Origin of the sequence: Sphingomonas anseongensis (assembly GCF_023516495.1) — a bacterium.
Taxonomy (GTDB): domain Bacteria; phylum Pseudomonadota; class Alphaproteobacteria; order Sphingomonadales; family Sphingomonadaceae; genus Sphingomicrobium; species Sphingomicrobium anseongensis.
Genome location: NZ_JAMGBC010000001.1, coordinates 1844954 through 1900523, shown reverse-complemented (window position 1 = coordinate 1900523; position 55570 = coordinate 1844954). Strand labels below are relative to the sequence as shown.

Below are 55570 nucleotides of genomic sequence, written 5' to 3'. Positions count from 1 at the left end.
TCGCTTTCGACGTTCACGCCGTGTGCACCGGCTTCCTCTACGCGCTGACCGTCGCCGACTCGATGCTTCGCTCCGGCACCGCCAAGCGAGCTTTGGTGATCGGCGCCGAGACGTTCAGCCGCCTTCTCGACTGGGAGGACCGGGCGACCTGCGTCCTGTTCGGGGACGGTGCCGGGGCCCTGGTGCTCGAAGCGAAGGAATCGGAGGACGGCATCCTTGCCACCCGCCTCCATGCCGATGGCCGCCACAACGACCTCCTGTTTGTCGACGGCGGGCCTTCCACGACCGGCACGGTCGGCAAGCTGAGGATGAAGGGGCGCGAGGTGTTTCGCCACGCCGTGATCAACCTCGCCGAGGTCCTGTCAGAGGTCTTGGCGGCGGCCGGACTGACCCCGGCGGACGTCGACTGGGTGGTCCCGCACCAGGCGAACGCCCGGATTCTCGATGCCACCTCCAGGAAGCTCGGCCTCCCGCGTGAGAAAGTGATCGTCACCGTCGACAAACACGCCAATACCTCGGCGGCGTCGGTGCCGCTGGCTTTCGATACGGCCATTCGCGACGGACGGATCAAGCGCGGCGACATCGTGATCCTGGAAGCGATGGGCGGCGGCTTTACATGGGGCGCTGCAGCGCTCAAATACTGAGGAAATTTGGAGATTCGGCGAAAAGTCGAATTGCCGACACGCGACGTTTCCGTTACGGTCATGGACCGGAATCGGGATAATTGGGGGCGGGAGAAGAACATGGCCGACTTGGGCATCGCAAGGATCGGGCAGACCGGTTTGAACGGCACTCTGACTCGTGCCGACCTGGCTGACGTGGTCCATCGGAACCTCGGCCTTTCGCGCGCCGAATCGGCGAGCTTCGTCGAGCGCGTCCTTCACCACATGTGCCACGCCCTTTCGGAAGGGCAGAATGTGAAGATTTCCGGATTCGGAAGCTTCATCCTGCGCGACAAGGGCCAGCGGGTCGGCCGCAATCCGAAGACGGGGGTCGAGGTTCCGATCGCTCCGCGCCGGGTGATGACCTTCCGCGCAAGCCAGATTCTTCGCGACCGGATCGCCAAGTAATCAATGGCCGAGAAGGCGCCAGGAGCCTTCAAGACAATCGGCGAGCTGTCCGCCGAGCTGGGCGTCGCCCAGCACATCCTGCGCTATTGGGAATCGAAGTTCCCGCAGCTTCGTCCGCTCCAGCGCGCAGGTAACCGCCGCTATTACCGCCCAGCCGACGTCGAGCTTACTCGCCGGATCCACCGCCTGCTGAACGAGGAAGGCTACACGATCCGAGGAGTGCAGAAGGTGCTCAGCGGTCGCGGCGGCAGCGGCGAGGACGAGTCGCCCCAGGTCGGCATCAAATATGTGGATCGGCCGGCAGAGCCCGGGCTTCAGCCGGAGGCGCTTCAGCCGCAGCCGGAGCCCCGCCCGACGGTGAACGTCGAGCGCCTAATCGAAATCCGCGACAGCCTCGCTTCCGCTCTCTACGACTGAGACTCTCTCGCCGCCCTCGCGCTCGAGCGACGCCCGCACCCGTTCGATCGCCTCGTCAAGCGGTACCCTGCTGACCGGAACTCCGGGCGGAAATGCCCGAAGAAGCCGCGACGGCATCGCCGCCGACAGGATCACGAATATGCCCCGGTCGCCTTCGCGGCGGATCAGCCGGCCGAATGCCTGCGCAAGCCGGGCTCGAACGGCGCGGTCGTCATAGGCGCTAGCGCCGTTCGCCATCCGCCGGGCGGCGTGGAGCACCGTCGGGCGAGGCCAGGGGACCCGCTCCAGCACCACCAGCCGCAAGGATTCGCCCGGAACGTCGACCCCGTCGCGAAGAGCGTCGGTGCCGAGCAGCGAAGCGCGGGGATCGTCGCGAAAGATGTCCACGAGTGTTCCGGGGTCGATCGGGTCGACGTGCTGGGCGAGCAAGGGAAGGCCGGCCCTCGCGAGCCGGTCGGCGATCCGCGCGTGAACCGCCTTCAGCCGCTGGATCGCGGTGAACAGGCCCAAAGTCCCGCCCTTCGCCGCCTCGATCAGGCGCGCATAGGCGCCCGCGAGCGCCGCGAGGTCGCCGTTGCGGATGTCGGTGACGATCAGAACTTCGGAACAGGCGCCGTAATCGAAGGGGCTATCCGCCTCGAACCGTCCGACCGAGCTGTCGATGTGCGCCGCGCCGGTGCGCTGCTCGGCGGCCTCCCAGCCGTCGCCGCCCCGCAATGTCGCCGAGGTGACGAGCACCCCCTGGGCGGGCTTCAACACGACCTGCGCGAGCGGGCGCGTCGGGTCGAGCCAGCGGCGATTGATCGCGACGTCATATTCGCGCCCGTCCACCCGCTCGACGGCGAGCCAATCGACGAAATCCGGATCGGCCGCTCCGCCGATCCGCGCGAGCAGGGCGCCCCACGCGACCAGCGTCTCGCGCCTCCACCCGAGGCCGTTGATCGCGCCCTCGACGCGCGCCCGAGCCTGGGTGTCGAGCCAGTCGGGCGCGTCCTCGAGCACGGCCTCCAATCGCCGAGACAGCACCGCCAGCGGCCTCTGCAGAGCCTCGAGCGCTTCGAGCGCCGCCGCCGCCTTGTCGACCAGGGCGCCGTCGGGCTCGGCGAGCTCGGTCTCCAGCCCATAGCCCGCGTCCTGCGCCCGCGAGCGCGCGTAGACCGTCCCTCGCACCTCCGACAGGAGCGCCTCAATCGGGCCAAATGGCGAGCTTTCCGCGAGCCGCGCGAGCCAGCCTTCCGAGGGGAAGGCGCGGGCGGCGTCGATCGCCTGCTCGAGCGCCGCGCCACCCTCCTCATCGTAGGAAGCGACGTCCATCAGCCGCGCGGTAAGCCCGCGCCTTCGCCCGCGCGAGCGGCCTTCCGGCCCCACGATCCAGCGCCGCATCTCGATGGCTTCCTGCCCGCTTAAAGCAATCGCGAAGGTCGAATCCGCGGCGTCGAACAGGTGATGACCTTCGTCGAACACGATCTGCTGCGGCGCGGTCTCACGCGAGCGTGCGGCGTTGATCATCACCAGCGCGTGATTGGCGATGACCAGGTCGGCCTCGCGTCCCGCCCGTTCGGCCCTCTCGATGAAGCAGCGGCGATAGTGCGGGCAGCCGCCGTAGACGCATTCGCCGCGGCGGTCGGTCAGGGCCGCGGAACCGGCGCGGCGGAACAGGCTGGGCAGCCAGCCGGGAAGGTCGCCGCCGACCATGTCGCCGTCCTTGCTGTAGGCTGCCCAGCGACCGACCAGCTGCGCGAGGATCGCTGCGCGGCCCGCGAAGCCGCCCTGCAACGCATCCTCCAAATTGAGCAGGCACAGGTAATTCTCGCGGCCCTTGCGGATCACCATCCGCCGGGCCCGCTCCTTCGCGTCGGCGAACAGCCTCGGCCCTTCCGAATCGAGCTGGCGTTGCAGCGTCTTGGTGAAGGTCGAAACCCAGACCGTGCCCGCGGACCGCTCCGCCCAGATGGATGCCGGCGCGAGATAGGCGAGGGTCTTGCCGATCCCGGTGCCTGCCTCGGCAAGCAGCATGTTCGGCCCGTCGCGCGACCGGCGCGGAGCGAACACGCTCGCGGCCGCCGCGGCCATGGCCTTCTGCCCTTCCCTCGGCTCCGCCGACTTGCCGGTCAAAGCGCCCAGCCGTGCCTCCGCCTCTCCCGGATCGACCTTGGTCGCGAGCGGCGGCGGGCGGTCGCCCGATTCCTCCCATTGCGGAAGCCGCGAGAATAGCATTCGCTCCCCGCGCTCGGGCCGCTCCAGCCGGGTCCCGACCAGCGGCGCCCAGCCCCAGCCGAGCCGGTGGAGGCTTGCGTTCACGGTCCACGCGCCCTCGCGCTCGGGCCAGTGGGGATCCGCGAGCCGGTCCAGCAGCCTCGCCGCGATCTGCTGAAGCGCTCCCACGGCTTCGGCCTCGCTCGCCGGCGGCTCGAGCCCGACCACCCGGCTAAGCCCCGCCGGTGTAGGGACGACGAAGCGCGCCGGATGAAGAAAGGCGAACAGTTCCAGCACGTCGAGGCCGGAAAGCTCCGCATAGCCGAGCCTCTGGCCGACCAGCGGCGCGTTGAGGATGATGTGCGGGGTTTCCGCGGCCCGGGCGATAGCCTCCCCCCTTGTCGCCTCGCGAACCTCACCGCTCGCATCGGCAAGCCAGATTCCGGCGTGGGTTGCGTGAAGTGCTGGAAGGGGCAATGGAGCGGGCACATCCCGACCTTGGCCGCACGAGAACAGAAGAGCAACGAGTTTGGACGCGCAAACCCTCCGTTCTGCCGCGATGCAGTCGAAGGCCTGGCCCTATGAGGAGGCGCGCAAGCTCCTGAAGCGCTGGCCGGACGGCAAGCCCGATGGCCAGCCGGTCATATTCGAAACCGGCTACGGCCCGTCCGGACTGCCGCACATCGGCACCTTCAACGAGGTGTTGCGAACGACCTTCGTCCGCCGGGCATTCGAGGAGCTGACCGGGGCGCCCTCGCGCCTGATCGCCTTCAGCGACGACATGGACGGGCTCCGCAAGGTGCCCGACAACGTGCCGAACGCCGAGCTTCTCCACGCCAACCTCGGCAAGCCGCTGACCCGCATCCCGGACCCCTTCGGGAGCCACGACAGCTTCGCCGCTCACAACAATGCGATGCTCCGCAGCTTCCTCGACCGCTTCGGGTTCGACTACGACTTTTTCTCGGCGACCGAATGCTACCGTGCGGGCCGTTTCGACGATGTGATCCGCCAGGTGCTCCGCAACTGGGACGGAGTGATGGGCGTGATGCTCCCCACCCTCCGCGAGGAGCGCCGCCGCACCTATTCGCCCGTCCTTCCGATCTCGCCGACCAGCGGAATCGTGCTCCAGGTCCCGGTCGAGGTGGTCGATGCCGAAGCGGGAATCATCGCCTTCGAGGATGAAGGGCAGCGCATCGAGCAATCGGCGCTCGGCGGCCACGCCAAGCTTCAGTGGAAGGTCGACTGGGCCGCGCGCTGGGTTGCGCTCGGGGTCGATTACGAAATGGCCGGCAAGGACCTTATCGACAGCGTCGTCCAGTCCGGAAAGATCGCGCGGATCCTCGGCGGCCGCCCGCCCGAAGGCTTCAATTATGAGATGTTCCTCGACGAAAAGGGCGAGAAGATCTCCAAGTCGAAGGGCAACGGGCTTAGCCTCGAGGAATGGCTGCGCTACGGTTCCGAGGAGAGCCTCGCCTTCTACATCTATCGCGAGCCCAGGAAGGCGAAGAGCCTTCACATCGGCGTCATCCCGCGCGCGGTCGACGAATATTGGCAATTCCGGGCCAATTATCCCAAGCAGCCGCTCGAGCAGAAACTCGGCAACCCGGTCCACCACATCCATGCCGGCAAGGTGCCGAAACAGCTTCTCCCGCTGACCTACGGACTGCTGCTCAACCTCGTCAGCCTGCCCGGGCTTCACGATCGCGACACCGCGTGGAAGTTCGTCCAGCGCTACGCGCCCGGCACCTCGCCCGCGAGCGATGCGGAGCTCGACCAGCTGATCGGCCTCGCCGTCAACTATGCTCGCGACTTCGTCGTCCCCAATCTGAAGCGCCGCCCGCCGACAGCGGAGGAAGCAGCGGCGCTACGCGACCTGGATTCGGAATTGGCGAAGCTACCTGCGGATGCGGACGCGGAGACGATCCAGCATCTCGTGTTCGAAGTGGGCAAGCAGCATTTCGGCAAGGACAATCTCCGCAGCTGGTTCCAGGCACTCTACGAGACCCTGCTGGGTTCATCGCAGGGTCCCCGAATGGGTAGCTTCATCGCCCTCTATGGCCTCGACAACAGCCGCCGGCTGATCGAGGAAGCGCTGGCCTGATCGTTCAGTATCCGGCGACTTCCACCCTGCCGTCCGCTCCTCAGTCTGCATCCATGACTATCCGGATGGCCCGGCACCCGTGGTCACCGTAAAGCGCGGCCCGCCAACGGGGGCCTGTTCGGGAGGGAAGAGCCTGAACGAGGTCATTGGTGAAACGGCTGATCGAATTCGGATTTCTGGCGTGCCTTGCAGTCGCGGCCACCGCACAGCCAGTGACACACCAGAAGCTCTCCGTCATGGAGCGAGCAGATCGACTGAGCAACGGCCAATTTGTCTGGGAGCCGGAGGCCGCTTCGAGCGGGCCACTGTCCCTTGTGATCAATCTGACCACACAGCGCGTTCTGGCGTACCGAGGTACGGCGCCCATTGCCGCTTCGACAATATCCACCGGCAGCAAGGGGCGCGAGACGCCAACCGGCATGTTCGCCATCCTCCAGAAAGAGCTCATGCATCGGTCGGGCACCTATGACGATGCTCCGATGCCCTACATGCAGCGGCTCACCGATAAGGGTGTCGCGATGCATGCCGGCCACCTGCCCGGCTATTCGGCGTCTCACGGCTGTATCCGGTTGCCCAGGGACTTTGCCAGGCTCCTCTACGGCGTGACCGAGGTTGGAACGCCGGTCACGATCATCGACGAGGCGGAGCTCGCGGAGCGGGCGCGAACGGCCGCCGAGTACCAGAGCGCCCTGGATGAGGTTGCGCGAAAGAAGGCGGCGCTGCAGGCGGATGCCGACCGCGCACTGGCCGAATTCGGCAGGGCCGTGGCCGCACACGAGGAGATTTTGCGCCAGCACAAGGCCAGGATGGCGAAGTACAAGGCATATATTGCGACGAAGTGATTCCGCGTCCGCTTCGACCGATTGCCGAAGTTCGAATTTCTGCGGCGATCTCGGGCGAAACCCTGATTGAGACGGGTGCTCGGATGAGAGCACAGCCCCCTGTGTCGGAACAGGGAGATGGCTATGACGATCCGCAGTTCCTTATTGGCGGCAGGCGCAGCCGCCCTCCTCTCGTCACAAGCCGTTTATGCCGCGCCGGCGAGATCCGGACCTGCGCTGGATCCGCTGGTTTCGCTGAGCATTCTCGGAAGCGAACAGTCCAGGACCGCCTATTGCGATCAAGGCGCTGCATGTACGGCGCCTCTAACGCCATCTGCATCCCTGTCCCCCGCTGTCGCGGGAATGGCGGCCAGCTCCGCCGCGCTCCAGGAACAGGGTTACCAGCAGCCGCACCCTGATTGGCTGGGCATCGGAGTGCTGTTCTTCGTTCCCGTGTTCATCGCAATCGCCATCCTGGCCCAGGGCGGCGACAACGGTCACCCCGTCAGTCCATTCTGAGCACCATGGTCCGCGCCCTCGGTTGGGGAGGACAGGACTGAGTGGAAGGCGACCGCGTCATCGGTCGTGAATAGGCGGCTGCTGCGAAGGCTGAGCCTTAGCGCGCCCGAAGCTTGTCCCGATGCACCGGCTCGCCCGGCACTTCCTGCGCGTCGAGCTTCACCGCTTCGTCATGGCTCAGCCCGGCCTTCTCCAGCGCCACGACCAAGGCCTGCCGGGGATCGGCGGCGATGTCGGGAGCGACCCCGTCACCTTCCCAATCCTTGCCCGTCTTGATGTCATAGGTTCGCCCGACCGGCATCCACACCCCGAAATGCTCATTGAGCGGCTGGCCGCCGCCGAAGTGGTTCGCTCCGGCGGTCGCCTCGCCGATGAGCGTTGCCCGGCCGCTCGACTTGAGCGCCAGCGCGAAATGCTCGGCGGCCGATCCACTCTTGTTCGACACCAGCAGATAGACCTTCGCGGTGCGAAGCGGAGTGTCCGCGCCGGGAATGGCGGTGTGCGTCGCGACCATCTTGTCGCCCTGCGCCTCGAACTTCAGGGTCGGGCCCGACGCCAGCGGTGAATCGCCGCGATCGAACAGGTCCTTGGCCACTGCCATCTTCACCAGCGGCGTGGGCTTGGCGAACAGGTAGGAGAAGATCGCGTCCTGCTCGTCCAGGCCCCCGCCGTGATGGTTGCGAAGGTCGAAGATCAGGGTCTTGGCGTTTGCGTTCTCCGCAAGCCATTTTCGGACCGCGGCCACTTCCTCGTCGGTGCCCATGAACGCGGTGAAGCGGATGTAGCCGATGCCCGGAGCGATCGTCTTCGCGGCCTGGATCAGCGGCGGCCAGCCCGGCGGCGGTCCGCGACGCTGCGGAGCCTCTGCCGCGCCTGCCCGCTCCGGCGGCGGGGCAAGCATCACGTGCAAATGCCCGTCCTTGTGAACCGCGAGCAGGTCGTCCGTCATCATGGTGGCGAGCTCGCCGCGAGTGCCCTTGTCATAGCGGCCGGCCGCGGCGTTCTTGCGGAGCATCGCCGCATAATCCTCGGCATTGTCGCGGAAGACGAACGACTTGATCAGCTCGTCGGCCAGCTTGAGCGCGACCGCCCGGCCCTCGCCTTCCTCGAGCGGCAGGGTCTTGGGATCGGTTGCCGGCGCCGCGGCCGGGCTGGCTGGGGGAACCGCACCAGCCGCGGGCGCCGGAGCGGCGGGCTGCGCCGCTAGGGGGATCGCAACGCAGCCGGCAAGAAGGGCAACGACCGCGCTGCGATAAGCGGAAACTGACTTGGCAAGCATCGAAACTCTCCCTGTTCTTCCGGGCTTTGACGCAACTGCGGCCTATTCCGGATTTCTGCCGGATGAACGGCAGGCTCTCGCAGAACCACATTTCCAACGCTGCGCATTTCTGATGCGCTTTGTGCCAAAGTTTGGCACGAGCGGACGATGCTCGACCGCTTCGACCTCAAGCTGCTCAATCTCGTTCAAGAGGATGATTCGCGAACCGCGGAGGAGCTTGCGCGGCACGTCGCGCTGTCGCCGTCGGCTATCGCTCGGCGGCTGCGTCGGCTTCGCTCAACCGGCGTCATCGGCCGAACGATCGCGCTGCTCGCACCCGGGCTCACCAACCGGCGGCTTCGCGCAATCGTGCACGTGCAATTGTCGGAGCATGCCGACCAGCGCGGCAAGCAGGCGCTGCTGAACCGAATCGCGAAGGCTCCGCAGGTCCAGTTCTGCTACGAGCTCGCCGGCGTCTACGACCTCGTGCTCCTGTTCGACTGCGCGCACATAGACGAGTTCACCGATACCGCCGAAGCGGTGCTCGTCGCCGATGCGACCGTCCGCCGCTACGAGACCAGCTTCGTAAAGCGCGAGGTGAAATTCGCTCCGTACGTCGAGCTAAGCGAAGGCTAGGACGCTTTCTTCGCCGCGATCCAGCTGTCGATCTTCTCCTCGAGGATCGTCAGCGGAAGCGCTCCGGTGTTCAGCACCTGGTCGTGGAACTCGCGGATGTCGAACTTGTCGCCCAGCTCGGCCTTCGACTTGTCGCGGAGCCGCTGGATCGTCAGGGCGCCAGTCTTGTAGGCGGTCGCTTGGCTCGGAATCGCGATGTAGCGTTCGACCTCGGCCGTCGCGTCGGTCTTCGACATTCCCGAGTTCGAGAGCATGTAGTCGATCGCCTGCTCGCGGGTCCAACCCTTGGAATGGATCCCGGTGTCGACCACCAGGCGCATCGCGCGCAGCATCTCGTCGTTGAGAGTCCCGAACCGCTGGTACGGATCCTTATACAGGCCCATCGGATAGCCGAGCGTTTCCGCATAGAGCGCCCAGCCTTCGACATAAGCGGTGTTTCCGCCGAAGCGCATGAACGACGGCAGCGCCTCATTCTCCTGCGCCAGGCTGATCTGGAAGTGGTGGCCCGGCTCGCCCTCGTGGAGGAACAGGGTCGTCATTTCCCAGGTGCTCCGCGCCGGAAGGTCGTAGGCGTTGAAATAGAAGGTGCCCGGCCGCGATCCGTCTGGGGTGCCCTGCTCATAGGAGCCGCCGGCCTCGAACTTCTCGCGGAACGGCTCGTACGGCCGGATCACCAGGGCCGCCTTGGGCATGTGCGAGAAATATTCGGGAAGATGCGGCTCGACCGTCTTCTGGATGTCGTAGAATCCCTTCGTCAGTGCTTCGCGGCTCTTCGGCTGGAACTGCTTGGCGGTTCGCATGAAATCGAAGAACTGGTGGAGGTTGCCCTTGAATCCGACCTCTTGCCGGACCTTCTCAAACTCCGTGGTGATCCGCGCGACTTCGCTGAGGCCGGTCTGGTGGATCTGCTCGGCGGTCACCGGCAGCGTGGTCGTAGACTGAAGCAAATAGCCGTAAAGCTTGTCGCCGCCCGGCATGTACTTGAGCCCGGCGCCCTCGCGCGCATGGCCGAGATATTCGTCCTTCAGGAAATCGCGGAGCCGGGTGAGCGCCGGGTAGAGCTCGCCGGTGATTGCCGCTCGATACTCGGCCGTCAGCCGCTCGCGGTCGGCGGCGGAAATGGTGTCCGGAAACTTCTTCACCGGCTGGAAGTAGGGCGATTCCTCCGGCGACTGCTTCAGCTGGTTGCCGAGCTGCTCGATCATGTTGCGGACGGTCAGCTTGGTCTCGACCACGCCACTCGCCTCGCCCTGCTTGAACCGCTCGACCGCGCGATCGAGGTAGGTCGCGAACTCCTTGTGGCGCTTCAGGTTGTTCTCATAATCCTGGAGCGTCTTGAACGGCGCCGCGCCCTGCCCGCTGGCGAAGGTCGGGTAGAAGGTATGGAAGCCGAAGAAGTGGTTCATCGGCCGAACCTTCGTCAGCGCCAGGATGTCCGGCTGCAGCCCGCGAAGCGTGTCCTTCGTCTGCCAGTCAAACGTGTCGTAGGCGATCTGGTCGGTGGCGTTGAGCTTCGTCCGGTCGATCGCGTGAAGCGCGGCGAGGTCGTGCTCGGCCGCAGCCTTCTCCCCGGCGAAATATTCGTCGGTGATGTAGTCGCCGAAGCGGTCGGCGTAGCGAAGGTCGCCGCGGAAGATGCCCTGGATCGGGTTGCGCTGAAGCTGCGCCTCGTCGCTCGCCTTGAACAGCGAGAACAGCTTGTCGTGCTCGCTCTGGACCGGCTCAGCGGGAGCCACGGCGACGGGCGCTGCCACAGGCGCCACCGGGGCTTCGGCCGGCACGGTCGCGCAGGCGCCGAGCGCACAGGTGGAAAGAAGCGCCGCAAGTCCAAGTGCACGAGACGTCATGGTCAAAGCTCCCCGCAATTCCGTCGATCGATTCGCAACGGCTTTAGGCGGCACCCGGGCCGCCGCAACCCCGGCAATGAAAAAGGGGCGCTGCCGCGGCAACGCCCCTTCTACCAATCGCCTGTGGCAGCCTACCAGAAGAAGTCGTGGATCACGTCGACGACTTCGCCGGTGAAGGTGTCGACCAGAACCGCGTCATTCCAGTAGCGGACCCACCTGTACGGATAAGGCGCGTAGGGAAGCGCGTACATCGACGGGTCGTTGAGCCAGTAGTTGCTGCCGTAATAACTGGGCCACAGCCGCCAGCCGATGTTGAACCGCTGATAGCGCCAGCCGAACGGGTCGAAATAAAATCCGAGGTGGAACAGCGAGCGGTGATGACGGCGGTGGTTGCGCCAGTCGTGACGATGGTCCTTGCGCCAGTCCGTCCGCCAATGATGGTCGCGGTCGCGTCGGTCGCGATGGAGCGCGGTCTGCGGAAGCGGCGCCGGCCGGTCTGGACGAGCGCCCTCGGGAGCACGCACGCGGTGGCGGTCGGCGCGACGATCGACCCGCTGCTGGACCGCGTCACCGAACTGATCGCGCTGCGCGTTCGAGACCCGATCGCCTTCGCTTCCGGGCAAGGTCGGGCGTCCGCGGCCGTTGACGTTGCGGCTCACCCGCTCGCCGTCGTCGGCGCGGGCGCGGACCTGCTCCTTCAGCTGTGCGCGGCGGGCCTGGACGTCGGCCGGCATCTGGCTGACTTCCACTGGCCGGTCGCGGACGGTGACGTTGCGCGGTTCGACGCGCTCGGCATGCTCGGCGCGTACCTGCTCCCGGGCCTGCGAACGCTCCTCGCGAGCCTGCGAACGCTCTTCGCGGATCTGGGCGCGCTCCTCGCGCGACTGCGATTGTTCTGCGGATCGGTCATGACGCGGGCCGGACCAGTCGTCGCGGGCCGTGCGCTGTCCAAGAGCGGGCGAAAATGCTGTGCCCGCAAGGAGCATCGTCAAAAGGATCTTACGCATACTTACCTCGGAAAATGGCGAGTCTCTGGACTGAGTTTTCAGCTTGGCCGGATTAGCCGTTGCTGAACCGTTACGGCTCCAACCGTTCACCTTTTCGGCTGCTTGCAAAGCGGGCGCCGCGCGCACATCCGTGACCCATGGCAGCAGTAGCGACAGCGATGGGCGCAATCGGCGTTTCCGAGCAGGGCGGCGACGGCACGCCGATCGTCTTCCTCCACGGAGTCGGCTCGGACAAGTCGGTGTGGGCCCCGCAGATCGAACATTTCGGTCGAACCCGCCGAGCGGTCGCCTTCGACTATCCCGGCTATGGCGACAGCGATCCGGCAGGCGAAGGCACGACCCGCGACGACTTCGCCCGCGCAATCGCAGCCGCGATGGATTCGCTCGGCATTGCCGACGCACACATCTGCGGCCTCTCGCTAGGCGGAGTCATAGCGATCGCGATGCACGCGGTTGCCCGGCAACGCTGCAGGTCGCTGATCCTCGCCGATACGTTCGCGGTCCACCCCGACGGGCCTGCCATCTATGAGCGCTCGGTCGCCGGAAGCGCGAACCTTCGAGCAATGGCGGAAGCGCGCGTTGACGTCCTCCTCGCCCAGCCGGCCGACCCCGATCATCGGACCGAAACGGTCGAGACGATGGCCGGGATCGAACCCGCCGCCTACCGGATCGGCGCCGAGGCGGTGTGGCTGGCGGACCAGGCCGACCGCGCCCGCGCCATCGACGTTCGGACGCTCGTCATTTGCGGAGCCGAGGACAAGGTGACCCCGCCGGCGCTCTCGCGCGAACTTACCGATCTCATCCCCGGGGCCCGATACGCGGAGATCGCCGGCGCGGGGCATTTGACCAATGTCGAGAAGGCAGACGTGTTCAACGGGCTGGTCGAAGAGTTCATCGGCAATGGCTGAGGCCTATATCATCGACGCGGTGCGCACCGCCGGCGGACGCCGAGGCGGAGCGCTCAAGGACTGGCACCCGGTCGATCTCGGCGCAGCGGTGCTCAATGCGCTGGTCGAGCGGACCGGAATCGACCCGGCCGCGGTCGACGACGTTATCGCCGGCTGCGTCAGCCAGATCGGCGAGCAGAGTTGCCACGTCGGCCGCAACATGGTGCTCGCATCGAAGCTCCCGGACAGCGTTCCCGCCGTCACCATCGACCGCCAGTGCGGAAGCTCGCAGCAGTCGGTCCATTTCGCCGCGCAGGCGATCATGAGCGGCACTCAGGACCTGGTCATCGCGGCGGGCGTCGAGAGCATGACTCGAGTCCCGATGGGGACACCGGTCTTCCTTCCGTTGCAGGCGGGGATTGGCACCGGCCCGTGGCCCAAGTCGGTCCAGGACCGCTACGGGGTCACCGAATTCACCCAGTTCCGCGGCGCCGAGATGATGGCCAAGAAATACCGCCTGTCGCGCAAAAAGCTCGACGCCTTCGCCCTGGAAAGCCACCGCAAGGCCGCCGCCGCAACGCAGGCCGGCGCCTTTGACAACGAGATTGTGCAAATCGGTGACCACCGCAGCGACGAAGGCATTCGCTACGATGCTTCGCTGGAAGCGCTCGCGGGACTGAAGACTCTCGTGCCGGACGGAGTGATCACCGCGGGCAACGCCAGCCAGATCTGCGACGGAGCCTCCGCCGTGCTCATCGCCAGCGAGGCCGCGGTGAAGGCGCACGGCCTCAAGCCGCTCGCCCGCATCGACCAGCTGACCGTCACCGCCGGCGATCCCGTGATCATGCTCGACGAACCGATCCGCGCGACTCGCACGGCGCTCGAAAAGTCCGGGCGCAGGATCGCCGACATCGACCTTTACGAGGTCAACGAGGCCTTCGCACCGGTACCTCTCGCATGGCTGCGCGAAGTCGGCGGCGACCCGGAGAAGCTCAACGTCCACGGCGGCGCCATCGCGCTCGGCCACCCGCTGGGCGCCAGCGGAGCGAAGCTGATGGCCACGTTGGTCCACGCACTCCGCCGCCACGGCGGCCGCCTCGGCCTCCAGACCATGTGCGAGGGTGGCGGGATCGCCAATGTCACGATAATCGAGCGGCTGTCTTGAGCGGTCCAAAGGGCCAGCACAGCATCTCCGGCGGGGTCGTTCACGATCTTCCGCGGGACCTCGAGCAAGCGCTTAAGGGCGACACTGCTGCGCTTGCGACCTGGAATGACATCACCCCGCTCGCGCGCAACGAATGGATCTGCTGGATCGAGTCCGCGAAGAAAGCGGAGACTCGGCAGAAGCGCATCCGCTGGGGCTGCGAGAATCTGAGCGAGGGAAAGCGCCGCCCCTGCTGCTGGCCGGGATGCCCGCACCGCTGAGAACACCGACAAGACAAGCCGCGTGTCGCTCGAATTCCACACAATCGGCTTCTCTGGACAGCATCGCCATCGATCCGCACAGTAGCGCCGTGCTTTCGCTATTAGCCGCCAGCTCCCTGCTGTCCGCTCCGACGCCGATCGAGTTCGGGCGTTGGTTCGGCGGCGATGACTATCCGGCGGAAGTCTTGGGAGGCAACCAAACAGCGTTTCAGCCTGTTACAGAAACGGCCGTCGACTCCAGCGGGAAGATTCGGGGCTGCCGCATTGAGGCTCCCTCCGGGAGCGCAAAAATAGATGCGCTTGCCTGCGCGATTATCCTGAAGAGGGGCGCCTTCAAGCCCGCCACCTGGACCGATGGCACCCCGGTCCCAGGAGTATATCGCACAGCCATCATCTTCCTGGTGTTTGGGGACCGACTGCCGACTGTGCGTGACATCGATATTTCAGTGCAGCAGCTGCCAAAGGGGGAAAAATCACCAGCCACCGTGAATGTGGCGATTGCCGCGGAAGCCAACGGGACCATCACGGATTGTGTCGACGAGCCACGCTCAACAAAACCTAAACCGGACAATCCGGCACTCGTTTCTGTCGCTTGCGACACGATTAAGGCCCAATGGAAGCCGGTGCAGGTGCTGGATTCAGAGGGCAAACCGAGCCGTTCCGTTCAGAACGTCATGGTTGCGTTCACTGAGGCCGAATGAAGATCGCGTGCATCGGCGGCGGGCCTGCAGGACTCTATTTCGCGATCTCGATGAAGCTTCGCGATCCCGCTCACGAGATCGAAGTGTTCGAGCGCAATCCGCGCGGGGTCACCTGGGGCTGGGGAGTCGTCTTCTCCGACCAGACGGTCGAGAACCTCACCGCCAACGATCCGCAATCCGCGAACGTCATCGCGTCCGAATTCGCGCACTGGGATGACATCGACGTCCATTTCAAGGGGGAGGTCATCACCTCTTCCGGCCACGGCTTCATCGGAATTGGGCGGAAGCGGCTGCTCGAGATTCTCCAGGACCGCGCGGCTGAGCTTGGAGTCACGCTGCACTTCGAAACCGAGTGCGATCCCGCCGATCCGAAGTGGCAGTCCTACGATCTCGTCATCGCCGGCGACGGCGCCAATTCGCGATTTCGCGAGACGCATGAAGACGCCTTCGCCGTGGACGTGGACGTCCGCGCCAACAAGTTCGTCTGGCTCGGCACGTCGAAGGTGTTCGACGCCTTCACCTTCGCGTTCGAGGAGACGGAGCACGGCTGGATCTGGGCGCACGCCTATCGCTTCGCGCCCGACTGCTCGACGTTCATCGTCGAATGCTCGGAAGACACGTGGCGCCGCTTCGGCTTCGACACGATGTCGCAGGCGGACAGCATCGCAGCGTGCGAAAAGCTGTTCGCCAAATATCTCGACGGACACCCGCTTCAGTCGAACGCCAGCCACCTCGTCGGCTCGGCCGCCTGGCTGAACTTCCGCCGGATCAAGTGCGACAATTGGGCCGTCGGCAACACCATCCTCCTGGGCGATGCCGCGCACACCGCGCATTTCTCGATCGGCTCGGGGACCAAGCTTGCGCTGGAGGACGCGATTAAGCTTGCGGAGGTTCTGAACCGCCCCGGCCTCACGCGCGACGCGGCGCTGTTCGAATATCAGGCGGAGCGCAACCTCGAGGTGCTCAAGCTCCAGAATAGCGCGCGCAACTCGACCGAATGGTTCGAGACGTTCGGCCGCTACCTTCATTTCGAGCCTCTGCAATTCGCTTATTCGCTGCTCACCCGAAGTCAGCGGATCAGCCACGAAAACCTCCGCCTTCGCGACCGCGACTGGCTGGAAGGCGTCGAGCGCTGGTTCTGGAAGCGCGCGACCGAGGGCCGGTCGAACAAGACTGCGCCTCCGATGTTCGCGCCCTTCAAGCTTCGCGAAATGAGCCTGGAGAACCGGATCACCGTCTCGCCGATGGCGATGTATTCGGCGGTCGACGGAGTGCCCAACGACTTCCACTTCGTTCATTACGGCGAGCGTGCGCTCGGCGGCGCCGCGCTTCTGTTCACCGAAATGACCTGCGTTTCGCCGGAGGGCCGCATCAGCCCCGGCTGCACCGGCATGTGGAACGCCGACCATGTCGCCGCCTGGAAGCGGATCGTCGATTTCGTCCATTCGAACAGCAAGGCCAAGATCTGCCTGCAGCTCGGCCATTCGGGCGCCAAGGGTTCCACGAAGGTCGGCTGGGAAGGCAATGACGTCCCGCTCGACCAGGGCAACTGGCCGGTGATGGCGGCAAGCGATTTACCCTGGTCGCCGGTCAACCAGGTGCCGACGCCGATGACCCGCGCCGACATGGATGCGGTCCGCGACCAGTTCGTCGCGGCGGTGGAAATGGCGGTCGAGTGCGGCTTCGACATGGTCGAGCTTCACGCCGCCCACGGCTATTTGCTGTCGGGCTTTCTCACCCCGCTGCAGAACAAGCGCACCGACGAATATGGCGGGTCGCTCGAGAACCGGCTCCGCTACCCGCTCGAAGTGTTCGGCGCGATGCGCGATGTTTGGCCGAAAGACCGCCCGATGTCCGTCCGCATTTCGGCGACGGATTGGGCAGGCGAGCAGGGGATCACCCCCGACGATGCCGTCGCCATCGGCGAGGCTTTCGCCCGCGAAGGCGCGGACCTGATCGACGTTTCGGCGGGTCAGACTTCGACGGATGCCCAGCCGGTGTACGGGCGGATGTTCCAGACGCCATTCAGCGACAAGCTTCGAAACGAGGCGAAGCTGGCGACGATGGCAGTCGGCAACATCTACGAGCCCGACCATGCCAATTCGATCCTCGCAGCCGGCCGAGCAGATCTGGTCGCGCTCGCGCGCCCCCACCTGGTCGACCCGTTCTGGACTTTGCGAGCCGCCGCCGCGCTCGACTACCGCGACATCCATGTGCCGCCGCAATATCTCAATGGGCAGGCGCAGCTCGCCCGCAACCTCAAGCGCGAGGCCGAAGCCGCCGCGGCGGCGCTCAGGGCCTAAACGCTGATCGGATCGAGGAAGACGCCGCCGGCCTCGTGACCGCAAGCCCAGCGGATTTCGCCGCGCACTGGCCGGGTCTCGTGCATCTGCAGCGTGATGGTCGATCCGAGCTCGAACTCTTCGGGCGAGCGCAAGCGGAAGCCCTCGAGCGAAACGTCCACGATCACGACGTCGATGGTGCAACCGTCGGATTCGGTGACGACGGCGTCGCAATTCAGCGTCACCCGCCGCTGCCGGCCGGTGCGGATGCAGGTAGAAAGGTCACTAGTCGAATTCATCTCTCTGGTCCCCCTGCCAAGACATCGGCAGCGGACGACAGGATACGGTCGCGAGCCAGCTCGCGTCCGGATCATCCGTTCGGGAAACGACAGCGCCGCCCGCTTATGCAGGCTAACGCCGGTCCACTCGGCCCCCGACGGTCCACGTCCACCTGCAGGTTTAGTCTGGAGCAGTTTACCGCGAAGACAACAATCGCGGTTGCGGCTTTGTTTACCCTGTTGGGGCGGCCAACGCGCGCAGAAAGGTGGCGGAGACGGAGGGATTCGAACCCTCGGTACGGGAATACCCCGTACGGCGGTTTAGCAAACCGCTGGTTTCAGCCACTCACCCACGTCTCCGCAGCGGCTCAGGAGCCGCGGGCTATATAGGTGGCTTTCCAGCGTATCAACCGAGGCGTTCAGGCTCGCCGGACCGCGATCCTGGCGTGGAGATCCATCGACTCGCCCGGCGCGAGCACCCGAAGCCCGAGCGAGGGCCAATCCTCCTCCGGCTCGTTCATCGCCGCATTGGCATGGGTGACCGGTTCGGCAACGAACAGCCCGCCTTCCTCGGGCGAATAGAGCTGGAAAAAGCGCGCGTCGGGCGAAGTCAGCTCGATCTCGAACGGCCAGCCCGGATCGGTGAAGATCGCGCTTCCGCTCCAGCCCGAATAGCCGTTGTCCAGGCCCCGGCCACAGACGGGATCATCGCCGATCGCATAGCGTCCTTCTGCGGCCATCCGGGCCACCGGCAGGACCTTCTCGTCGACGGTCCACACCTGGTCGACTTCGGTCTGGATTCGAGTGTCGGGGCCGCAGTTGAAATAAGGGTGAAGGCCAAGCCCGCACGGCATCGGCTCGCGCGATTCGTTCGTGCAGAGAAGCCGAAGTTGGAGCGCTTCGCCGTCGAGCCGGAGCTCCTGCACTGCGCGATAGGCCCACGGCCATTCGCCTGCCTGATGGTCGAACGCGAGGGTCGCGCTGGACGCCGAGGATTGTTCGATTTCCCAGGCGCTGGTCCAGCCCTGCCCGTGAAGCGGGCTTGGGTCGCCGGCCATGTTCGGAGCGAGCCGCACCTGCCGACCGCGAAAGTCAAAGCATCCGCCGCGAATCCGGTTCACGAAGGGAACAAGCGGGAAGCACGCGGCGTCGACAGCCTTTTCGAGCGAACTGTGGCTCTGGCGCAATATCGGGGTTCGCCCACCCTCTCCGGTCAAGGTGAAATCCGATATTACCCCGCCAATTGAAGGACTAAGCCCAAGCTCGAGAGCGTCCGCGGAAAGCCTCAGGAGTGGATTTGCCATGCCATCCTAAACCTCAGCCAACCAACTTGTTCACCAGGGCTAAACTTCCTTGGGGATAAATCTGCATTGGACGTTGCGCCGCCATTTGGCGCGACGGTAATTGGGCCCCGCGGGACGGGGAGTGAGTGATGGGTCGACGCGTCAAAGACTTTATCGAGATCAGCGACTACACGTCGCTGGACAGCCTGATCAACACGCTGGTCGCGATCCGCGACAGCCTTCCCGACGAGGCTGAGCCCGAGCTCAAGCTTCGCGGCGACGACATTTTCGGACGCCGGCTGACCATCTCCTACCTGCGCGAGCTGACGGCCGAGGAAGCCGAGTGCGACGCCCGCTACACCGGCGGAGTCGTCGAGCCGGATCCGAACATCGACGAGCTACGCAAGAAGCTCGACAAGATTCCCTATGAGGAAGACCAACCCAAGCGGATTCGCCGGGTCGCCTAGACAGGCTTCAGTCCGTCTTTTCGAACACAGCGTTGAAAACCTGCCGGGCGGTGTCGCGGATGACGTGACCGGCGGAATCGTCGCGCGCCATCGAGCTGACGAACTTCTTCGCCTGGGCGAAGGTGATGTGCGGCGGAAGCGGCGCGATTTCCCTGTCCGTCTTCACTTCGAGCACGGTCGGGCAATCGGCCGATAGAGCTTGATCCCAAGCATCGCCCAGCCGCTCGGGATCGTCGACGAAAATGCCCTTGAGCCCGATCATCTCGGCAAATTGGGAGTAGCGGACGTCGGGGATGTCCTGGCTCGCGTCGTACCGCGGATTGCCGTTCATCACCCGCTGCTCCCACGTGACCTCGTTCAGGTCCTCGTTGTTGAAGACACAGACCACGAGCCGCTGGTCGGCCCATCGGTCCCGATACTTGGCGATGGTGATGAGCTCGGCCATGTTGTTCATCTGCATGGCGCCATCGCCAACCAGTGCGACGATGGGCCGGTCCGGATGGGCGAACTTGGCGGCGATCGCGTAAGGCACCGCCGCGCCCATCGACGCCAGCCCGCCGGACAGTGACGCCATCTGTCCGGCCTGGACGCGGAAGTCGCGCGCATACCAGTTGGCGCACGATCCGCTGTCGCTGGTGACGATCGCGTCCGCCGGAAGGCGCGGCGACATTTCCCATACGACACGCTGCGGGTTCACCGGGTGCGCCGAGGTTTTGGCCCGCGCTTCGAGGGTCGCCCACCAATCCTTCATCCAGCCTTCGATCTGCTCCCGCCATGAGCGGTCAGTCTTGGCTTTCAGAAGCGGCAGGAGCGCCCGGAGAGTCTCCACCGAGTCGCCGTGGAGGTTCACCTCGCACGGGTAGCGAAGCGAAAGCATTGACGGATCGACGTCGATTTGGACGGCCCGAGCCTTGCCTTCCTCCGGGAGGAACTCCGACCAGGGAAAGCCGGTACCGACCATCAGCAACGTGTCGCACTCGTTCATCAGGTCAGAGCTTGGGCGGGTTCCGAGAAGGCCGATCGAACCGGTCACGAATGGCAGATCGTCGGGAAGCGCCGCCTTGCCGAGCAGTGCCTTTGCGACGCCCGCGCCCAGCTTTTCCGCAACCGCGATCACTTCTCGCGACGCGCCGATCGCTCCTGCGCCAATCAGCATCGCGACGCGCTCGCCCGAATTCAGGAGATCGGCGGCCCTCAGCAACTCCGCGTCCTGCGGGACCATCTTTGGAAAAGCGTAGCCGGGACCCGAGCGAGTGAATCCATGGGCGCGGGGCGTTTCCTCGAACTTCCGCTCCTGCACGTCCTTCGGGAGAATGACGACGGTCGGGCAGCGCTGCGAAATCGCGATCCGCACCGCCCGGTCGATCACGTGGCGAAGCTGCGCCGGCTGCGTCACCTCCTGCACATAGCCGGCCACGTCGGAGAACATGCGGTCGAGGTTCAGTTCCTGCTGGTAGCTTCCGCCGCGCACCGTTGCCTCGGCCTGGCCGACGATCGCAACGACGGGCATGTGGTCGAGCTTCGCATCGTAGAGGCCAGTGATCAGGTGCGTGGCGCCCGGGCCCCCGGTCGACAGACAGACTCCGAGCTCGCCGCTGAACTTGGCGTGGCCGACCGCCATGAACGCGGCCATCTCCTCATGCCGGACCTGGATCAGGTCGATTCCGCCATCGTCCTGGAGCGATCCGATGACTCCGTCGATCCCGTCGCCGGGATAGCCGTAGATCCGGGTGACGCCCCAGGTCTTGAGGCGATCGATCAGGAAATCCCCGACGTTCATGATCCTGGAACGCCCGGGCCGCTACAGTTGCTCCATCGGCCTCGGCGTCACCACTCGGCGAAGCTGCCGTCCTTCAGGTGCCAGACCGGGTTGCGCCAGCGATGCCGGTCCTTGTTCGACTCGCGAACAGCGTCCTCGTCGATGTCGACGCCTAGCCCGGGCGCGCTCGGAACCGGCAAATAGCCATCAACGGGACTCAGCTGCTCCTTGTGCTTGCAGTAGGTCAGCAGGTCGGCCCCGACATTGTAGTGGATGCCGAGGCTCATCTCCTGAATCGCGACATTGGGCGAGCAGGCCGCGACCTGGAGGCACGAAGCAAGAGCCAGCGGGCCGAGCGGACAGTGCGGGGCAACGGCGATATCGTAGGCCTCCGCCATTGCCGCGATCTTTCGCACCTCGAGAATTCCGCCGGCGTGGCTTAGGTCCGGCTGGATGATGTCCACCGCTCCGGCCTCGAAGAAGGGCTTGAAGTCCCAACGCGAGTAGAGCCGTTCGCCGAGCGCGATCGGCGTGCTGACGAGCTCCGAAATCTGTCTCAGCCCTTCCGGGTTCTCCGACAGCAACGGCTCTTCGATGAACAAAAGCCCTAGCGGCTCGAGCGCCTTGGCCAGCTGCTTCGCCATCGGCCGGTGGACTCGCCCGTGAAAATCGAGGCCGACATCCATCCCCGCATCCTGCGCCGCCTTCACCCGCTCGATCACCTCGTCGAACAGCCTGGGCGTGCCGATCCAGTCGAGCTCGGCCGTGGCGTTCATCTTGACCGCGGAGAAACCTTGGTCGCGCCTTCCCCTCGCTGCGTCGGCGATCTCATGGGGGCGATCGCCGCCGATCCAGGCATAAGCGCGCACCTTGTCGCGCACTCGTCCGCCGAGCATCTCCCACGCCGGCAGCCCAAGCGCCCGGCCCTTGAGGTCCCAGAGCGCCTGCTCCAGCCCCGCGAGCGCACTCATCAGGACCGCTCCGCCGCGATAGAAGCCGCTTCGGTAGCCGACCTGCCAGATGTGCTCGATCCGGAACGGGTCTTCGCCGATGAAGCGGTCCCGAAGCGCCTCGAACGCGCCATCCACCGCCTCGGCATGGCCCTCCAGACTAGCTTCGCCCCAGCCGATGGCGCCGTCGTCGCTCTCGACCCTGACGAACAGCCAGCGCGGAGCGACGTAGAAGGTCTCGATCCGACCGATCTTCATGAGCCATCTTCCCTGCCGAGATCTATTTCCTCATGGCGGAGCCGTTCCTTCGCTTCCGCTTCCTGCTCGCGCGCGTGCTGAAGTTCGTAATGCGCCGGCGAGACGATTGGCACGGTCAGGCACAGGCTGGAGGCCGGAAGCACCTCGCGCCAGTCGCGGATCAGCCTTTTGTACGCGCGGCCGACGTTCCGGATGTTGCGGTTGAGATCGTAGAGGCCGAGCGGGTTCACATGCCCGTTCTGCTCCCGTAGCGCCGTGTCCCAGTCGACCTGGTCGGTCAGCGAGTACCAGGTGAAGCCGACGGTGGGGATTCCGACGTTGCGGAGGCGAAGAACGTTCGCCCATTCCTTCCACAGCCACTGAACGGCCTCGTCGCCCACCGGCCCTTCGGACAGGTTGGTCTCCGTGTGCATCACCGGAAGGCGGTAGCGGTTATAATATTGGCGGGTGATCTCGGTGTAGCCGAACACTTCGCCGGACGATGTCGTGCGCCCGTCCTCGAACACGCGGTGCTCGTTGGTGCGGTAATAATCGTTGCCGAGGATGCAGTGCTGCTTGAGGCGGTTGTGGAGGAAGAAATGATATTCCTCCGACGTCATCCCGTTATCCATCAGATATTCGAACATGTCGCTGTCGACGCGCCGGCCATAGTTAAGGTCGAGACTGAGGAAGCGGCGGGAGTTGAGTTGCTCGGCGATGTGGATCGCCTTGGGGCTGTCGGCGTGGAAATATTCCGACGATTCCGACTGGATGAAGATCGCGTCGGCGCGCCTCTTCAGGATTGCGAGCATTGCCAGGACGTTCGCCTTGACCACATGCTTGAGCGCAGTGACGAAGCCCTGGTCGGAGCGAAGCTGCTCGTTCCACCAGCCGTATTTCGCGGAGAAGACCGCGCAGATGAACATCTCGTTGACCGGAGTGTAGACCTGCACCCAGGGAAAGCGGTCTGCGAAGGCGCCGGCATAATCGGCGAACAGCCGGGGGAAATCCGGGTTCTGGAAATTGCCCATCCAGTCCGGGACCCCAAAGTGGCACAGGTCGACGATCGGAGTGATGTCGCGCCGCTTGAGCTCGGCGAAAGTGATGTCGGCGAAGTCCCAGTCGTAGCGGTCGGGGCCGAGGAACGTGCGATGCAGCGGCGGCCCATAGCGAAGAAACTGGATTCCCAGCTCCTGGACCGCGTCGAAGTCCTCGCGCCAGTGCGTATAATGGCCGCACAGCTCCATCTCGTCGACGCGGGTCTTGCCGTTGTTGATCGTCGGGATGCTGTTTTCGATTCCCGTCGCGAACATAAAGTTGGCGATGATTGATCTCCCCGGCTGTCGCCGTTTCTCTTCAGCCCGCGAACGGTGCTTGCGCAACTCCGCGCGAGTCCGTCTCCACTAAAAACAGTCCACCCGCGCAAGGTTGCATCGCGAGCGATTCCGCATCCAATCCCTTGCACGCAGAAGTGACGTAGAGACGGTCGAGATCGGGACCGCCGAACGCGCAGCTCGTAGGCCGCTGGACCGGCATTGCGATGCGGTCAAGAACTTCGCCCTCGGGCGAAATCCGGCGAAGGCACCAGCCGTCCCAGAAGCAAACCCAAAGGTCGCCGCGGGAATCCACCGTCATCCCGTCCGGGTGCCCATCGGCCTCTTCAAACTGCAGGAAGACCCGCTTGCCGCCGAGATCGCCCGAATCGGAAACGTCGAACGCGTAGATCGTCCGCGGAGCGGAGTCGGTATGGTACATCCGGCCGCGCTGCGGATCGAACGCGGGGCCGTTGGTGACGTGATAGCCGCTGTCCATCTTCGTCCAGCGCAGGTCTGGATCGAGCTTGTAAAGCGATCCCGTCGTCGCCTTTTCCGCATTGTCCATCGTGCCTGACCAGAAACGCCCCTGGGCGTCGGTCTTGCCGTCGTTGAAGCGGTTACCGGGAAGCGCCGCTTCGGGATTTGCGATGATGTCGAAGCGGGCGTGTGCAGGATCGACGGCGGCGAATCCGCGGTCCGTGCCCGCGATGAAGCCGCCGCTGCTTTTGGGTGCGAGGCAGCAGACTTGGAACGGCGTTTCGAGCGTCTCGACGTCGCCGCTCTCGCCAAGGCGGAAGATTCGGTTGCCCTTGTTGTCTACCCAGTAGAGCGCCTGTTCGCTCTCGACCCAAACGGGTCCTTCGCCGACATTCGCGCGAACGTCGGCTATGCACCGAATGGCGTCAGTGACGTGGGCAGACGGAGCCATGTCGCTCTCCCGCAGTTATGAGGGCAAATGAAGCGCTGGGCAGATGGTTTCATCGCAGTCGATTGGGGGACCACCAATCGCCGTGCCTATTTGATCGAAAAGGGCGGGCAAAGTTCCGCCGAGTTCGAGGACGGCAAGGGCATATTGTCCGTCGGACGCGGCGAGTTCGAAGCCGCGATCGCGGAGATTCGAGAGAGGCTTGGCGAGTGGCCGATGCTGCTTGCCGGGATGGTCGGCTCCAACCGCGGCTGGGTCGAGGCGCCCTATGTTCCCTGTCCGGCGAGCGGCGAAGACCTGGCGCGCGCGCTGGTGCGGATCGGTGACGATGTGGCGATTGTTCCCGGAGTATCGCTTGGCGACGGCCGCCCGGACGTGATGCGCGGGGAGGAAGTGCAGCTTGTCGGCGCAATCGCCTCCGGACAGATTCCGCGCGATTGCCTCGTCTGCCACCCGGGCACGCACAACAAATGGGTGCGCGTCCGCAATGGCCGCATCGAAAGCTTCCGAACGGTGATGACCGGCGAGCTATTCAGCATGCTGAAAAAGCGGAGCATCCTGTCGGACCTCCTCGCCCGCCGGGTTACTCCCCGCGAGGCTTTTAGAGAGGGAGTCGCCCGAGGCCTGTCGGGCGCGGGCATAACGTCGCAGCTATTCGAAGTGCGGGCCGGCTTCCTTCTCGGCCAGATCGATCCCGCCGACGGCGCATCCAGGGTCAGCGGCCTGTTGATCGGCGAAGACATTCGCGTGGGGCTCGCCGAGAAGCCGGGCGCGCGAGTCATCGTGATGGGGCGGCCGGAGCTTACGTCGCTTTACTCATCTGCCCTTGAAGTAGCCGGAATCGAGAGCGAGTCGCTCGACGGCGAAGGCGCATTCATTGCCGGCGCGCGCAACATCGTGGAGCAAATTCAATGAACCCGAAGGAGCTGTTCCACGTCTATTTCGCCCAATGCCCGCTGGTCGCGATCATCCGCGGCGTGCGTCCCGACGAAGCGGAAGCGATCGGCCGAGCGCTTTACGAGGGCGGAATTCGGATCATCGAGGTGCCGCTGAACTCGCCGGATCCGATGGCCAGCATCCGGGCGATCGCCGAGTCGCTGGGCGACAACGCGCTCGTGGGCGCGGGCACCGTGCTCGACCCTTCCGACGTCCATCGAGTCGCCGAAGCGGGCGGGCAGATCATTGTTGCGCCGAACGCGAACCTCGACGTTATCCGCGCGACGGTCGATGCGGGGCTGATCTCATCTCCGGGATTCTTCACGCCGAGCGAAGCTTTCGCAGCGCTCGAAGCCGGCGCTCATGTGCTGAAGCTGTTCCCCGCCGAAGCGGCGTCGCCGAAGGTAATGAAGGCCATCCGCGCAGTCCTTCCAAAGGATGTAACCGTGATGGCGGTGGGCGGCATCACGCCGGACTCCATGGGGGCGTGGCGCGAAGGCGGCGCTGACGGCTTCGGCCTCGGCGGAGGCCTCTACAGGCCCGGGCAGTCGCCGGAGGATAGCCTCGCCAAGGCGCGCGCCTACGTCGAGGCTCTTGGGCAATGAGACCGATCCGGATCGCCATTATCGGTTATGGCAAGATCGCCGCCGACCAGCACGAGCCGTCGATCCGCGGCAATCCGCGCCTCGAGCTCGCGGCAAGCTCGAGCCGCTCGGGCAAAGGGCCGAAGCCCGCGTTCACCGACTGGCGAGAAATGCTCCGGTCGGTGGACGGGCTGGAAGCCGTGGCGATCACAACCCCGCCGAAGCCGCGCTACGAGATCGCTCGCGAGTGCCTTGCCGCAGGGCTCCACGTCCTCCTCGAAAAGCCGCCCTGCGCCACGCTGTCGGAGATCGAGGACCTAGCCTGCCTTGCCGACGCCCGGCAACGAACTTTGTTCGCGACCTGGCACGCCAGGCATAATGCCGCGGTTCCTGCAGCCGCGCAGGCGCTCGCCGGCCAGCAGATCGAATCGATGGAAATCAAGTGGCACGAGGACGTGCGCAAATGGCACCCCGGGCAGACCTGGATCTGGGACGCCGGGGGCTTCGGGGTCTTCGATCCGGGAATCAACGCCTTGTCGATCGCGACCGCCATCTTCCCGGGAAGCCTGTTCGTTGCCGGAGCCAAGCTAACCGTCCCCAAAGGCGCGCAGACGCCCATAGCGGCGGACATCGTGCTCGAGAGCGCGGAGAGCTGCGGCGATTTGGCTTGCAGCCTCGACTGGCGGCGGACCGAAGGCGAGGAATGGACGATCCGCACCCGTACCGCGACGGGGTCGGAAGTGCTCCTGACGGAAGGCGGAGCGCGGTTGTTCGTCGATGGAACCGAGCAGCCGGTGTCGGGGATTGGCGAATATCCCGACATCTACCGGCGCTTCGTCGAGCTCATCGACGAGCGCCGGAGCGATGTCGACGTTCGACCGCTTCGGCTCGTCGCCGATTGCCTGCTGGTCGGCACCAGCGAGACGGTCGAACCGATCGACGTCTAAACTGCGTTACGGCTTGGGAACAAATCGCCCCCGCCGCGACTCTCTGTGCACTGGAGTGTGCGACCAATGAACCCAACAGTGACCGACGAGCTGGACCGCCTGGACGAAGCCTTTGCGGGCAACCGGCTGCTGTCAACCTTCCCTGCCGAGGCAAGGGCGCTGATCGAGCCGGCGGGCGAGCTGGTCGAGCTGCAGCTCGGCGCAACCGTCCACAAGCGCGGGTCCGACGTAGAATCCACCTATTTTCCCTTCGGCCCGGCGATGATTTCACTAGTCGTCGACATGGCGAAGGGCCGGTCGATCGAGGTTGCATCGATTGGACATGAAGGCGCAGTCGGCGGGATCGTCAGCTGCGGTCACGCGCCCGCTTTCACCCGCTCCGAGGTGCTCGTCCCCGGCCGCGCCCTGCGCGTCGAAATGAAGGCGCTCGAGGACGCCAAAATGCGGTCCGGGCATATCCGTAACCTCTTCTGCCGCTTTTCCGATTACCTCCTTTCGCAGGTGATGCAGTCGGTTGCGTGCAACGCCTTCCATCCTATCGAGCAGCGCGCCGCGCGCTGGCTGCTGACCGCCCAAGACCGCGCAGGAAGCCGGATCGAGCTGACTCAGGAGGCGCTGGCGGGCCTGCTCGGAGTGCAGCGGACGACCGTCAACGCGGTGGTGCGCGTGCTTCAGGACGAAGGGCTGATCGGATCGCGCCGAGGCGCAATCCAGATTCTCGATACCGTCGGTCTGAAGCGGCGCGCCTGTGAATGCTACCAGGCAATCGAAAGCCATTTCGCCGACATCATCGGGACCAGCGGGAGCGGCCGTCCGCCGGCGAGCGACTGCCTCTGATCAGTCGGCGAGACTCCAGCCAAGTTCGCTTCCGGCAAGGAACGGCACCAGCTCGATGGTGCCGAGGCCGAGCGAGTCCGGAACCTCGGTTTCATTCTTTTCCAGGGTCACGGTCCCTTCGTTGAGCGGCAACCCGTAGAAGTTCGCGCCATGCACCGAGGCAAAGCCTTCGAGCCGGTCGAGCGCTCCCTCTTCGTCGAACACCGTTGCATAGGCTTCGAGGGCGTAGGGCGCGTTGAAGATTCCCGCGCAGCCGCAGGCCGATTCCTTCGCCTTTCGCGAGTGAGGCGCGCTGTCGGTGCCGAGGAAGAATTTGGGCGAACCCGAGGTCGCCGCCCTGCGGATCGCCAGCCGGTGCTTCTCCCGCTTCGCGACCGGAAGGCAGTAAAAGTGCGGCCTCAAGCCGCGATCGAACATGGCGTTGCGGCTGATCATCAGGTGATGCGGAGTGATCGTCGCAGCCAGGTTCGGCCCTGCCGTTTCGACGAAATCGGCGGCCTGCTCCGTGGTGATATGCTCAAGCACGATCTTCAGCTCCGGAAGGTCGCGCATCAGCGGGCCGAGAATGCGGTCGATGAACGCAGCTTCGCGATCGAAGACGTCGACTTCCGGATCGGTGACTTCGCCGTGGATGCACAGCACCATCCCCGTGCGCTGCATCCGCTCGAGCGCCGGGTAGATGTTGCGGACGTCCGTAACTCCGAAGGTGGAGTTGGTGGTGGCGTTGGCTGGATAGAGCTTTGCCGCGACCCACACGTCGTCGTCGAATCCGTGAGCGAGGACGTCGGGGTCCGTCTCGTCGGTCAAATAGCAGGTCATCAGCGGCCGGAAGTCACGCCCGGTCGACTCCCAGATACGCTCCCGATAGGCGGCGGCGGGGCCGATCGCAGTCAGCGGCGGGACGAGATTTGGCATCACGATCGCTCGGGCGAACTGCCGGGCGGTGAACGGGGCGACGAGCTTCAGCATCTCGCCGTCGCGCAAATGGACGTGCCAGTCGTCGGGGCGGCGGATCGTCAGCGTTTGCATTGCCACGGCGGCTCCTTAACTGAGGGGCATGGCCGCGACCACCCTAACCGACCGCGCTATCGTCCGACTTTCGGGCGAAGACGTCCGTGGCTTCCTCCAGGGGCTCGTCACCAACGACGTTGCGGGCGAGCTGCCTGTCTGGGCGGGACTCCTGACTCCGCAGGGGAAGTGCCTCTTCGACTTTCTTGTGTGGAGCGACGGCGAGGACCTGCTCCTCGATTGCGAAGCCGAAGCAACGGATGACCTCATTAAGCGGCTCTCAATCTACCGGCTGCGGCGAAAGATCGACATTGCGCGAGATCCTTCGCTCACGATTCACTGGTCGAGCGGCGGCGAGGAAGGCGTTTCCGACCCGCGGCTGGCAGAGCTCGGGCGCCGCTGGATTGAGCTCCCAGGCGACGCTGCGAAGGGCTGGCTCGAACACCGGCTCCGCCTCGGCGTCTGCGAAGGCCGCGCTGAGCTCGGCGACCTGCTCTGGCTGCAATGCAACGCCGATGAGCTGAACGGAGTGAGCTTCACCAAGGGTTGCTACGTCGGCCAGGAAAATACGGCGCGGATGAACTGGCGGGCGAAAGTGAACCGGCGGCTGGTCGTTCTCGAGGGTGATGGAGACCGGCTCCGCGCGGCCTATCCGGAGATCGGCCTGGCCGTCGCGCATGTTCGGGTCGAGGCGATCCCCGACAATGCGATCATGCCCGATTGGCTGAAGGACGCCTTGGCTCAGCCGACGACCGCGTAGGCGCGCACCGGAAACGTCCCCATTCCCTTCACCTTCGGCGGCGCCGCGGTAAATCGAAATCCGCTGTCTGGCAGCCTGTCGAGCGCGGTCATGTGCTCGCACACGGGGATGTCGGCGCCGAGGAGCCGAGTGTGAACGGGCCGCGCGCGGACGTGCATGTTGTCGATGTTGCAACTGTCGATCCCGACCATCAGCGCGCCGTTTTCGGCTAGCCAGTCGGCGGCGGCGCCGGTCAGATAGGGATGCTCGCCGAAATAGCCTCCCGTGCGCCAATGCCGGTCCCAGCCGGTGTGGACGAGGACCGCCTTGCCGCGGACATCGAGCCCGGAGAAATCCGAAGCATCGGTCGCAAGGCCCTGCTCATAGGGGCGGCGAAGGACAATTCCCGGCATGTCCGCGATCGAGCCGAGCGGAAGCTCCGACAAATCCTTGCCGTCCGCATAGCGGTGGAACGGGCTGTCGACGTAAGTGCCGGTGTTGGCGACCATGTCGATCCGGCCGATCTGGAACGTGGAGCCGTCGTCGTAGCTGGCGGCCGTTCCTTCGCGGGTCCAGAAGTCGCACATGACTGGCCCGGGCAGGCCCTTGTACGTGGTCATGCCCCCCTCGATCACGTGGCTGAGGTCGACGAGCTCCGCTTTTTCCAAATGCGCCAAAGTGCAAATCCCCCGATGAGCAGCCACAAGACGTTGAGCGCGGCTGACGGAATGGCTCCGTGCCACCAGCCGTTGACGACGAATCCCGCCGCTCCGAACACATTCATCCACTGATACACGGGCGACTGGCCGGTGAGGCGTCCCATCGACAGCAACAGATAAGCGACGAGGATCAATGCGGCGCCGGCCCAACCGGCGGCCTCGACTGCAAACTCTGTCGCCGTCACCAGCTCGCCCCGTCGACTTCTCGGACAGGCAGGTCCTCAAGCTCGGACGGATCGAGCAAGTTGGCATTGACGCCCATGCGCTCGTACGGCGGTTCGCCGAGCGGCTCCCAGTGAGTCGGCACTCCGCAATTCCGGCACCGCATGATGCGGATCATCGGCTCGGGAATGTCGGTCCTGACGTAGGAATCGAACTCGCCTTCGATCTCCAGCTCATCGGACGAAAAGTAGATGCCCCGCCATCTAGTCTTGGCGCACAAGCTGCAGTTGCACTGGACGAGCTCGACGGGAGCGCGGGGGAGCGTGATCCTCACCGCCCCGCAATGGCAGCGGGCGGTCAGGTCCGGGGTGCCGCTCACGCGGCCGCCAGCCTCCTCAGCACGTAATGGAGGATCCCGCCCGCCTTGAAATATTCGAGTTCGTTATAGGTATCGATCCGGCAACGGGCGGTGAAGCTGGTCTCGCGGCCATCGTCGTGGTGGACCTTGACCTCGACCTCCTGGCGCGGCTTGAGTTCCGGTATCCCGTCGATGCTGTATTTCTCCAGGCCGGTGAGGCCGAGGGTGTCGGCGCCCTCGCCTTCCATGAACTGGAGCGGGAGAACGCCCATGCCCACCAGGTTCGAGCGGTGGATTCGCTCGAAGCTCTCGGCGATCACCGCACGGACGCCCAGCAGTACGGTGCCCTTGGCCGCCCAGTCGCGCGAGCTTCCAGTGCCATATTCCTTGCCGGCGATGACGACGAGCGGGCGCTCGTCCTGCTTGTAGAGCATCGCCGCGTCGTAGATCGGGAGCACTTCGCCGGTCGGCGCGTAGCGGGTGAAGCCGCCCTCGACATTGTCGAGCATCTTGTTGCGGATCCGGATGTTGGCGAAGGTGCCGCGCATCATCACTTCATGGTTTCCGCGCCGCGATCCGTAACTGTTGAACTGGCCCCGGGCGACGTCGCGATTGAGGAGGTAGCGGCCCGCCGGGCTGTCCGGCTTGATCGCTCCGGCCGGCGAGATGTGGTCGGTAGTGATCGAATCGCCGAAGATCGCCAGAGGCCGAGCCCGCGCGATGTCCTGCGGCGATACGGCCTGCATCGTCATCCCGGTGAAATAGGGCGGGTTCTGGATGTAGGTGGATTCCGGCGGCCAGGCGTAGGTATCGCCGCCGGTGATCTCGATGGCACGCCAGCGGTCGTCCCCGCGATAGACGTCGGCATAGCGCTTGCGGAACATGCTCGAATGGACATGGGCGTCGATCAGCGTCCTGATCTCTTCATTCGAAGGCCAGATGTCCTTGAGATAGACAGGCTCGCCGCTGCTCGAGGTTCCAAGCGGCTCCTCGACCATGTCGGAGCGGACAGTGCCCTTGAGAGCATAGGCCACGACCAGCGGCGGCGAGGCGAGATAATTGGCGCGGCAGTCGGGCGAGACTCGCCCTTCGAAATTGCGGTTGCCGGACAGCACGCTGACGGCGACGAGGTCGTTTTCGTTCACCGCCTTGCTGATCGGTTCGGGAAGAGGGCCTGAGTTGCCGATGCAGGTCGTGCATCCGTAGCCGACCAGCTCGAATCCGAGCGCGTTGAGGTCCTTGGTCAGGCCGCTCTCATTGAGGTAGTCGGTGACTACCTGGCTCCCGGGAGCGAGGCTGGTTTTTACCCAGGGCTTCACCGTCAGGCCCTTGGCATGCGCCTTTCGGGCGACGAGGCCGGCGGCGATCAGCACCGACGGGTTCGACGTGTTGGTGCAGCTGGTGATCGCCGCGATGACCACGTCACCATTGCCGAGATCGAAGTTCTCGCCCTCGACGGCGACGCGCGGATCGTTGTGCTTCTTGTAGGTCTTCTCCAGCTCCTCGTTGAACTGGTCGTCGAGCTTGCTCAGAAGCACCCGGTCCTGCGGCCGCTTGGGCCCGGCGAGCGACGGCTCGATCGAGCTCATGTCGAGCTCCAGAGTATCGGTGAAAAGCGGCTGCTCAGCACCTGAATCGTGCCACAGGCCCTGTGCCTGGCAATAAGCGCGAACCAGTTCGACCTGCTCCTCATCGCGGCCGGTTAGCCGGAGATAGTCGAGGGTTCGGTCGTCGATCGGGAAGAAGCCGCAGGTCGCTCCATATTCGGGCGCCATGTTGGCGATCGTCGCCCGGTCGGCGAGCGGAAGATTGTCGAGGCCGGGACCGTAGAATTCGACGAAGCGGCCGACGACGCCCTTCTGCCGGAGCATTTGGGTCACGGTCAGAACCAGGTCGGTCGCGGTGATTCCTTCGTTGAGCTGTCCGTCGAGCCGGAAGCCCACCACTTCGGGGATCAGCATGCTGACCGGCTGGCCGAGCATCGCCGCTTCGGCCTCGATCCCGCCGACTCCCCAGCCGAGGACGCCCAGCCCGTTGACCATCGTCGTGTGGCTGTCGGTCCCGACGAGAGTGTCGGGATAAGCGAGAGTCTCGCCGTCCGTCTCGGCGGTCCAGACGCACCGCGCGATATATTCCAGGTTCACCTGGTGGCAGATTCCGGTGCCCGGCGGGACGACCTGGAAATTGTCGAACGCGCGGCTTCCCCACTTGAGGAACTCGTAGCGCTCGGAATTGCGCTCATATTCGAACTCGACGTTGCGCTCGAACGCCTTGGGCGTGCCGAATTCGTCGACCATCACGCTGTGGTCGATGATCAGGTGAACCGGAACGAGCGGGTTGATCTTCTGCGGGTCGCCGCCGAGGCTCGTCATCGCGTCGCGCATCGCGGCAAGGTCGACTACCGCCGGAACGCCGGTGAAGTCCTGCATCAGCACTCGCGCCGGCCGGTACTGGATCTCGCGGCTGACCCGCCGCTCCTTAAGCCACTCGGCCATCGCCTGCAGGTCCTTTTCGGTGACGGTCTCGCCGTCTTCCGAGCGGAGCAGATTTTCGAGCAGCACCTTCATCGAGAAAGGCAGCCGCGCCAAATCGCCGAGCGTCTCGGCCGCCTTGGGCAGCGAATAATAAGCGTAGGTCTTCGAGCCGACGGTGAACGTCGAACGCGTGTTGAGGCTATCCTTGCCGGTCGGCGTCATTCTGTATCCCTGGCCTTTGTGCGGTGCCGCAGCGGAGCGACGACCAGCCCCTTAGCAACAGGGCAACGCACCGGCAAAGGCGAGGGTTCAGCCCACCACGAACATCGAAACGACTGCGACGGTCATCACCAGCGTCGCCGCCCACCCCAGGAGCCGTTGCCACGTCGTCGCGACGAACATGCCCATCTGTCGGTGGCGCCGAGCGACGACCATCATCGCGGCCATGATGGGCACGGCGATCACGCCGTTGATGACCGCCGACCAGAACAGCATCTTGATCGGGTCCAGCGGCGAAAAGAGCACGCCGAGAGCAACGAGCATGCCAAGGACGATGACCCCGTAGAAGGCCTTGGCCTCACCGGGCTTCTTCTCCAATCCTTTCTCCCAGCCGCCTGCATCGCACGCCGCATAGGCCGTCGAGCCCGCAAGGACCGGAACCGCGAGGAAGCCGGTGCCGATGATGCCGAGGCTGAACAGAAGGAATGCGAAATTGCCGGCCACTGGGCGGAGCGCTTCGGCCGCCTGCGCCGAGGTTTGGATATCGGTCACTCCATGTTGGTGCAAAGTGACTGCCGTGGTGAGGATGATGAAAAAGGCGATGAGGTTCGAAATGGCCATCCCGGTGAACGTATCGATGCCCATCCGCCGAAGCTGTAGCCGGGCCGCCTTGGGGTTCATCTCCTTGAGGTTCGGCTGGTCCTTATACTCCATCTCCTCGACCTCCTCGGCGGTCTGCCAGAAGAAGAGGTAGGGGCTGATCGTCGTGCCGAAGATGGCGACGATCATGGTCACCCAGGTGGCAGAAAATTGCGCGTCGGGCCGGACCATGTGGCTCGCCACCTGCCCCCAGTCGACGTCCACGGCGAAGACCACGGCGACATAAGCGAACAGAACGAGCGTCAGCCACTTCAGATACTTCACGTAGCGGTGGTACGGAACGAACACCTGCAGGGCGAGCGAGATAAGCGCTGCGACGACGGTGAAAATCTGTGAGCCCGAGCCAACGAGAAGCTCTGCAGCGGCGCCCATTGCGGCAATGTCGGCGCCTATGTTGATCGTGTTTGCGACGAACAATGCAGCGACGAGGCCCGCCACCGCCGGTCGAGGGAAAACCGCCTGGAGGTTCGCTGCCAGGCCTTTGCCGGTGACCCGTCCGATCCGCGCGCTGATCACCTGGATCGCGACCATCAGCGGATAGGTGAACACCACGGTCCACAGCATGTTGAGACCGTATTGAGCACCGGCCTGTGAATAGGTGGCGATTCCGCTCGGATCGTCGTCTGCGGCGCCGGTGATCAGCCCGGGGCCAAGCCGGCCGAAGCCGAGCTGGATCTTGCGCCTGGCGTGAGTCGCCGCAGCATCGAGGCTGCGCGGGGTTTCATCCGCTCGTTGCTGGTCTTCGGCCACTCAAGCCTCCTCGGGTGCGATGTGTCGAAACGGCTGTTTCCGATTACGGTTGCGTTCGGACGCTCCCGCTTCGGGACAGGGTGAACGGACCGGACTCCATTTACCTGGCGTTTGTGCCTAGGTTGGTGGTCACGCCATTAACGACGCGGAAAGGAGGGTTTGGTGGTCCACGACGCTGAGTATTTCCGAAAGCGCGCTGCTGAAGCCCGGGCCGCGGCCTTCCGTCGCGACGGAGGCGAGGACGGCGAGATCGCGGGGCAGCTCGCACTGGCCTATTCGGCACTCGCCCGGAGGCAGAACAAGCAACTCGCCGAGAGCGAGCCGACGATCCCTGTGGACGTCGAAGCCTAAATCCACCCGCGCCGCTTCAGGTACCAGATCGGAAGCACGGCCGCGGCGACGATCAGCACGATCGCGGCCGGATAGCCGAATCTCCAGCTTAGCTCCGGCATGTAGTGGAAGTTCATTCCGTAGATCCCGGCGATGAGCGTCGGCGGGAGGAACACCAGCGCCGCCCAAGAAAACAGCTTCATCGCCGCATTCTGCTCGATGCTGATCAGGCCGACGGCTGCATCTAGAAGGAAGTAGAGGTGGTTGGCGAGGAAGATGCTGTGGTCGCCGAGCGAGTTTGTATCCGCCGCCAGGCTCTCCACATGCTCTCTTGCATCGGCACATTTGCGTGATCTCAACCGCCCGCTCCCGCTCAGGAAGCTGAGCAACCGGCTTGTGCTCGTCTCGGTCTCGCGAATTTTCGCCAGGAGCATCTGCGTCCGCCCGATACGCGTCAGCAATGCGGTCAGCCGCTCGGCAGGAATCCGCCGCGCATCGACGGTGGGCGAGAAGATGTGGCTCGAGACTTTCTCGATCTCGGCGCCCACACGTTCGAGCTCGTCGGCGAGCCGGTCGATGATCGCGTCGAGCAGGCCGCACAGGGTCGTCACCGCATCCGCAGCAAGCTCCGGCTCCCGCCGCACATGGTCGGCGAACGACCGGACCGGCTTTGGAGTCACGTACCGCACGGTGACCAGCCGGTCGGCCGTCAGCACGAAGCCGATCGGCGAGCTTGCCGGCGTTCCGTCTTCAACCCCGTGGAGGGTACTGAGAGTGAGATAGAGGATACCGTTGCGCTGGTAGAGGCGGCTCGACGGCTCGATCTCCGCCATCTCCTCCGGAGTCGGAACCGCCATTTCCAGGCAGCGCTCGACAAGAAGCTCTTCCTTGCGAGTGGGCTCCTCGAGGTCGATCCAGGTCGCTCGAAGAGGGATCTTCTCGCGAGCCGCGTCGAGCAGCTGGCCGGTGCAGCCGGGACCGTAAACGCGCAACATCGCGCGGAGTGATCGTCTCAACTTCTGCGCTTTGCAAGCGCCGCCGCTCTGCTACCCCTTGGCGATGACCCGACAGACGCGCGCCGCGCTTGCCGCAATCCTGATCTTCGCCGGCGCCGCTGCGATCCTGTTCGCGATGAACCGGCCGCCGATCTGCACGTGCGGCGAGATCGCGCTGTGGGGGCCGGTCGGCCCGACCCAGAGCCAGATGCTCGCCGACTGGTACAGCTTCAGCCATGTCGTCCACGGCCTGATTTTCTATGCTTTGCTGTGGCTGGTAGCGCGCCGGACTCCGGTCGAATGGCGCTTCCTTCTGGCGATGCTGGTCGAGTCCTCGTGGGAAATCCTCGAAAACACGCCGATGGTGATCGACCGCTACCGGACGGCGACTGCGGCGCTCGGCTATGCCGGCGATTCCATCATCAATTCCCTGAGCGACATCGCGATGATGGCGATCGGCTTCCTTGCAGCCCGGAAGCTCCCCCTCTGGGGAGCGATCCTGCTATTCATAGCACTGGAGCTCATCCCGCTCGTCGTGATCCGCGACAATCTGTTCCTCAACATCTGGATGCTTCTCGCGCCCAACGACGAGCTCCGCACCTGGCAGTCGGCGGCAGCGCTTGCCGCTTGGCATTTGGCCGGGCGCTAGCCTAGACCCGCGCGCATGGCTGGACGCTATTTCGACGAATGGAAGGTCGGCGACCGTGTCGCCCACGCGATCACCCGGACGGTTACCGAGACGGACAATGTCCTGATTTCCACGCTCACCCATAACCCGCAGCCGATGCACCTCGACCACGACGTCGCGTCGCAATCGGAATTCGGAATGCCGCTGGTCAATTCGGTCTTTACCTTCGGGCTGATGATCGGGGTCAGCGTCGCCGACACGACGATGGGGACCTTGGTCGCGAACCTGGGCTACGACAGCCTGAAGTTCCCCAATCCCGTTTTCATCGGCGACACTTTGCGGAGCGAGACCGAATGCATCGCCGCCCGGCCGAGCAAGTCGCGGCCGAATGCGGGGATCGTCACCTGGGCGCACCGGAGCTTCAACCAGCGCGGCGATCTGGTCTGCGAGTGCACGCGCACCGCGCTGCTTCTCAAGAAACCGCAATGAAGCGCGAGCCGAGAAGCTGGCTGTTCGTTCCCGCGGACAGCGAGAAGAAGATTGCGAAAGCGATCGAATCCGACGCTGACGCGATCATTTTCGACCTCGAGGACAGCGTCGTTGCTTCGCGCAAGGCGGCGGCCCGCGAGATCCTCAAGGGGCTGGGCGGCCGAACCGGCGGACCCGACTGGTGGGTTAGGATCAACCCACTCGGCTCCGAGCACCACAAGCACGATCTCGAGGTTCTGGGCATCGCTGACATTGCCGGAATCGTCCTTCCCAAGGCGGAGAGCGGCGCCGACATCGTTCAACTCGCCCACCGCACCGGCAACATCCCGATCCACGCGATCGTCACGGAGACGCCAGCGAGCCTGTTCAACCTCCTGTCCTACCGCGAGCCCAGGACGGCGCTGGTGGCGATGAGCTGGGGCGCGGAGGATTTGGGCGCAGCGCTCGGAGCGTCGAGCAAATATGAGGAGGGAGGCGAGCTTGCCTTCACCTACAAGCTTGCCCGGTCGCTCTGCCTTGCCGGCGCCGTCGCGGCCGGAGTCCAGCCGGTCGACGGCGTCTTCGCCGACTTCCGCGATTCCGCCGGCTTGAAGCGCGAAGCCGAAGCCGCTCGCCGCGAAGGCTTCACCGGCAAGCTCGCGATCCACCCCGCCCAGGTGCCGATCATCAACGCCGCATTCAGCCCGTCCAAGGACGAGGTTGCGCACGCGGAAGCTGTCATCGCCGCTTTCGAGGCCGAACCGGAAGCCGGCACGGTTTCCGTCGAAGGGCGAATGGTCGACCGGCCGCATCTCGAACAGGCGAAGCGCGTTCTCCACAGGGCCCGTGGAGTCGCCAACGATGTCTGAAGCCGTCCATCCGGTACCCGAAGACTTCCAGGCGAAGATCGGTCCGGATGAGCTGGCGAGGATGCGCGAGGAGGTGGAGGCCGATCCTCACCGATTCTGGCTGGAGCAGGCGAAGCGGCTCGACTGGTACGAGTTTCCGACGCAGGCCGGAGACTGGTCGTTCGACGAGGACGATTTTCACATCAACTGGTACGCGGACGGAAGGCTCAACCTGTCGGTCAATTGCCTCGACCGTCACCTCGCGAAGGACGGCGAGCGGACCGCGTTGATCTTCGAGCCGGACGAGCCCGGCGAAGGCCGCCGCTGGACCTATCGCGAGCTGTACGAGGAGACGTGCCGCTTCGCGAACCTGCTCAAGTCGCGCGGCATCCGGCGCGGCGACAGGGTGATGATCTACATGCCGATGATCCCGGAAGCGGCGGCGGCGATGCTCGCCTGCGCGCGGATCGGAGCGATCCATTCGGTGGTGTTCGGCGGCTTCTCGCCCGAGAGCCTTCACGGGCGAATCGTCGACTGCGATGCCTGCGCCGTCATCACCGCGGATGAAGGCGTTCGCGGAGGCAAGCCAATCCCGCTGAAGCGCAACGTCGATACCGCGCTCGAGCGGCGGGACGTCGCTACCGTGATCGTCGTCACTCGCACCGGCGCCGACATTCCGATGAAGGCGGGGCGCGACATCAGCTACTCGGCGGTCCGCGAAGAGCTCGCCACGGAGTGCGAGCCCGAGGCCATGGGCGCCGAGGACCCGTTGTTTATCCTCTACACCTCAGGCTCGACGGGCCAGCCCAAGGGCGTGGTGCACACGACCGGCGGTTATGCGGTGTGGGCCGCAACCACGTTCGAATGGGTATTCGATTATCGGCGCGAGGACATCTTCTGGTGCACCGCCGACATCGGCTGGATCACCGGCCACAGCTACGTCGTCTACGGGCCGCTCGCCTGCGGAGCGACGAGCGTCATGTTCGACGGAGTGCCCAACTACCCGGACTTCGGCCGGTTCTGGGAGACGGTGGACCGGCTCGGAGTGACCATCTTCTACACTGCACCAACTGCCATCCGCGCGCTGATGCGGGAAGGCGACGATCCGGTGAAGGCATACAGCCGCAAGTCCATCCGGCTGCTTGGAAGCGTCGGCGAGCCGATCAACCCCGAAGCCTGGGAATGGTACTGGCGAGTCGTCGGCGACGGCCGCTGCCCGGTGGTCGATACCTGGTGGCAGACCGAAAACGGCGGCATCCTGATATCGCCTTTCCCCGGCGCAACCCCGATGAAGCCGGGCTCCGCGACCAAACCGCTACCCGGTATCCGCCCGGTTCTCGTCGATCCCGAGCAAAAGATCCTCGAAGGTGCGGCGAGCGGGAATCTGTGCCTTGCATCGGCCTGGCCCGGGCTGATGCGGACCGTCTGGGGCGATCACGAGCGGTTTTTCCAGACCTATTTCAGCACCTACACCGGCCTCTATTTCACCGGCGACGGCTGCCGCCGCGACGAGGACGGCTATTACTGGATCACCGGGCGGGTGGACGACGTGATCAACGTGTCCGGCCACCGCATCGGAACCGCCGAAGTCGAAAGCTCGCTGGTTTCTCACCCCAAGGTCGCCGAGGCCGCGGTCGTCGCCTACCCGCACGAGATCAAGGGGCAGGCGATCTATGCGTTCGTGACGCTCAACGCCGGCGAGGAAGGCGACGACGCGCTCCGCAAGGAGCTCAACCAGGAAGTTCGCAAGGACATCGGTGCGCTCGCTGCGCCGGAGAAAATCCACTTCACTCCCGCGCTTCCCAAGACCCGCTCCGGCAAGATAATGCGACGCATCCTGCGCAAGATCGCCGAAGGGGAGACCGGCAATTTGGGCGACACGTCGACCCTTGCCGATCCTGGCGTGGTCGACGCCCTGGTGGCCGGCAGGCAGTAGCCTATTTGATGTTCTGGACGATCGCGTTCTGCGTGTCGCTGATCTTCTTGAGCAGGTTCGACAGCGTCGTCATCATTTTCGACATCCGGTCCATCGCCATCTGAAGCCGAAGCGATTCGGTCTCGCCCATCTCCGACATGGAATCGAGCTCGGTCCGCATTTGGTCGATCGACGCGTCGAGCTCCGCCTTGGTCGGCTGCCCATCCGCCGGCGCGTAGGTCGCCTGCACCTTCAGGGCGCTGTCGAGAACGGCGCGGGCCTCGGCGACAGTTCGCTGCTTAGGGCTCATCTGCGCCACCTGGAGGTTTCGGTGGGCCACCGCCGGAGCGGCCGGCCGAATGACGGGCTGAACCTGCGTGATCTGGAGCGCGAGCAGTGCTGCAATCATCAGGAATTCCTCCCGGTCGAAGTCCCAGCGCGCGAGCAATCTAGCATGCCGCCGAAATGGCCGGAAGGACGCGGGCTATCGGCCTTGGGCGGGCAACTCTGCAGCTACGGGTGCCAAACGGGTGAAATCGTCGCCGCCCAGCGCCTGGTAGAGATCCACCAGGTTGCGAGCCTCGGCGAGCCTGGTCGCGACCAGCTGCTGCTCGGCCGAATAAGAGGCGCGCTGGGCGACGAGAGTCGCCAGGAAGTTGTCGATTCCGGCTCGATAGCGAGCTTCGCTGAGGCGCAAATTGTCCGCCGCTGCGGCGGCCTGCCGCTGCTGCGCCGCCAGCTCGTCGCCCATCGTGCCGCGCCGCGCGAGCGCGTCGGCAACCTCGCGAAACGCGGTCTGGACCGCCTTCTGGTAATTGGCGACCGCGGCGGCCCGCTCCGCCTCGGTGAGGCGCACGTTCGCGCGTCCGGCGCCAGCGTTGAATATGGAGTAGGTCGCGTCGGCGCCGGCGGTCCAGGCGAAGGCTCCGCCGGTGAACAGGCTGGTCAGCGCGCTGCTGGCGACGCCGAGAAGGCCGGTCAGGCTGATCTGCGGGAACAGGGCCGCGCGGGCGGCGCCGATCTGGGCATTGGCTGCCCGAAGCTGATATTCGGCCTCGAGCACATCCGGTCGGCGTAGCAGGACCGTGGAGCTGAGCCCGGCCGGCAGCGGAGCGATCGTCGGCGCCGCTTCCGCTATCGATCGGGGCAGCAGCTTCGGATCGATCGGCCCGCCGACCAGAAGCTGAAGCGCGTTGACGTCCTGCGCGAGCGCCGTCGTCTGCCGGGCAACGTCGGATTCGGCGCCGGCGAGGATGCCCTCGGCCTGGCTGAGGTCGGTCCGGGGCGCGATTCCGCCTTCGAGCCGTGCCCGGGTGAGCTTGACGCTGGTCGCTGCGCTTCGCGCCGTCTCCTGTGCGATTCCGAGCAGGCTCGAATCCGCGGCGTGGACCAGCCAGGCGTCGGCGATGCTCGCAACCAGTGCCAGCCGCGTGGCCCGCGCGCCGGCCTCGGTCGCGAAATAACGTTGGAGCTGCGCATGGCTCAGCGACCTGATGCGCCCGAACAGGTCGATCTCGAAATTCGGCACACCGACGCCTGCCAAATAGCTCGCGCCGACATCGCTGCCCTCCCCGCTCACGCTCGTTCCGGCGCGAGCGTTCACTTGCGGCAGGCGGTTGGCGCGCTGGATATGATATTGCTCACGGGCGGCTGCTACGTTCGCTGCCGCGGCCATCAGGTCTCGGTTGTTCGCGAGCGCTTCGGCGATCAGCGTCTGCAGCCGGGCGTCGCGAAAGATGTCCCTGTACGTCACCGCCGGAAGCGGGGCCTCGCTTTGCGCGAGATAGGCATCGCCGGCGGGCCAGGACGCGGGCACCGACGGCGATGGCTGCACGTAGGGCGGCTCGAGCGACATGCAGCCGCTCGCGAGCAACGCGAGCGCTCCGGTAAGCCGTCTCATGCCCGCTCCTCCCGCCGCCGCGTCCAACGTTCGCGGATGATCGTGACGCCGTCGCGAACGCCGCGCCTGACCAGGACGTAGAAGAGCGGGATGTAGAAGACCGCGAGGATCGTTGCGGTCAGCATTCCGCCGATCACTGCGGTCCCGATCGCGATCCGCCCGTTGGCCCCGGGCCCGGTCGAGACCGCAAGCGGGAAGACGCCGAAAATGAAGGCGAAGCTGGTCATCAGGATCGGGCGAAGCCGGATCTTGGCAGCTTCGATCGCCGCCTCGATGATGCGTTTCCCGTCCCTTTCCGCGCGCTCCGCGAATTCGTTCATCAGGATCGCATTCTTCGACGTCAGGCCCATGGTCGTCAGAAGGCCGATCTGCAGGAACACGTCGTTCTGAAGGCCGCGAAGCGTGACCGCCAGGATCGCCCCGACAAGGCCGAGCGGAACCACCAGCAGCACGGCCAGCGGGATCGACCAGCTTTCGTACAGCGCGGCGAGGCACAGGAAGATGACCACCAGCGAAATGCCGTAAAGGATGGGCGCCTGTCCCGACGCGAGCCGCTCCTGGTAGGACTGGCCGGACCAGGCGACGCTCACGCCCGGGATCGCATCGGCGAGCTTCTCCATTGCCGACATCGCATCGCCGCTGCTGATGCCTTCCTTGCCCTGGCCGGAGAATTCGAACGACGAATAGCCATTGAACCTGGAAAGCGCCGTCGGAGTCGTCGTCCACTGGCTGCCGGAGAAAGACGAGAAGGGCACCATGTCACCCTGGTTGTTGCGAACGAACCAACGGTCGATGTCCGATGGTGAGGCGCGATATTGGGCATCGCCCTGCACGTAGACCCGTTTCACTCGCCCGCGGTCGATGAAGTCGTTGACGTAGCGGCCGCCCCAGGCGGTCGAGATCGTGCTGTTCACGTCGCTCGTGGCGAGGCCGAACGAGGCGAGCTTGTCCTGGTCGATGTCGACCTTGAGGCTGGCGACGTCGGGATTTTCGCTTAGCCGGACCTGCTCCAGCACCGGGTTCGCCATCGCCTGGGCAAGAAGCCGGTCACGCGCGGCAGCGAACTCTTCGCGCGAAAGGCCGCCGCTGTTCTGAAGCTCCATCGTGAAGCCGGCTGACTGGCCGAGGCCGCGGATCGCGGGAGGAACGAGCGCAAATACCTGCGCGTCGCGGATCTTGCCGAACTCCTTCGACGCTCGCTGGACGATCGCCTTGGCGCTGTTTTCGCTACCGGTGCGCTCGTCGAACGGCGCCAGGTTCATGTACATCCGGCCGGAATTCTGGCCGGTCGCGCCGCCTCCCCCGCCGACGACGCTGAAGAACGCATGGACGTTCTTGGCGTCCGGCCCCTTAAGGAAATAATCCTCCACCCGGTTCTGGACGACGCTGGTGCGGTCGATGGTTGCTCCCGCGGGCAGCTGGTACTGCACCATGGCGCCACCCTGGTCCTCCTGCGGAAGGAAGCCGGTGGGAAGCCGAAGGAACAGGACGGTCAGAAGCAGGCAGGTGACTGCGTAGATTCCGAGGAACAGCCACTTGCGCTCAACGACTTTGCCGACGTTGGCGACGTACCAGTCGATGAGCGCCTGGAAGCGCGTGTTGAAGCTGACGCGCGCCCGCTCGATTGCGTGGGCGGCCGCCGGCGCACGGCGGCCCACCCACGTCTCCTCCACCGTCGCTTGCTTCCGGCGGAGAAGATTCGCCGCGATGGACGGGCTGAGGGTCAACGCGACGAATACGGACAGCGCCATCGCCGAGACGATGGTCGCCGAGAACTGGCGGTAGATCACTCCCGTCGAACCGCCGAAGAAGATCATCGGCAGGAAGACCGCCGACAGCACCAGCGCGATGGCAATCAGCGCCATCTGGATCTGCGCCATGGACTGCGCGGTGGCTTCCTTGACGGTCAGTTCTGGTCGCTCGTGCAGTAGACGCTCGACGTTTTCGACGACCACGATCGCATCGTCGACGAGCAACCCGACGGCGAGCACCAGGCCGAACAGGGTCAAGGTGTTGATCGAGAAGCCCAGCACATAGAGCACTGCGAATGTGCCCATCAGCACCACCGGAATCGCGATTCCGGGAACCAGCGTCGCACGCCAGCTCTGCAGGAAGACGAACATCACGAGGATGACGAGGGCCATCGCCTCGGCGAGGGTCTTCACGACTTCGTAGATCGACAGCTTGATGAAGTCGGAGGAGTCGTTCGCGTAGGTGAACTCGTATCCCGCAGGCATGCGCGCAGCGGCCGCTTCCACCTTCGCCTTGACCAGCTCCGCAGTCGTCAGCGCGTTGGCGCCCGGCTCCAGGAAGATACCGATTCCGGCACCGGGATAGCCGTTGACGTGGATGATCGTGCCATAGCTTTCGGCGCCGAGCTCGACGCGCGCGACCTGGGCCAGCTGAACGCGCGCGCCGGTCGAGTCCGACTTGACGATGATCTTGCTGAACTGTTCGGGAGTCTCGAGCCGCGACTGCGCCGTGACGGTCGCGTTGAGCATCTGACCTTCGGGCGACGGCGCGCCGCCGATCTCGCCTGCCGCGACATCGACATTCTGGTTCTGGATCGCCGAAACGACGTCCGCCGGCATCAGCTGGAAGCTTGCAAGCTTGTGCGGGTCCAGCCAGATCCGCATCGCATATTTGGCGCCGAAGACGTTGACGTCGCCGACGCCCGGAGTGCGCGACAAATCGTCCTGCAGATTGTCGGCCAGCCAGTCGGAAACGTCGACGTTGCTGCTCTTTCCGCTGCGGTCATAGACGGCGACGATCATCAGGAAGTCCGGCGACCCCTTCGAAACCCGGACGCCCTGCTGCTGCACCTGTTGCGGAAGGCGCGAGATCGCGGCCTGGATCTTGTTCTGGACCTGGACCTGCGCGATGTCGGCGTTGACGCCCTTGTCGAACACCGCAGTGACGCTTGCCGCGCCCCGCGAGCTCGACGAGCTGTTGAAATAGAGCAGCCCCTCGAGACCGGTCAGCTCCTGCTCCAGCACCTGGGTGACGCTGTTCTCAAGCGTTTCCGCCGAAGCTCCCGGATAATTGGTCCGGATCGAAATCTGGGTCGGGGCCACATCGGGATATTGCGCGATCGGAAGGCTGACGATCGCGCCGATACCCATCAGCACAATGATGATCGCTATGACCCAGGCGAAGATCGGCCGCTCGATGAAAAGCCGAGACACCGGTCAGCCTGTCTTGGCGGGCGGCTGGACCTTGAGCGGCGGCCTGGGCGCAGCCTTGCCCTTTGCCGGCGACGGCTTGACCTGCGCTCCGTCGCGAAGGTTGCCGGCGCCTTCCACGATCACCTTTTCGCCCGCTGCGAGGCCCTGCGTGACGACCCAGTAAGGCCCCTGGGTGCGTGTCGCGATCACCGTGCGCTGCACGGCGCGATTGCCGGGTCCGAGCACGAACAAAGTCGCCGCGCCCTTTGGGTCGCGAGACACGGCCTGCTGGGGGACGAGGAAGGCGGTAGTGTCGACCGCCTGCGAGAATTGCGCGGTGACGAACAGCCCCGGAAGCAGGATCGACATGGGATTGGGGAAGCGTGCTCGAAGCGTGACGGTGCCGGTGTTCTGGTCGACGATCACTTCGCTGAACTGGACGGTTCCGGTGAACCCGTAATCGCTTCCGTCGGGGAGCTTGAGCCGAACCTGCGCGGCAGTCGGTGCGACCCCGCCGCTGCTGAGCGACTGGCGAAGGGTGATCAGGTCGGACGCCGATTCCTGGATATCGACATTGACTGGATCCAGGCGGGTAATGGTTGTCAGAGCATCGGTCTGATTGGCGGTGACCAGCGCGCCTTCGGTGACGTTCGAAATTCCGATCTTGCCGCTGATTGGCGCCGGCACGCGGGTGAATCGAAGGTTGATTTGCGCGGCCCGAAGCGCCGCCTGGTTCTGCGCGATCGCGGCCTCCGCTTGCCGGGCCTGCGAAACGGCGTTGGTATAATCCTGCTTGGAGACCGCCTCCATCTCGACCAGCGGACGATAGCGGGCAGCGAGCGCCCGAGCGGAATCCGCGCTCGCCTGGGCGGCTCGAACATTAGCCGAAGCCTGCGCGACCGACGCCTGATACTGGCTCGGATCGATCTGGTAGAGCGTCTGGCCTTTGCGGACGAACGCTCCCTCGGTGAAATAGCGTTTCTGGACGATGCCCGACACCTGCGGCCGAACCTGCGAGACCTCAAAAGCCGACACTCGCGCGGGCAGGCTCTGGACCAGCGGAACGCTCGTCGGCTGGACGACCACATAGCTTACCGCGGTGGGGCCCCGGTCGCGGCTTTTCCCGCCTTCATCGCTCGCGGAGCCGCACGAGGCGAGCGCAAGCGCAGCCGCCGCGATCGCGATGGCGCGCAATGGCTGCAGCTTTCGCCCGGAGTTCAGCTGGGATCTCGTCATGTCGGCTGTTGCGCGCCCAAAGAAGGTTGCATCCTGAAATTCAAGTGCGGCATCGACGAACGGCGGTCATTCGTCCGCGAGACGCCTTAGACGCATAGGGCGAGCTTGAGAACTTGCGCGCCGTCGACGCGCCGCTATCCCTTCGGCCACGAGGGGGAGACTTTGATGGCAAGCGTGAGCGAAGCACGGCACCACCGGCCCTGGTCGATGACACGCGTCGTCATCGCTTCGTCGGCGGGAACCGCCTTCGAATGGTACGACTTCTTCATCTTCGGAAGCCTCGCACCGGTGATTGGCAAGGCCTTCTTCTCAGCGCTCGACCCCACGCCTGCGCTCATCGCGGCGCTCGGCCTGTTCGCCGCCGGCTTCGCCTTCCGGCCGCTCGGCGCCTTGATCTTCGGGATCGTCGGCGACCGCGTCGGCCGCAAGGGTGCATTCCTCGCCACGGTCAGCCTGATGGGCGGCGCGACTTTCCTGATCGGTCTTCTTCCGACCTACGCCCAAGCCGGAGCACTCGCCCCGGCGCTGCTCATTTTCCTGCGCATCTGCCAGGGGATTGCGCTGGGCGGAGAATATGGCGGAGCGGCGATCTACGTGGCCGAGCATTCGTCGAACGAGCGGCGCGGCATCGCGACGGGGTGGATCCAGTCAACTGCCTCCTTCGGCCTGCTCGCCGCAATGCTGATCATCTTCGTTTCGCGAACCTGGCTGGGCGAAGACGCGTTCGGCCTGTGGGGCTGGCGAATTCCGTTCCTCGTCTCAGTCGCGCTTCTGGCAGTCTCGCTTTGGATGCGTCTCAAGCTCTCCGAGAGCCCCGAATTCGCGCGGCTGGTCGAGCAAGGCGAGGTCACCACGCGCCCGCTTCGCGACGCGTTCGGCGAGCGCGAGAATTTGAAGCGGGTCCTGATCGCCTTCTTCGGGATCATGCTGGCGCAGGGAGCGGTTTGGTACTTCACCTTCTTCTACCTCCAGGTCTTCCTGGAAAAATCTTTGGGGGTCCCGGCGGCAACCAAGGACCTGCTGCTTGTGATCATGACGGTCGTCAGCGCTCCGCTTTACGTCTTCTTCGGCTGGTGGTCGGACAAGGTCGGGCGAAAGCCGATCATCGTCGGCGGGATGGCGCTTGCGCTGATCCTCTATTTCCCGGGGTCGCACTGGATCGCCGAGGCAGCGAACCCGGCGCTCGTCGCAGCGCAGCGCTCCACTCCCGTCGTGGTCGAAACGGACATGCGCACATGCTCCGCCCAGTTCGATCCGGTCGGCACCGGCCATTTCACCAGCGCCTGCGACATCGCCAAGAGCGCGCTGATCAGCCGCGGAATCTCCTACTCGACCCAGGAATCCGCCGACGGCCAGACCCGGGTTCGGGTGGGCAGCGTCGACGTGCCCGTTGCCGCGGGCGCCGGCCTGGCGTCCGCGGATCTCAAGAAGCTGAAGGCCGACGAGGGCGATCTGATCGCCGGAGCGCTTCATTCCGCCGGCTATCCCAAGTCAGCCGATCCTAAGCAGATGAACCTCCCGCTGCTCCTGACCATCCTCCTCCTCTTCGTGGTCGGGGCGACCGCGCTCTACGGTCCGCAAGCCGCGGCGCTTGTCGAGATGTTCCCGACACGCGTGCGCTACACCGCATTGTCCTTTCCCTATCATTTCGGGATCGGCTGGGTCGGCGGATTCCTTCCCGCGGTCAGCGTCGCGATCGTCGCATCGACCGGCAACATCTATTCCGGGCTTTGGTATGCGGTGGTGTTCACCGGGATTTCGGTGCTCGTCTCGCTGCTGTTCCTGCCCGAAACGAAGGGCCGCAAGCTCGACGAAATCTAGCTCAGGCGCACCAGTGGATGTCGATCGGCTGCTCGGCTTCGGCGAGCACGCGCCCGATCGGAAGCTTCGAGCTTTGACCGTCGGCGATCGCCTGCTCGAGCATGTCGCGTTTGTCCTGCCCGCGAAGCGTGATGAGGATCGTCCGCGACGACAGAATCGACGAGCGCGTCAGAGTCACTCGCGGCTCGCCGCTTTCGGACATCACTCCGACCGCACGGCGCGCCTTCGGTGCGTCGAGCGCGTCCTGGAGGTCCGGCCCTGCAGCGATTCCGGCTGCGCTTCCGTCCGAGCCTACGCTCAGCCAGGCGAGATCCGGCGGCCAGGGCAGGTCCTGCAGCCGCGCATCCGCCGAATTGCCGGCGAGCCTGTAGTCATCCAGCGGGGTGACGATCGGAACCACGCGAGCACCCTTGGAGAGGAAGGCATGGGCCAGTGCCCGAGCCTTGCTCCGCTCGTTGTCGACTGCGACGATCAGGTCGTCGGTGGGAATGACCATCACCTGCTTCCATTGGAGCGAGGCCTGGCCGAGCTGGGGAAAGATCGCCCGCGCAGTCTCGTCGGCGGGAAGCGCGATCAACGCCGAGCCGCGAGCGTCGAGAGCGCTTTCGATAATGAAGCCGACATCGCCGGCGACGGCCTCGGCCATCTCCTCGACCGAATCATAGTCCCACCATTCGGCTTCGATCACGTCGCTTCTCCCGCTTGGGCTAACGCGGGGGCACTTGCCGGTATCCGGCCCATCCCGCAACCGCCTGGCCCGAGCGATTGCGCGCGGGGCTGTAGCGGAAGCGCTCGTGGACGAGGTTGCACACGCTCGAATCGATGCCTGGATTGCCGGTCCCCCGGTCGACGATGCATTCGCTCACCGTACCGGCGGCGCTGACCCGGACGCGGACGAAAAGCTGCGCTCCCCGCGGCCATTGGTCGAGCAGCTGGCGCGGGAAGTCGCGTCCGCGAAGCACCGGGGTCAGGAGCCTCGGCGGGACGACATAGCCGCCGTCTCCGCCCCCGCCGGTTCCACTGCCGGAGCCGCCGCTTCCGGATCCGGTGCCCACGCCTCCCGCACCCGTGCCTGGACCGGGATTGGCTGCGCCTTGGGTCGACTGAGTCCCCGTGTTCGGCGTCTTTGAAGTTTCGATCGGCACCGGCACCGGAAGCGAGATCGGCGGCCTGGGCGCCTGGATTTCCGTGGCGTGGCTCCGGACATTCTGCGGGCTTGCCTCGCCTTCGCTCGCTTTGGGCTTGGGTTTCTGCTGCGGTTTGGGCCGCTCGACCGTCACGGGCGGCGGAGGCGGCACTTCGTTGACGTCGAAGACCCGAAGCACGCTTTGCGGCTCGGTCAGGTCCACCCGTCCGGACAGCTGAAGGAGCACGAGCAAAAGAGCGGCGTGAACCGCCACCACTGCGGCGATCGCGCCGCTCTTGTCGCTCGCATTGAGATCCGACCTGTACATTCCGCGTCCGTAACGCGGGGTCGTGCAGGTCAGTTTCCCCTAGTTTAGCGGACCGAGCTGCTCTGGGCCGAAGCGCTTGCCGGGCGACGGCCGCCGCCGTGGCTGGCGCGCCCGCCCTTGGCTGCAATCTCCCGCTGCTTTTCGGGACTCATCGCTGCAAATCCGCGCTTCGAGGCTCCGTTCTTCGAATTCGGCATAGCGAATACTCCTTTTCACAGCGGCCGCTCGGAGCGGCCGTAGACCGCTCAAGCAACGCTGTTGCGCGACCGAGGTTCACGCACTTGATTCAGATTATTCAAAAAATCACAGGCTCAGAAATCGCTCAGCCTGAGGCCGATCCACAGCGTTCGCGGAGTGGCTCGCTCGACGGTTCCGTCGCTGTCGGCTCCGGCTTCGACGGTCGCATCGAGCAGGTTCTCCGCGCGGGCGATGAGCTGTAGCCTGCGCGTGAGCGGCCACGATGCGAAGGCGTCGATCGTGGTGGCGCCGGGCAGCCGAAGGCGGTTGAGATCGTCCTCGAACTGCGACCCCACCCGGCGGAGGAGGATTGACGCAGAGCGGGCTCCTTCGTGCCATCCGATCGCGCCGGTCAGCCCGAGCTTCGGGGTCTGGGCGGGGCGAAGGCCGTCGAGATCGCTGGCCGGTCCGGTCGCTTCGACTTTCGCCCGGGTGTAGCTCGCGCCGAGGCGGAGCGACCAGGGCCCGCGCGTTACATCGGCGGATCCTTCAATACCGCGAACCCTGACCGAATTAAGGTTTCGCCGCTGGCTGAAATTACCCGCGACGAAGCCGACACCGGGGAAGACTCCCGGGCCCTGGCCCAGCGTGACGTTGGCGATGGCGTCGGACAGACGGTTGGCGAAGGCGGTCAGCTCCAACGCCGCGCCGCCCTTGCTGTAGCGGGCCCCCGCCTCTGCTCCGGCCAGCCGCTCGGGCTTGAGGAACGGATTGGCGGCGGTCGCGTCGGGTCCCGCGCGAAAGGGCCGGAACAGCTCGTTCAGGGTCGGCATCCGCCAGCCGAGATAGGCTGCGGAGCGGAGAGTCAGGCCGCTCCCCACGTCCAGCACCGCGCCTGCGCGACCGGTCGGACGCCACCCGCTTCGCCGCGGATAATGGTCGTCGCGCAGGAGCGCTCCGGTCGCGATCTCTCGCTCCACCAGCTCGCCGTCCGAGATCGACCAATGATCGACCCGCCCGCCGGCGCTCAGCGTCAGTCGGCCTGTCGTCCACGCACCTTCGGCGAACAGGCCCTGAGTGCCGCTTTTCCCGCCAGCGACCCGCCGCCGCGTCGGATCTCCGGCGATGAAGCTGAACAACTCGCGCGATTCGCCCTCGGTGAGCCGAGCGTCACCGCCAAGGCGAAGCTCGAACCCGGTGCCCATCGGCGGCCTGACCTCGACGCTTCCACCGAAGCCACTCGAAGGCACGCTGTCCTGGAGCGCGACCTGATGCGCCTCGGTGCGATCGTCGTTGACGCTCGCGAAGCTGCTCCGGAGGTTGCGCCATTGCCCGTAACCCGTCGCCGACCATTGCCAGCGGCCGGTGCCGACCAGGCGAAGCGATGCGTCGGCGCCGCGGGTCCGGTTGCCGGTGAACGGCACGCCGCGATTGCGCACGTCGAGGAAGCCGAGGCCGCTGGCCTGGAGCTCGACGTCGCTTGCCATCGGAACCACCCAGCGCGCACGGATGCTGCCTTCGCGATAGGGCGATGGCTCGTCGATCGGGCCACGCGTGGATCGCGTGACCGGGATGAAGCCGCTGCTCCGCGCGCCTTGAGCGTCGATGGTGAGCAGGCCGGGTCCCAGCGAAGCGCCGGCGTAAACGTGGGCGGCAAGAGATTCGCGGCTCCCGGCCTCGGCCGAGCCCTCCGCGCCCCGTTCGGTGAGGCTGCTCATGTCGATCACGCCGGCAAGCGCACCGGGGCCATTGGCGACGCTGCCACCGCCCCGGACGACCCGAACCTGGGCCAGGCCCGCGGGATCGTAAGCGGGCCAGTTCACCCAGCCGCCGAATGGGTCCGCCTGCGGCACTCCGTCGAGCACAAGAAGGGCGCGGCTCGATGCATTGCCGCCCAGCGCCCTCAGGGTGACGCCCTGGCTGGTCGGATGCCCGCTCGTCGAATCCGACCGCCTGAACAGCTGGAGCCCCGGCACCTGCTTGAGGATCTCGTCGAGGCGGTGGGTCGGCGCGTCGGTCAGCCGCTCGCGGTCGAACGTTTCCACGCCATAGGCCCGGCTCGCCGCCGCATCGGGCAATGCCTTGCCGGTGACGACGATTACCTGCTGCGGCGGGTCCGGCGGCGGGAGCGCTTGGAGCATTACGCGCGGGTAACGAGACAGGCCCTGCCCGTATCCCTGTCGCTTCAATCAATGGCGGAGAGGGTGGGATTCGAACCCACGGTACGGTTGCCCGTACGCCGCATTTCGAGTGCGGTGCTTTCGACCACTCAGCCACCTCTCCGCGGATGTGAAGGCGTCTGCCGGGAAACCCGGCTTTCGGTCGCGGCGGGCATGTAGCAACGGTCCCCCACCTTGCCTAGCCTGACCGGCACCCTAGATTGCAGCCATGTCGCCGACAGAACGTTCATTACCCATGGATCCGGTGCGCTGGTTTTCAATTCCGCAGGCGAGGTTCGCAATCGGCGAGGTCGTTCGCCACCGGCTGCTCGATTTCCGCGGGGTCATATTCGACGTCGATCCGGAGTTCGCCAACAGCGACGAATGGTACGAGGCGATCCCGGAGTCGATCCGCCCGGCCAAGGACCAGCCTTTCTATCACCTGCTCGCCGAAAATGCTGAGTCGAGCTACGTCGCCTACGTCAGCCAGCAGAACCTGGTTCCCGACGAGAGCGACGAACCGATCGACCACCCGGCCATCGGAACCATGTTCGACAGCTTCGACGGCGAGCGCTACCGGCTCCGCCCCGAGCACCGTCACTAGGTTGACAGTCTAAGGCCGCTGCCATAGGCGGCTCGCTTTCGCGCGAAGGCCCGGCCTGCCGCGCCCCGCAAGCATAGAAGAGAAGCCAATGTTCGCAGTCGTGCGCACGGGCGGCAAGCAATATCGCGTCGCCCCCGGAGACAAGATCGTCGTCGAGAAGCTGGACGGAAACGCCGGTGACACCATCACCCTTGGCGACATCCTGCTCGCCGGCGACGGGTCCGACCTCAAGAAGACCGACGGCCTGAAGGTCTCGGCCGAGATCATCGCCCAGGCGAAGGGGGAGAAGGTCACCGTCTTCAAGAAGCGGCGCCGCCACAACTACCGTCGCAAGAAGGGCCATCGCCAGCAGCACACGATCCTGCGAATCGTCGCGATCGGCGATCACAAGGCCGAGAAGAAGGCCGCCCCTAAGCCCGAGAAGGCTTCTGCTCCGGCTCCTTCGCCGGCGAAGTCCGAAGCCGCGCCGACCGCCGCCGCTCCGAAGGCGGAAAAGCCAAAGGCTGAAAAGAAGGCTGCTCCGGCCAAGGCTGCGAAGCCTGCGGAGAAGCCCGCTGCCAAGGCGTCGACAAAAAATGCTGCGCCTGCTAAGGGCGCCGCCAAGAAACCCAGCAAGCCCAAGAAGTAAGCGACAATGGCACATAAGAAAGCAGGCGGCTCGTCCCGCAACGGCCGCGACAGTGAGAGCAAGCGCCTCGGCGTGAAGCTGTTCGGCAGCCAGTCGGCTCGCGCCGGCAACATCATCGTGCGTCAGCGCGGCACCAAGTGGCATCCGGGCGACAATGTCGGCATCGGCAAGGACCACACGCTCTTTGCGCTCACCGACGGCATTGTCACCTTCCGAGACGGCAAGCTCGGCCGCAAGTACGTGCACGTCATGCCGGCAGCGGAAGCAAAATAGGAACGGTCACTGACAGGCCGTTCCCTTGAAGGGGCGGCCCGGACGAGATCTCAACAGATCAAGACCAAAAGGGAGAAGGGGGCGCCCCGGAAGGGCGATCCCCTTTTTCTTTGCCTTCTCCTCAAACTGTCACCTGCCGCCTGCAAAGGCGGCCGGCGAGGAGATTGGCGATGTTCGCAAGGACTCCAAGGCTGCTTCTTCGGCCCGGCTTTCCGGAAGATGCCCCGGCGCTGGCCGCCGCGATCGCGGACGAGCAGGTCGTCCGCAATCTAGCGCAGGTGCCGTGGCCCTACGGTCTTCGCGACGCCGAGGAGTTTCTCGCCACGCCCCGCGATCGGGTGCTCCCGAGTTTGCTGGTCGTCGAGCGGACGAATGCTTCGCCGCGAATCATTGGGTCGTGCGGGCTTCACCGCCGCAATTCGGGGTCGGTCGAGCTGGGCTATTGGATCGCCCGGCCACACTGGGGCCGCGGGCTTGCGACCGAAGCTGCTTCGGCGGTTGTTGAGATCGCGCGAACGCTTCGGCTTCGCTCGCTGGAGGCGGCGCATTTCCTCGACAATCCGGCCTCCGGGCGAGTGCTGGAAAAGCTCGGCTTTCCGGCCACGGGGATAATCGCGCCGCGCTTCTGCCGCGGCCGCGGCGAGGAGCTTCCTGCCCGATTCTACAGCTTGCCGCTCGATGCTTGCGTCTTCCCGGCGACCCTCCGGCCAGAGGCCATTCTCGCAGCTTGATACCCGGGAAGCGCGCCGCTTCACGTGCGACCGCTTTGGCTGCTATATCGCAAGATAATAACGGTTGGCTCGGGACCGGGGGGCGGATGTTCGACGGCGTACTGAAGCACCGCTCTGGGCGAGTGATCGCCTTGGCGCGCTCCGTGCTGGCGGCGACCTTCCTGTTCGCGATGTGGATGGACCCGCTGGAGCCGGCGCGCAACGCGGCCGCCACCTATTCGGTTCTTGCGTTCTACCTCGCGGCGGCCGTCGTCGTGACGCTGCTGACGTGGAAGAGCTGGTGGCTCGACGCCCGGCTGGCAGCGCCCGCCCACGTGATCGACATCGTCGCCTTCACTTTGCTGGTCCTTGCGAGCGACGGTTACACGAGCCCCTTCTTCGTCTTCTTCGTCTTCCTGGTCCTGTCGGCCGGAATCCGCTGGGGCTGGAGGGAGACCGCCCTGACGGCGGCGACGGTCACCTTGTGCTATTTCGGTGCGGGGCTGATCGTTGGCGATGCCGGCCCATCCTTCGATCTTCAGCGGTTCATCATCCGAAGCGGCAATCTCGTGATCTTGTCGGCGATTCTGATCTGGTTCGGAATCCACCACGGTTTTTCCTCGCTGAGCTGGCCCAAGGACGATCTGTTCGGCGATCTTTCGCCCGAGGAAGCGCCGCTTGAAACCGCCGTCCGAAGGGCGGCGCAGCTGACGTCCGCCTCTCACGCGGTTTTCCTCTGGCGCTCCTGGGGGCGCCGTGAAGCCGTCGCCATTGCTTTGGAAAATGGCGAGGTGACTACCGGCGCCGCAAACGCTTCTCGAATAGAGGTCCCGTCCCAGCCCTTCCTGTTTGACACGCTGCATGACCGGGCGTTCAGCCGGAGCGCCTACAGGACCATGCAATTTTCGACGGCCTCGTCGCGTCTCGACCCGTATCTGGCCCGGCAATACGGGATCGAAGAGGGACTGGCGGTGCCGGTCCGGACCGACACCGGCGAGGGGATGCTCCTCCTGTGCAGCATCGACAGCTTGTGCACCGACCACGTCGAGTTCGGCGGGATGCTCTCCCGCGCCGTATCGGCCCACGTCCAGCGCCATGCACTCCTTGCAGCGGTGAAGGACGGTGCGCGCGCCAAGGCCCGCCTGTCGCTCGCTCGCGACCTCCATGACAGCATCGTGCAGTTCCTCGCCGGTGCGACTTTCAGGATCGAGGCGATCAAGCGCGACCTTGCCATCGGCAATGGCGCCGATCGCGAGCTTCAAGAGCTCAAGGAGCTTTTGCTGCAGGAGCAGCAGGATCTCCGTTCGGCGATCGGCGCCCTGCGAAGCGATTCCATCACACTTCCCAAGCTTGCCGAGGATCTGGGCACCTTGTGCGAGCGCCTTGGCAGGCAATGGGCAATCAAGTGCAGCTTTTCCGCTGACGTGCCCGACCGGACGGTGCCGATGCGGCTTCACCTCGACACCCACCAGCTTATCCGCGAAG

54 protein-coding genes and 2 tRNA genes (2 of these 56 cut by a window edge) are annotated in these 55570 nt (G+C 65.2%); 29 read left to right on the top strand and 27 right to left on the bottom strand.

The genetic code is table 11. From position 1 onward, the window contains the following. From LZ519_RS09765 to LZ519_RS09755, 3 genes are all read left to right on the top strand, one after another. A protein-coding gene (locus LZ519_RS09765; protein ID WP_249868916.1) for a beta-ketoacyl-ACP synthase III crosses the window boundary here: on the top strand, positions 1 to 644 show its 3' portion. 310 nt of this gene lie to the left of the window's left edge; 644 of the gene's 954 nt are visible here — the last part of the coding sequence; the start codon falls outside the window, past its left edge; its stop codon occupies positions 642 to 644. A gap of 99 nt (positions 645 to 743) precedes the next feature. Continuing rightward, positions 744 to 1070 (top strand): integration host factor subunit alpha, encoded by a 327-nt coding sequence (locus LZ519_RS09760; protein ID WP_249868482.1) that lies wholly within the window; start codon positions 744 to 746, stop codon positions 1068 to 1070. A 3-nt stretch (positions 1071 to 1073) separates the two neighbouring features. After that, the gene (locus tag LZ519_RS09755; RefSeq protein ID WP_249868481.1) at positions 1074 to 1487 is read left to right on the top strand and encodes a MerR family transcriptional regulator; all 414 of its coding nucleotides are present in this window, start codon (positions 1074 to 1076) and stop codon (positions 1485 to 1487) included. Here the strand turns inward: LZ519_RS09755 and LZ519_RS09750 are convergent. Next, complete coding sequence (locus tag LZ519_RS09750; RefSeq protein ID WP_249868480.1) at positions 1443 to 4172, bottom strand: ATP-dependent DNA helicase; 2730 nt, start codon at positions 4170 to 4172, stop codon at positions 1443 to 1445. The two genes, LZ519_RS09755 and LZ519_RS09750, sit on opposite strands and share 45 nt — an antisense overlap. 70 nt (positions 4173 to 4242) lie before the next feature. Here LZ519_RS09750 and LZ519_RS09745 point away from each other — a divergent pair, with 70 nt between their 5' ends. The 3 genes from LZ519_RS09745 (at position 4243) to LZ519_RS09735 (ending at position 7124) form a co-directional block, all read left to right on the top strand. Further along, the gene (locus tag LZ519_RS09745) at positions 4243 to 5784 is read left to right on the top strand and encodes a lysine--tRNA ligase (protein ID WP_249868915.1); all 1542 of its coding nucleotides are present in this window, start codon (positions 4243 to 4245) and stop codon (positions 5782 to 5784) included. A 149-nt stretch (positions 5785 to 5933) separates the two neighbouring features. Continuing rightward, the gene (locus tag LZ519_RS09740) at positions 5934 to 6626 is read left to right on the top strand and encodes a L,D-transpeptidase family protein (protein ID WP_249868479.1); all 693 of its coding nucleotides are present in this window, start codon (positions 5934 to 5936) and stop codon (positions 6624 to 6626) included. A 342-nt stretch (positions 6627 to 6968) separates the two neighbouring features. Further along, positions 6969 to 7124, top strand: coding sequence for a hypothetical protein (locus LZ519_RS09735; protein ID WP_249868478.1), 156 nt, complete (start codon positions 6969 to 6971; stop codon positions 7122 to 7124). 97 nt (positions 7125 to 7221) lie between these two features. Here LZ519_RS09735 and LZ519_RS09730 read toward each other — a convergent pair whose 3' ends face one another. Then, the gene (locus tag LZ519_RS09730; RefSeq protein WP_249868477.1) at positions 7222 to 8403 is read right to left on the bottom strand and encodes a S41 family peptidase; all 1182 of its coding nucleotides are present in this window, start codon (positions 8401 to 8403) and stop codon (positions 7222 to 7224) included. 147 nt (positions 8404 to 8550) lie between these two features. On the opposite strand from LZ519_RS09730, the gene LZ519_RS09725 reads away from it, so the two are divergent. Further along, positions 8551 to 9018 carry an Lrp/AsnC family transcriptional regulator gene (locus LZ519_RS09725; protein WP_249868476.1) on the top strand — a complete coding sequence of 156 codons (468 nt, stop codon included), beginning with the start codon at positions 8551 to 8553 and terminating at the stop codon, positions 9016 to 9018. On the opposite strand, the gene LZ519_RS09720 is transcribed toward LZ519_RS09725, so the two are convergent. After that, positions 9015 to 10865: a DUF885 domain-containing protein gene (locus tag LZ519_RS09720; RefSeq protein WP_249868475.1), complete on the bottom strand. Its 1851-nt coding sequence runs from the start codon at positions 10863 to 10865 to the stop codon at positions 9015 to 9017. The two genes, LZ519_RS09725 and LZ519_RS09720, sit on opposite strands and share 4 nt — an antisense overlap. Before the next feature lie 131 nt (positions 10866 to 10996). Continuing rightward, positions 10997 to 11872: an RcnB family protein gene (locus tag LZ519_RS09715; protein ID WP_249868474.1), complete on the bottom strand. Its 876-nt coding sequence runs from the start codon at positions 11870 to 11872 to the stop codon at positions 10997 to 10999. Between the two features lie 137 nt (positions 11873 to 12009). Here LZ519_RS09715 and LZ519_RS09710 point away from each other — a divergent pair, with 137 nt between their 5' ends. Genes LZ519_RS09710 through LZ519_RS09690 form a run of 5 tightly spaced genes read left to right on the top strand, consistent with a single transcriptional unit; the run spans position 12010 to position 17188 of the window. Then, positions 12010 to 12780, top strand: a complete 771-nt coding sequence (locus LZ519_RS09710; RefSeq protein ID WP_249868473.1) for an alpha/beta fold hydrolase — start codon at positions 12010 to 12012, stop codon at positions 12778 to 12780. Beyond that, positions 12773 to 13924, top strand: a complete 1152-nt coding sequence (locus LZ519_RS09705) for an acetyl-CoA C-acetyltransferase (RefSeq protein ID WP_249868472.1) — start codon at positions 12773 to 12775, stop codon at positions 13922 to 13924. The genes LZ519_RS09710 and LZ519_RS09705 overlap by 8 nt, the downstream gene beginning before the upstream one ends. After that, the gene (locus LZ519_RS09700) at positions 13873 to 14184 is read left to right on the top strand and encodes a YdeI/OmpD-associated family protein (protein ID WP_249868471.1); all 312 of its coding nucleotides are present in this window, start codon (positions 13873 to 13875) and stop codon (positions 14182 to 14184) included. The genes LZ519_RS09705 and LZ519_RS09700 overlap by 52 nt, the downstream gene beginning before the upstream one ends. After that, positions 14169 to 14885, top strand: a complete 717-nt coding sequence (locus LZ519_RS09695) for an energy transducer TonB (RefSeq protein ID WP_249868470.1) — start codon at positions 14169 to 14171, stop codon at positions 14883 to 14885. The genes LZ519_RS09700 and LZ519_RS09695 overlap by 16 nt, the downstream gene beginning before the upstream one ends. Next, positions 14882 to 17188, top strand: a complete 2307-nt coding sequence (locus LZ519_RS09690; protein WP_249868469.1) for a bifunctional salicylyl-CoA 5-hydroxylase/oxidoreductase — start codon at positions 14882 to 14884, stop codon at positions 17186 to 17188. The genes LZ519_RS09695 and LZ519_RS09690 overlap by 4 nt, the downstream gene beginning before the upstream one ends. On the opposite strand, the gene LZ519_RS09685 is transcribed toward LZ519_RS09690, so the two are convergent. The 3 genes from LZ519_RS09685 to LZ519_RS09675 form a co-directional block, all read right to left on the bottom strand. Next, a complete protein-coding gene (locus LZ519_RS09685) occupies positions 17185 to 17466 on the bottom strand; it encodes a PilZ domain-containing protein (RefSeq protein WP_249868468.1) in 282 nt (93 codons plus the stop codon). The genes LZ519_RS09690 and LZ519_RS09685 overlap by 4 nt on opposite strands. Positions 17467 to 17712: 246 nt before the next feature. Then, positions 17713 to 17805: transfer RNA gene (locus LZ519_RS09680), tRNA-Ser, on the bottom strand. A gap of 59 nt (positions 17806 to 17864) precedes the next feature. Further along, positions 17865 to 18749, bottom strand: a complete 885-nt coding sequence (locus tag LZ519_RS09675; RefSeq protein WP_249868467.1) for an aldose 1-epimerase — start codon at positions 18747 to 18749, stop codon at positions 17865 to 17867. Between the two features lie 128 nt (positions 18750 to 18877). On the opposite strand from LZ519_RS09675, the gene LZ519_RS09670 reads away from it, so the two are divergent. Next, positions 18878 to 19195, top strand: coding sequence for a hypothetical protein (locus tag LZ519_RS09670; RefSeq protein WP_249868466.1), 318 nt, complete (start codon positions 18878 to 18880; stop codon positions 19193 to 19195). Between the two features lie 7 nt (positions 19196 to 19202). On the opposite strand, the gene LZ519_RS09665 is transcribed toward LZ519_RS09670, so the two are convergent. Genes LZ519_RS09665 through LZ519_RS09650 form a run of 4 tightly spaced genes read right to left on the bottom strand, consistent with a single transcriptional unit; the run spans position 19203 to position 24385 of the window. Further along, the gene (locus tag LZ519_RS09665) at positions 19203 to 20975 is read right to left on the bottom strand and encodes a thiamine pyrophosphate-requiring protein (protein ID WP_249868465.1); all 1773 of its coding nucleotides are present in this window, start codon (positions 20973 to 20975) and stop codon (positions 19203 to 19205) included. A gap of 47 nt (positions 20976 to 21022) precedes the next feature. Next, the gene (gene dgoD, locus LZ519_RS09660; RefSeq protein ID WP_249868464.1) at positions 21023 to 22162 is read right to left on the bottom strand and encodes a galactonate dehydratase; all 1140 of its coding nucleotides are present in this window, start codon (positions 22160 to 22162) and stop codon (positions 21023 to 21025) included. Continuing rightward, positions 22159 to 23454 (bottom strand): family 1 glycosylhydrolase, encoded by a 1296-nt coding sequence (locus LZ519_RS09655; RefSeq protein ID WP_249868463.1) that lies wholly within the window; start codon positions 23452 to 23454, stop codon positions 22159 to 22161. Before LZ519_RS09655 ends, dgoD begins: the two co-directional genes overlap by 4 nt. A 43-nt stretch (positions 23455 to 23497) precedes the next feature. After that, a complete protein-coding gene (locus LZ519_RS09650) occupies positions 23498 to 24385 on the bottom strand; it encodes an SMP-30/gluconolactonase/LRE family protein (protein ID WP_249868462.1) in 888 nt (295 codons plus the stop codon). Positions 24386 to 24412: 27 nt separating this feature from the next. Between LZ519_RS09650 and LZ519_RS09645 the strand changes: the two genes are divergently transcribed. The 4 genes from LZ519_RS09645 (at position 24413) to LZ519_RS11680 (ending at position 27686) form a co-directional block, all read left to right on the top strand. Further along, positions 24413 to 25297 (top strand): 2-dehydro-3-deoxygalactonokinase, encoded by an 885-nt coding sequence (locus LZ519_RS09645; protein ID WP_249868461.1) that lies wholly within the window; start codon positions 24413 to 24415, stop codon positions 25295 to 25297. After that, entirely contained in the window at positions 25294 to 25923 is a 630-nt protein-coding gene (locus tag LZ519_RS09640; protein WP_249868460.1) for a 2-dehydro-3-deoxy-6-phosphogalactonate aldolase, read from the top strand. The genes LZ519_RS09645 and LZ519_RS09640 overlap by 4 nt, the downstream gene beginning before the upstream one ends. Continuing rightward, positions 25920 to 26849: a Gfo/Idh/MocA family protein gene (locus LZ519_RS09635; RefSeq protein WP_249868459.1), complete on the top strand. Its 930-nt coding sequence runs from the start codon at positions 25920 to 25922 to the stop codon at positions 26847 to 26849. Before LZ519_RS09640 ends, LZ519_RS09635 begins: the two co-directional genes overlap by 4 nt. Positions 26850 to 26927: 78 nt before the next feature. Further along, a complete protein-coding gene (locus LZ519_RS11680; protein WP_249868458.1) occupies positions 26928 to 27686 on the top strand; it encodes a Crp/Fnr family transcriptional regulator in 759 nt (252 codons plus the stop codon). On the opposite strand, the gene pyrC is transcribed toward LZ519_RS11680, so the two are convergent. Next, positions 27687 to 28715 carry a dihydroorotase gene (pyrC, locus tag LZ519_RS09625; RefSeq protein WP_249868914.1) on the bottom strand — a complete coding sequence of 343 codons (1029 nt, stop codon included), beginning with the start codon at positions 28713 to 28715 and terminating at the stop codon, positions 27687 to 27689. Between the two features lie 28 nt (positions 28716 to 28743). Between pyrC and ygfZ the strand changes: the two genes are divergently transcribed. Next, positions 28744 to 29454 (top strand): CAF17-like 4Fe-4S cluster assembly/insertion protein YgfZ, encoded by a 711-nt coding sequence (gene ygfZ, locus LZ519_RS09620; protein WP_249868457.1) that lies wholly within the window; start codon positions 28744 to 28746, stop codon positions 29452 to 29454. On the opposite strand, the gene LZ519_RS09615 is transcribed toward ygfZ, so the two are convergent. The 5 genes from LZ519_RS09615 to LZ519_RS09595 all read right to left on the bottom strand — a co-directional run bounded on the left by LZ519_RS09615 (position 29436) and on the right by LZ519_RS09595 (position 34775). Continuing rightward, entirely contained in the window at positions 29436 to 30053 is a 618-nt protein-coding gene (locus tag LZ519_RS09615) for a cyclase family protein (protein ID WP_249868456.1), read from the bottom strand. The genes ygfZ and LZ519_RS09615 overlap by 19 nt on opposite strands. Positions 30054 to 30064: 11 nt before the next feature. Beyond that, positions 30065 to 30337 carry a CBU_0592 family membrane protein gene (locus tag LZ519_RS09610; RefSeq protein ID WP_249868455.1) on the bottom strand — a complete coding sequence of 91 codons (273 nt, stop codon included), beginning with the start codon at positions 30335 to 30337 and terminating at the stop codon, positions 30065 to 30067. After that, positions 30334 to 30693: a GFA family protein gene (locus tag LZ519_RS09605; protein ID WP_249868454.1), complete on the bottom strand. Its 360-nt coding sequence runs from the start codon at positions 30691 to 30693 to the stop codon at positions 30334 to 30336. The genes LZ519_RS09610 and LZ519_RS09605 overlap by 4 nt, the downstream gene beginning before the upstream one ends. After that, positions 30690 to 33368: an aconitate hydratase AcnA gene (gene acnA, locus LZ519_RS09600; RefSeq protein WP_249868453.1), complete on the bottom strand. Its 2679-nt coding sequence runs from the start codon at positions 33366 to 33368 to the stop codon at positions 30690 to 30692. Before acnA ends, LZ519_RS09605 begins: the two co-directional genes overlap by 4 nt. Positions 33369 to 33455: 87 nt before the next feature. Beyond that, positions 33456 to 34775, bottom strand: a complete 1320-nt coding sequence (locus tag LZ519_RS09595; protein WP_249868452.1) for an NRAMP family divalent metal transporter — start codon at positions 34773 to 34775, stop codon at positions 33456 to 33458. Positions 34776 to 34937: 162 nt separating this feature from the next. Here LZ519_RS09595 and LZ519_RS09590 point away from each other — a divergent pair, with 162 nt between their 5' ends. Continuing rightward, on the top strand, positions 34938 to 35126 hold the full coding sequence (locus LZ519_RS09590; RefSeq protein WP_249868451.1) for a hypothetical protein: 189 nt from the start codon (positions 34938 to 34940) through the stop codon (positions 35124 to 35126). Here LZ519_RS09590 and LZ519_RS09585 read toward each other — a convergent pair. Then, a complete protein-coding gene (locus LZ519_RS09585; protein WP_249868450.1) occupies positions 35123 to 36121 on the bottom strand; it encodes a magnesium transporter CorA family protein in 999 nt (332 codons plus the stop codon). The two genes, LZ519_RS09590 and LZ519_RS09585, sit on opposite strands and share 4 nt — an antisense overlap. A gap of 43 nt (positions 36122 to 36164) precedes the next feature. Here LZ519_RS09585 and LZ519_RS09580 point away from each other — a divergent pair, with 43 nt between their 5' ends. From LZ519_RS09580 to acs, 4 genes are read left to right on the top strand one after another with little or no spacing between them, the layout of a single operon-like run. Beyond that, a complete protein-coding gene (locus LZ519_RS09580) occupies positions 36165 to 36749 on the top strand; it encodes a DUF2585 family protein (protein WP_249868449.1) in 585 nt (194 codons plus the stop codon). A 15-nt stretch (positions 36750 to 36764) separates the two neighbouring features. After that, positions 36765 to 37217: a MaoC family dehydratase gene (locus tag LZ519_RS09575; protein ID WP_249868448.1), complete on the top strand. Its 453-nt coding sequence runs from the start codon at positions 36765 to 36767 to the stop codon at positions 37215 to 37217. Then, a complete protein-coding gene (locus tag LZ519_RS09570; RefSeq protein WP_249868447.1) occupies positions 37214 to 38065 on the top strand; it encodes an HpcH/HpaI aldolase/citrate lyase family protein in 852 nt (283 codons plus the stop codon). Before LZ519_RS09575 ends, LZ519_RS09570 begins: the two co-directional genes overlap by 4 nt. Then, positions 38058 to 39980 (top strand): acetate--CoA ligase, encoded by a 1923-nt coding sequence (gene acs / locus LZ519_RS09565; RefSeq protein WP_249868446.1) that lies wholly within the window; start codon positions 38058 to 38060, stop codon positions 39978 to 39980. Before LZ519_RS09570 ends, acs begins: the two co-directional genes overlap by 8 nt. Position 39981: 1 nt before the next feature. Here acs and LZ519_RS09560 read toward each other — a convergent pair whose 3' ends face one another. The 4 genes from LZ519_RS09560 to LZ519_RS09545 are packed head-to-tail and all read right to left on the bottom strand — an operon-like array spanning position 39982 to position 46259. Next, positions 39982 to 40407, bottom strand: coding sequence for a hypothetical protein (locus LZ519_RS09560; RefSeq protein WP_249868445.1), 426 nt, complete (start codon positions 40405 to 40407; stop codon positions 39982 to 39984). Between the two features lie 36 nt (positions 40408 to 40443). Continuing rightward, positions 40444 to 41859 carry an efflux transporter outer membrane subunit gene (locus LZ519_RS09555; protein ID WP_249868444.1) on the bottom strand — a complete coding sequence of 472 codons (1416 nt, stop codon included), beginning with the start codon at positions 41857 to 41859 and terminating at the stop codon, positions 40444 to 40446. Next, positions 41856 to 45044, bottom strand: coding sequence for an efflux RND transporter permease subunit (locus LZ519_RS09550; RefSeq protein WP_249868443.1), 3189 nt, complete (start codon positions 45042 to 45044; stop codon positions 41856 to 41858). The genes LZ519_RS09555 and LZ519_RS09550 overlap by 4 nt, the downstream gene beginning before the upstream one ends. 3 nt (positions 45045 to 45047) lie before the next feature. Continuing rightward, positions 45048 to 46259 (bottom strand): efflux RND transporter periplasmic adaptor subunit, encoded by a 1212-nt coding sequence (locus tag LZ519_RS09545; RefSeq protein WP_249868442.1) that lies wholly within the window; start codon positions 46257 to 46259, stop codon positions 45048 to 45050. Positions 46260 to 46424: 165 nt separating this feature from the next. On the opposite strand from LZ519_RS09545, the gene LZ519_RS09540 reads away from it, so the two are divergent. Continuing rightward, a complete protein-coding gene (locus tag LZ519_RS09540) occupies positions 46425 to 48080 on the top strand; it encodes an MFS transporter (RefSeq protein ID WP_249868441.1) in 1656 nt (551 codons plus the stop codon). Position 48081: 1 nt separating this feature from the next. On the opposite strand, the gene LZ519_RS09535 is transcribed toward LZ519_RS09540, so the two are convergent. The 5 genes from LZ519_RS09535 to LZ519_RS09515 form a co-directional block, all read right to left on the bottom strand. After that, positions 48082 to 48768, bottom strand: coding sequence for a 6-phosphogluconolactonase (locus tag LZ519_RS09535; protein WP_249868440.1), 687 nt, complete (start codon positions 48766 to 48768; stop codon positions 48082 to 48084). Positions 48769 to 48787: 19 nt separating this feature from the next. After that, positions 48788 to 49534: an energy transducer TonB gene (locus tag LZ519_RS09530; RefSeq protein ID WP_249868439.1), complete on the bottom strand. Its 747-nt coding sequence runs from the start codon at positions 49532 to 49534 to the stop codon at positions 48788 to 48790. A gap of 44 nt (positions 49535 to 49578) precedes the next feature. Continuing rightward, a complete protein-coding gene (locus tag LZ519_RS09525; protein WP_249868438.1) occupies positions 49579 to 49731 on the bottom strand; it encodes a KGG domain-containing protein in 153 nt (50 codons plus the stop codon). A 114-nt stretch (positions 49732 to 49845) separates the two neighbouring features. Further along, positions 49846 to 51852: a TonB-dependent receptor gene (locus tag LZ519_RS09520; protein WP_249868437.1), complete on the bottom strand. Its 2007-nt coding sequence runs from the start codon at positions 51850 to 51852 to the stop codon at positions 49846 to 49848. A gap of 52 nt (positions 51853 to 51904) precedes the next feature. Beyond that, a tRNA-Ser gene (locus tag LZ519_RS09515) sits at positions 51905 to 51994 on the bottom strand. 105 nt (positions 51995 to 52099) lie between these two features. Between LZ519_RS09515 and hspQ the strand changes: the two genes are divergently transcribed. From hspQ to LZ519_RS09490, 5 genes are all read left to right on the top strand, one after another. Further along, positions 52100 to 52474 carry a heat shock protein HspQ gene (hspQ, locus tag LZ519_RS09510; protein ID WP_249868436.1) on the top strand — a complete coding sequence of 125 codons (375 nt, stop codon included), beginning with the start codon at positions 52100 to 52102 and terminating at the stop codon, positions 52472 to 52474. Between the two features lie 88 nt (positions 52475 to 52562). After that, on the top strand, positions 52563 to 53102 hold the full coding sequence (gene rplU / locus LZ519_RS09505; protein WP_249868435.1) for a 50S ribosomal protein L21: 540 nt from the start codon (positions 52563 to 52565) through the stop codon (positions 53100 to 53102). 6 nt (positions 53103 to 53108) lie between these two features. Continuing rightward, complete coding sequence (rpmA, locus tag LZ519_RS09500; RefSeq protein WP_249868434.1) at positions 53109 to 53375, top strand: 50S ribosomal protein L27; 267 nt, start codon at positions 53109 to 53111, stop codon at positions 53373 to 53375. A 170-nt stretch (positions 53376 to 53545) separates the two neighbouring features. Continuing rightward, a complete protein-coding gene (locus LZ519_RS09495) occupies positions 53546 to 54106 on the top strand; it encodes a GNAT family N-acetyltransferase (RefSeq protein ID WP_249868433.1) in 561 nt (186 codons plus the stop codon). Positions 54107 to 54192: 86 nt separating this feature from the next. After that, positions 54193 to 55570: the 5' portion of a sensor histidine kinase gene (locus LZ519_RS09490; protein WP_249868432.1), read on the top strand. It continues 245 nt past the right edge of the window; only the first 1378 of its 1623 coding nucleotides appear in the window; it begins with the start codon at positions 54193 to 54195; its stop codon lies beyond the right edge, outside the window.

Excerpts from the sequence above, each read along its gene's own strand:
- LZ519_RS09760 (WP_249868482.1), top strand. The coding sequence starts at position 744 with ATGGCCGACTTGGGCATCGCAAGGATCGGGCAGACCGGTTTGAACGGC.
- LZ519_RS09755 (WP_249868481.1), top strand. The coding sequence starts at position 1,074 with ATGGCCGAGAAGGCGCCAGGAGCCTTCAAGACAATCGGCGAGCTGTCC.
- LZ519_RS09745 (WP_249868915.1), top strand. The coding sequence starts at position 4,243 with ATGCAGTCGAAGGCCTGGCCCTATGAGGAGGCGCGCAAGCTCCTGAAG.
- LZ519_RS09735 (WP_249868478.1), top strand. The coding sequence starts at position 6,969 with ATGGCGGCCAGCTCCGCCGCGCTCCAGGAACAGGGTTACCAGCAGCCG.
- LZ519_RS09730 (WP_249868477.1), bottom strand. The coding sequence starts at position 8,403 with ATGCTTGCCAAGTCAGTTTCCGCTTATCGCAGCGCGGTCGTTGCCCTT.
- LZ519_RS09725 (WP_249868476.1), top strand. The coding sequence starts at position 8,551 with ATGCTCGACCGCTTCGACCTCAAGCTGCTCAATCTCGTTCAAGAGGAT.
- LZ519_RS09720 (WP_249868475.1), bottom strand. The coding sequence starts at position 10,865 with ATGACGTCTCGTGCACTTGGACTTGCGGCGCTTCTTTCCACCTGTGCG.
- LZ519_RS09715 (WP_249868474.1), bottom strand. The coding sequence starts at position 11,872 with ATGCGTAAGATCCTTTTGACGATGCTCCTTGCGGGCACAGCATTTTCG.
- LZ519_RS09710 (WP_249868473.1), top strand. The coding sequence starts at position 12,010 with ATGGCAGCAGTAGCGACAGCGATGGGCGCAATCGGCGTTTCCGAGCAG.
- LZ519_RS09705 (WP_249868472.1), top strand. The coding sequence starts at position 12,773 with ATGGCTGAGGCCTATATCATCGACGCGGTGCGCACCGCCGGCGGACGC.
- LZ519_RS09695 (WP_249868470.1), top strand. The coding sequence starts at position 14,169 with ATGCCCGCACCGCTGAGAACACCGACAAGACAAGCCGCGTGTCGCTCG.
- LZ519_RS09690 (WP_249868469.1), top strand. The coding sequence starts at position 14,882 with ATGAAGATCGCGTGCATCGGCGGCGGGCCTGCAGGACTCTATTTCGCG.
- LZ519_RS09685 (WP_249868468.1), bottom strand. The coding sequence starts at position 17,466 with ATGAATTCGACTAGTGACCTTTCTACCTGCATCCGCACCGGCCGGCAG.
- LZ519_RS09675 (WP_249868467.1), bottom strand. The coding sequence starts at position 18,749 with ATGGCAAATCCACTCCTGAGGCTTTCCGCGGACGCTCTCGAGCTTGGG.
- LZ519_RS09670 (WP_249868466.1), top strand. The coding sequence starts at position 18,878 with ATGGGTCGACGCGTCAAAGACTTTATCGAGATCAGCGACTACACGTCG.
- LZ519_RS09665 (WP_249868465.1), bottom strand. The coding sequence starts at position 20,975 with ATGAACGTCGGGGATTTCCTGATCGATCGCCTCAAGACCTGGGGCGTC.
- dgoD (WP_249868464.1), bottom strand. The coding sequence starts at position 22,162 with ATGAAGATCGGTCGGATCGAGACCTTCTACGTCGCTCCGCGCTGGCTG.
- LZ519_RS09655 (WP_249868463.1), bottom strand. The coding sequence starts at position 23,454 with ATGTTCGCGACGGGAATCGAAAACAGCATCCCGACGATCAACAACGGC.
- LZ519_RS09650 (WP_249868462.1), bottom strand. The coding sequence starts at position 24,385 with ATGGCTCCGTCTGCCCACGTCACTGACGCCATTCGGTGCATAGCCGAC.
- LZ519_RS09645 (WP_249868461.1), top strand. The coding sequence starts at position 24,413 with ATGAAGCGCTGGGCAGATGGTTTCATCGCAGTCGATTGGGGGACCACC.
- LZ519_RS09640 (WP_249868460.1), top strand. The coding sequence starts at position 25,294 with ATGAACCCGAAGGAGCTGTTCCACGTCTATTTCGCCCAATGCCCGCTG.
- LZ519_RS09635 (WP_249868459.1), top strand. The coding sequence starts at position 25,920 with ATGAGACCGATCCGGATCGCCATTATCGGTTATGGCAAGATCGCCGCC.
- pyrC (WP_249868914.1), bottom strand. The coding sequence starts at position 28,715 with ATGCAAACGCTGACGATCCGCCGCCCCGACGACTGGCACGTCCATTTG.
- ygfZ (WP_249868457.1), top strand. The coding sequence starts at position 28,744 with ATGGCCGCGACCACCCTAACCGACCGCGCTATCGTCCGACTTTCGGGC.
- LZ519_RS09615 (WP_249868456.1), bottom strand. The coding sequence starts at position 30,053 with ATGACCACGTACAAGGGCCTGCCCGGGCCAGTCATGTGCGACTTCTGG.
- acnA (WP_249868453.1), bottom strand. The coding sequence starts at position 33,368 with ATGACGCCGACCGGCAAGGATAGCCTCAACACGCGTTCGACGTTCACC.
- LZ519_RS09580 (WP_249868449.1), top strand. The coding sequence starts at position 36,165 with ATGACCCGACAGACGCGCGCCGCGCTTGCCGCAATCCTGATCTTCGCC.
- LZ519_RS09575 (WP_249868448.1), top strand. The coding sequence starts at position 36,765 with ATGGCTGGACGCTATTTCGACGAATGGAAGGTCGGCGACCGTGTCGCC.
- LZ519_RS09570 (WP_249868447.1), top strand. The coding sequence starts at position 37,214 with ATGAAGCGCGAGCCGAGAAGCTGGCTGTTCGTTCCCGCGGACAGCGAG.
- acs (WP_249868446.1), top strand. The coding sequence starts at position 38,058 with ATGTCTGAAGCCGTCCATCCGGTACCCGAAGACTTCCAGGCGAAGATC.
- LZ519_RS09555 (WP_249868444.1), bottom strand. The coding sequence starts at position 41,859 with ATGAGACGGCTTACCGGAGCGCTCGCGTTGCTCGCGAGCGGCTGCATG.
- LZ519_RS09545 (WP_249868442.1), bottom strand. The coding sequence starts at position 46,259 with ATGACGAGATCCCAGCTGAACTCCGGGCGAAAGCTGCAGCCATTGCGC.
- LZ519_RS09540 (WP_249868441.1), top strand. The coding sequence starts at position 46,425 with ATGGCAAGCGTGAGCGAAGCACGGCACCACCGGCCCTGGTCGATGACA.
- LZ519_RS09530 (WP_249868439.1), bottom strand. The coding sequence starts at position 49,534 with ATGTACAGGTCGGATCTCAATGCGAGCGACAAGAGCGGCGCGATCGCC.
- LZ519_RS09525 (WP_249868438.1), bottom strand. The coding sequence starts at position 49,731 with ATGCCGAATTCGAAGAACGGAGCCTCGAAGCGCGGATTTGCAGCGATG.
- LZ519_RS09520 (WP_249868437.1), bottom strand. The coding sequence starts at position 51,852 with ATGCTCCAAGCGCTCCCGCCGCCGGACCCGCCGCAGCAGGTAATCGTC.
- hspQ (WP_249868436.1), top strand. The coding sequence starts at position 52,100 with ATGTCGCCGACAGAACGTTCATTACCCATGGATCCGGTGCGCTGGTTT.
- rplU (WP_249868435.1), top strand. The coding sequence starts at position 52,563 with ATGTTCGCAGTCGTGCGCACGGGCGGCAAGCAATATCGCGTCGCCCCC.
- rpmA (WP_249868434.1), top strand. The coding sequence starts at position 53,109 with ATGGCACATAAGAAAGCAGGCGGCTCGTCCCGCAACGGCCGCGACAGT.
- LZ519_RS09495 (WP_249868433.1), top strand. The coding sequence starts at position 53,546 with ATGTTCGCAAGGACTCCAAGGCTGCTTCTTCGGCCCGGCTTTCCGGAA.